This window comes from Streptosporangium heterodermiicola (assembly GCF_051390675.1).
Taxonomy (GTDB): domain Bacteria; phylum Actinomycetota; class Actinomycetes; order Streptosporangiales; family Streptosporangiaceae; genus Streptosporangium.
In genome coordinates, this window is the sequence record NZ_JBPJSR010000022.1 from 1 (window position 1) to 56538 (window position 56538).

Annotated in this window: 48 protein-coding genes and 1 riboswitch (1 of these 49 only partly in view); of the genes, 19 read left to right on the top strand and 29 right to left on the bottom strand. The window is 72.3% G+C overall.

Features of this window, described 5'->3' with window-relative positions; translation table 11 throughout:
• Nucleotides 1–167: 167 nt before the first annotated feature.
• Nucleotides 168–1268: a LacI family DNA-binding transcriptional regulator gene (locus tag ACSC1Q_RS34525; protein WP_436762911.1), complete on the bottom strand. Its 1101-nt coding sequence runs from the start codon at nucleotides 1266–1268 to the stop codon at nucleotides 168–170.
• Between the two features lie 205 nt (nucleotides 1269–1473).
• On the opposite strand from ACSC1Q_RS34525, the gene ACSC1Q_RS34530 reads away from it, so the two are divergent.
• The 3 genes from ACSC1Q_RS34530 to ACSC1Q_RS34540 are packed head-to-tail and all read left to right on the top strand — an operon-like array spanning nucleotide 1474 to nucleotide 4734.
• Nucleotides 1474–2376 carry a carbohydrate ABC transporter permease gene (locus tag ACSC1Q_RS34530; protein WP_436762912.1) on the top strand — a complete coding sequence of 301 codons (903 nt, stop codon included), beginning with the start codon at nucleotides 1474–1476 and terminating at the stop codon, nucleotides 2374–2376.
• 2 nt (nucleotides 2377–2378) lie between these two features.
• Nucleotides 2379–3338 carry a carbohydrate ABC transporter permease gene (locus ACSC1Q_RS34535; RefSeq protein ID WP_436762913.1) on the top strand — a complete coding sequence of 320 codons (960 nt, stop codon included), beginning with the start codon at nucleotides 2379–2381 and terminating at the stop codon, nucleotides 3336–3338.
• Nucleotides 3339–3387: 49 nt separating this feature from the next.
• A complete protein-coding gene (locus ACSC1Q_RS34540; RefSeq protein ID WP_436762914.1) occupies nucleotides 3388–4734 on the top strand; it encodes an ABC transporter substrate-binding protein in 1347 nt (448 codons plus the stop codon).
• 76 nt (nucleotides 4735–4810) lie between these two features.
• Here ACSC1Q_RS34540 and ACSC1Q_RS34545 read toward each other — a convergent pair whose 3' ends face one another.
• Entirely contained in the window at nucleotides 4811–6868 is a 2058-nt protein-coding gene (locus ACSC1Q_RS34545) for a beta-galactosidase (protein WP_436762915.1), read from the bottom strand.
• Between the two features lie 258 nt (nucleotides 6869–7126).
• The gene (locus tag ACSC1Q_RS34550) at nucleotides 7127–8002 is read right to left on the bottom strand and encodes a bile acid:sodium symporter family protein (RefSeq protein WP_436762916.1); all 876 of its coding nucleotides are present in this window, start codon (nucleotides 8000–8002) and stop codon (nucleotides 7127–7129) included.
• 427 nt (nucleotides 8003–8429) lie between these two features.
• Nucleotides 8430–8637: riboswitch (cobalamin riboswitch) on the top strand.
• Between the two features lie 178 nt (nucleotides 8638–8815).
• Between ACSC1Q_RS34550 and ACSC1Q_RS34555 the strand changes: the two genes are divergently transcribed.
• The gene (locus tag ACSC1Q_RS34555) at nucleotides 8816–9145 is read left to right on the top strand and encodes a hypothetical protein (RefSeq protein WP_436762917.1); all 330 of its coding nucleotides are present in this window, start codon (nucleotides 8816–8818) and stop codon (nucleotides 9143–9145) included.
• A 181-nt stretch (nucleotides 9146–9326) separates the two neighbouring features.
• Here the strand turns inward: ACSC1Q_RS34555 and ACSC1Q_RS34560 are convergent, their stop codons facing one another.
• Entirely contained in the window at nucleotides 9327–11972 is a 2646-nt protein-coding gene (locus ACSC1Q_RS34560; protein ID WP_436762918.1) for a ricin-type beta-trefoil lectin domain protein, read from the bottom strand.
• A 523-nt stretch (nucleotides 11973–12495) separates the two neighbouring features.
• Here ACSC1Q_RS34560 and ACSC1Q_RS34565 point away from each other — a divergent pair.
• A complete protein-coding gene (locus tag ACSC1Q_RS34565; RefSeq protein WP_436762919.1) occupies nucleotides 12496–13566 on the top strand; it encodes a methyltransferase in 1071 nt (356 codons plus the stop codon).
• A gap of 150 nt (nucleotides 13567–13716) precedes the next feature.
• Here ACSC1Q_RS34565 and ACSC1Q_RS34570 read toward each other — a convergent pair whose 3' ends face one another.
• From ACSC1Q_RS34570 to ACSC1Q_RS34595, 6 genes are all read right to left on the bottom strand, one after another.
• Entirely contained in the window at nucleotides 13717–14127 is a 411-nt protein-coding gene (locus ACSC1Q_RS34570) for a VOC family protein (protein ID WP_436762920.1), read from the bottom strand.
• A 10-nt stretch (nucleotides 14128–14137) separates the two neighbouring features.
• Complete coding sequence (locus tag ACSC1Q_RS34575; protein WP_436762921.1) at nucleotides 14138–14578, bottom strand: helix-turn-helix transcriptional regulator; 441 nt, start codon at nucleotides 14576–14578, stop codon at nucleotides 14138–14140.
• Entirely contained in the window at nucleotides 14575–15420 is an 846-nt protein-coding gene (locus ACSC1Q_RS34580) for an ABC transporter ATP-binding protein (protein WP_436762922.1), read from the bottom strand. Before ACSC1Q_RS34580 ends, ACSC1Q_RS34575 begins: the two co-directional genes overlap by 4 nt.
• The gene (locus ACSC1Q_RS34585; RefSeq protein WP_436762923.1) at nucleotides 15417–16502 is read right to left on the bottom strand and encodes a FecCD family ABC transporter permease; all 1086 of its coding nucleotides are present in this window, start codon (nucleotides 16500–16502) and stop codon (nucleotides 15417–15419) included. Before ACSC1Q_RS34585 ends, ACSC1Q_RS34580 begins: the two co-directional genes overlap by 4 nt.
• 123 nt (nucleotides 16503–16625) lie before the next feature.
• Nucleotides 16626–17396 carry a class I SAM-dependent methyltransferase gene (locus ACSC1Q_RS34590; RefSeq protein WP_436762924.1) on the bottom strand — a complete coding sequence of 257 codons (771 nt, stop codon included), beginning with the start codon at nucleotides 17394–17396 and terminating at the stop codon, nucleotides 16626–16628.
• A 103-nt stretch (nucleotides 17397–17499) separates the two neighbouring features.
• Nucleotides 17500–18471, bottom strand: coding sequence for an ABC transporter substrate-binding protein (locus tag ACSC1Q_RS34595; protein WP_436762925.1), 972 nt, complete (start codon nucleotides 18469–18471; stop codon nucleotides 17500–17502).
• A 437-nt stretch (nucleotides 18472–18908) separates the two neighbouring features.
• Between ACSC1Q_RS34595 and ACSC1Q_RS34600 the strand changes: the two genes are divergently transcribed.
• Nucleotides 18909–19508 carry a hypothetical protein gene (locus ACSC1Q_RS34600; protein ID WP_436762926.1) on the top strand — a complete coding sequence of 200 codons (600 nt, stop codon included), beginning with the start codon at nucleotides 18909–18911 and terminating at the stop codon, nucleotides 19506–19508.
• Nucleotides 19509–19696: 188 nt separating this feature from the next.
• On the opposite strand, the gene ACSC1Q_RS34605 is transcribed toward ACSC1Q_RS34600, so the two are convergent.
• Nucleotides 19697–20563: an SDR family oxidoreductase gene (locus tag ACSC1Q_RS34605; RefSeq protein ID WP_436762927.1), complete on the bottom strand. Its 867-nt coding sequence runs from the start codon at nucleotides 20561–20563 to the stop codon at nucleotides 19697–19699.
• Nucleotides 20564–20859: 296 nt separating this feature from the next.
• Entirely contained in the window at nucleotides 20860–22479 is a 1620-nt protein-coding gene (locus ACSC1Q_RS34610; RefSeq protein WP_436762928.1) for an FAD-dependent monooxygenase, read from the bottom strand.
• A 69-nt stretch (nucleotides 22480–22548) separates the two neighbouring features.
• Between ACSC1Q_RS34610 and ACSC1Q_RS34615 the strand changes: the two genes are divergently transcribed.
• Nucleotides 22549–23163 carry a TetR/AcrR family transcriptional regulator C-terminal domain-containing protein gene (locus ACSC1Q_RS34615; protein ID WP_436762929.1) on the top strand — a complete coding sequence of 205 codons (615 nt, stop codon included), beginning with the start codon at nucleotides 22549–22551 and terminating at the stop codon, nucleotides 23161–23163.
• A 219-nt stretch (nucleotides 23164–23382) separates the two neighbouring features.
• On the opposite strand, the gene ACSC1Q_RS34620 is transcribed toward ACSC1Q_RS34615, so the two are convergent.
• On the bottom strand, nucleotides 23383–23943 hold the full coding sequence (locus tag ACSC1Q_RS34620) for a TetR/AcrR family transcriptional regulator (protein WP_436762930.1): 561 nt from the start codon (nucleotides 23941–23943) through the stop codon (nucleotides 23383–23385).
• 226 nt (nucleotides 23944–24169) lie between these two features.
• Here ACSC1Q_RS34620 and ACSC1Q_RS34625 point away from each other — a divergent pair, with 226 nt between their 5' ends.
• Nucleotides 24170–25696: an MFS transporter gene (locus ACSC1Q_RS34625; protein ID WP_436762931.1), complete on the top strand. Its 1527-nt coding sequence runs from the start codon at nucleotides 24170–24172 to the stop codon at nucleotides 25694–25696.
• A gap of 25 nt (nucleotides 25697–25721) precedes the next feature.
• Here the strand turns inward: ACSC1Q_RS34625 and ACSC1Q_RS34630 are convergent, their stop codons facing one another.
• The 3 genes from ACSC1Q_RS34630 to ACSC1Q_RS34640 form a co-directional block, all read right to left on the bottom strand.
• Nucleotides 25722–26219: an NUDIX domain-containing protein gene (locus ACSC1Q_RS34630; protein WP_436762932.1), complete on the bottom strand. Its 498-nt coding sequence runs from the start codon at nucleotides 26217–26219 to the stop codon at nucleotides 25722–25724.
• A gap of 97 nt (nucleotides 26220–26316) precedes the next feature.
• Nucleotides 26317–27228, bottom strand: coding sequence for a serine hydrolase (locus ACSC1Q_RS34635; protein WP_436762933.1), 912 nt, complete (start codon nucleotides 27226–27228; stop codon nucleotides 26317–26319).
• A 5-nt stretch (nucleotides 27229–27233) separates the two neighbouring features.
• Nucleotides 27234–28127 carry a LysR family transcriptional regulator gene (locus tag ACSC1Q_RS34640; protein WP_436762934.1) on the bottom strand — a complete coding sequence of 298 codons (894 nt, stop codon included), beginning with the start codon at nucleotides 28125–28127 and terminating at the stop codon, nucleotides 27234–27236.
• A gap of 147 nt (nucleotides 28128–28274) precedes the next feature.
• Here ACSC1Q_RS34640 and bla point away from each other — a divergent pair, with 147 nt between their 5' ends.
• On the top strand, nucleotides 28275–29171 hold the full coding sequence (bla, locus tag ACSC1Q_RS34645) for a class A beta-lactamase (RefSeq protein ID WP_436762935.1): 897 nt from the start codon (nucleotides 28275–28277) through the stop codon (nucleotides 29169–29171).
• A gap of 217 nt (nucleotides 29172–29388) precedes the next feature.
• The gene (locus ACSC1Q_RS34650) at nucleotides 29389–30000 is read left to right on the top strand and encodes a hypothetical protein (RefSeq protein ID WP_436762936.1); all 612 of its coding nucleotides are present in this window, start codon (nucleotides 29389–29391) and stop codon (nucleotides 29998–30000) included.
• A gap of 114 nt (nucleotides 30001–30114) precedes the next feature.
• On the opposite strand, the gene ACSC1Q_RS34655 is transcribed toward ACSC1Q_RS34650, so the two are convergent.
• The gene (locus tag ACSC1Q_RS34655; RefSeq protein WP_436762937.1) at nucleotides 30115–30543 is read right to left on the bottom strand and encodes a pyridoxamine 5'-phosphate oxidase family protein; all 429 of its coding nucleotides are present in this window, start codon (nucleotides 30541–30543) and stop codon (nucleotides 30115–30117) included.
• A gap of 368 nt (nucleotides 30544–30911) precedes the next feature.
• Nucleotides 30912–31562 carry an MOSC domain-containing protein gene (locus ACSC1Q_RS34660; protein WP_436762938.1) on the bottom strand — a complete coding sequence of 217 codons (651 nt, stop codon included), beginning with the start codon at nucleotides 31560–31562 and terminating at the stop codon, nucleotides 30912–30914.
• A 400-nt stretch (nucleotides 31563–31962) separates the two neighbouring features.
• On the opposite strand from ACSC1Q_RS34660, the gene ACSC1Q_RS34665 reads away from it, so the two are divergent.
• The gene (locus tag ACSC1Q_RS34665) at nucleotides 31963–32745 is read left to right on the top strand and encodes an NPP1 family protein (RefSeq protein WP_436762939.1); all 783 of its coding nucleotides are present in this window, start codon (nucleotides 31963–31965) and stop codon (nucleotides 32743–32745) included.
• A gap of 36 nt (nucleotides 32746–32781) precedes the next feature.
• Here the strand turns inward: ACSC1Q_RS34665 and ACSC1Q_RS34670 are convergent, their stop codons facing one another.
• The 6 genes from ACSC1Q_RS34670 to ACSC1Q_RS34695 all read right to left on the bottom strand — a co-directional run bounded on the left by ACSC1Q_RS34670 (nucleotide 32782) and on the right by ACSC1Q_RS34695 (nucleotide 40326).
• Nucleotides 32782–35280, bottom strand: a complete 2499-nt coding sequence (locus ACSC1Q_RS34670) for an FtsX-like permease family protein (RefSeq protein WP_436762940.1) — start codon at nucleotides 35278–35280, stop codon at nucleotides 32782–32784.
• Nucleotides 35277–35990 (bottom strand): ABC transporter ATP-binding protein, encoded by a 714-nt coding sequence (locus ACSC1Q_RS34675; RefSeq protein ID WP_436762941.1) that lies wholly within the window; start codon nucleotides 35988–35990, stop codon nucleotides 35277–35279. Before ACSC1Q_RS34675 ends, ACSC1Q_RS34670 begins: the two co-directional genes overlap by 4 nt.
• On the bottom strand, nucleotides 35987–36511 hold the full coding sequence (locus ACSC1Q_RS34680) for a PadR family transcriptional regulator (protein WP_436762942.1): 525 nt from the start codon (nucleotides 36509–36511) through the stop codon (nucleotides 35987–35989). Before ACSC1Q_RS34680 ends, ACSC1Q_RS34675 begins: the two co-directional genes overlap by 4 nt.
• A gap of 205 nt (nucleotides 36512–36716) precedes the next feature.
• A complete protein-coding gene (locus ACSC1Q_RS34685) occupies nucleotides 36717–39002 on the bottom strand; it encodes a S8 family serine peptidase (protein WP_436762943.1) in 2286 nt (761 codons plus the stop codon).
• A gap of 548 nt (nucleotides 39003–39550) precedes the next feature.
• Nucleotides 39551–39841: a hypothetical protein gene (locus ACSC1Q_RS34690; protein WP_436762944.1), complete on the bottom strand. Its 291-nt coding sequence runs from the start codon at nucleotides 39839–39841 to the stop codon at nucleotides 39551–39553.
• A gap of 32 nt (nucleotides 39842–39873) precedes the next feature.
• Nucleotides 39874–40326 carry a carboxymuconolactone decarboxylase family protein gene (locus ACSC1Q_RS34695; protein WP_436762945.1) on the bottom strand — a complete coding sequence of 151 codons (453 nt, stop codon included), beginning with the start codon at nucleotides 40324–40326 and terminating at the stop codon, nucleotides 39874–39876.
• A gap of 116 nt (nucleotides 40327–40442) precedes the next feature.
• On the opposite strand from ACSC1Q_RS34695, the gene ACSC1Q_RS34700 reads away from it, so the two are divergent.
• A complete protein-coding gene (locus ACSC1Q_RS34700) occupies nucleotides 40443–43256 on the top strand; it encodes an AfsR/SARP family transcriptional regulator (protein WP_436762946.1) in 2814 nt (937 codons plus the stop codon).
• A gap of 128 nt (nucleotides 43257–43384) precedes the next feature.
• On the opposite strand, the gene ACSC1Q_RS34705 is transcribed toward ACSC1Q_RS34700, so the two are convergent.
• The 3 genes from ACSC1Q_RS34705 to ACSC1Q_RS34715 form a co-directional block, all read right to left on the bottom strand.
• On the bottom strand, nucleotides 43385–44233 hold the full coding sequence (locus ACSC1Q_RS34705) for an SGNH/GDSL hydrolase family protein (protein WP_436762947.1): 849 nt from the start codon (nucleotides 44231–44233) through the stop codon (nucleotides 43385–43387).
• A 258-nt stretch (nucleotides 44234–44491) separates the two neighbouring features.
• Complete coding sequence (locus tag ACSC1Q_RS34710; protein ID WP_436762948.1) at nucleotides 44492–45370, bottom strand: alpha/beta fold hydrolase; 879 nt, start codon at nucleotides 45368–45370, stop codon at nucleotides 44492–44494.
• Nucleotides 45371–45373: 3 nt separating this feature from the next.
• Nucleotides 45374–48157, bottom strand: a complete 2784-nt coding sequence (locus tag ACSC1Q_RS34715; RefSeq protein WP_436762949.1) for a helix-turn-helix transcriptional regulator — start codon at nucleotides 48155–48157, stop codon at nucleotides 45374–45376.
• Between the two features lie 209 nt (nucleotides 48158–48366).
• On the opposite strand from ACSC1Q_RS34715, the gene ACSC1Q_RS34720 reads away from it, so the two are divergent.
• From ACSC1Q_RS34720 to ACSC1Q_RS34735, 4 genes are read left to right on the top strand one after another with little or no spacing between them, the layout of a single operon-like run.
• Nucleotides 48367–49395, top strand: a complete 1029-nt coding sequence (locus tag ACSC1Q_RS34720; RefSeq protein WP_436762950.1) for an ABC transporter substrate-binding protein — start codon at nucleotides 48367–48369, stop codon at nucleotides 49393–49395.
• 9 nt (nucleotides 49396–49404) lie between these two features.
• A complete protein-coding gene (locus tag ACSC1Q_RS34725) occupies nucleotides 49405–50445 on the top strand; it encodes a FecCD family ABC transporter permease (RefSeq protein WP_436762951.1) in 1041 nt (346 codons plus the stop codon).
• A 5-nt stretch (nucleotides 50446–50450) separates the two neighbouring features.
• Nucleotides 50451–51542 (top strand): FecCD family ABC transporter permease, encoded by a 1092-nt coding sequence (locus ACSC1Q_RS34730; RefSeq protein WP_436762952.1) that lies wholly within the window; start codon nucleotides 50451–50453, stop codon nucleotides 51540–51542.
• Nucleotides 51539–52312 (top strand): ABC transporter ATP-binding protein, encoded by a 774-nt coding sequence (locus ACSC1Q_RS34735; protein ID WP_436762953.1) that lies wholly within the window; start codon nucleotides 51539–51541, stop codon nucleotides 52310–52312. Before ACSC1Q_RS34730 ends, ACSC1Q_RS34735 begins: the two co-directional genes overlap by 4 nt.
• On the opposite strand, the gene ACSC1Q_RS34740 is transcribed toward ACSC1Q_RS34735, so the two are convergent.
• Complete coding sequence (locus ACSC1Q_RS34740) at nucleotides 52309–53382, bottom strand: cation diffusion facilitator family transporter (protein WP_436762954.1); 1074 nt, start codon at nucleotides 53380–53382, stop codon at nucleotides 52309–52311. The two genes, ACSC1Q_RS34735 and ACSC1Q_RS34740, sit on opposite strands and share 4 nt — an antisense overlap.
• A gap of 4 nt (nucleotides 53383–53386) precedes the next feature.
• Nucleotides 53387–53830 carry an ArsR/SmtB family transcription factor gene (locus ACSC1Q_RS34745; protein ID WP_436762955.1) on the bottom strand — a complete coding sequence of 148 codons (444 nt, stop codon included), beginning with the start codon at nucleotides 53828–53830 and terminating at the stop codon, nucleotides 53387–53389.
• Nucleotides 53831–54118: 288 nt separating this feature from the next.
• On the opposite strand from ACSC1Q_RS34745, the gene ACSC1Q_RS34750 reads away from it, so the two are divergent.
• From ACSC1Q_RS34750 to ACSC1Q_RS34760, 3 genes are all read left to right on the top strand, one after another.
• Nucleotides 54119–54715 (top strand): DivIVA domain-containing protein, encoded by a 597-nt coding sequence (locus tag ACSC1Q_RS34750; protein ID WP_436762956.1) that lies wholly within the window; start codon nucleotides 54119–54121, stop codon nucleotides 54713–54715.
• Between the two features lie 154 nt (nucleotides 54716–54869).
• A complete protein-coding gene (locus tag ACSC1Q_RS34755; RefSeq protein ID WP_436762957.1) occupies nucleotides 54870–56060 on the top strand; it encodes a hypothetical protein in 1191 nt (396 codons plus the stop codon).
• Nucleotides 56061–56426: 366 nt separating this feature from the next.
• Nucleotides 56427–56538 carry the 5' end (the start) of a hypothetical protein gene (locus tag ACSC1Q_RS34760; RefSeq protein WP_436762958.1) on the top strand. It continues 254 nt past the right edge of the window, so 112 of the gene's 366 nt are visible here — the first part of the coding sequence; the start codon lies at nucleotides 56427–56429; its stop codon lies off the right edge, out of view.

Below are 56538 nucleotides of genomic sequence, written 5' to 3' on the forward strand. Positions count from 1 at the left end.
AGCCGGGCGGTGCGGGCGTAAGAGCAGTGCGGGCGTAAGGGCAGTGCGGGCGTAAGGGCAGTGCGGGCGTAAGGGCAGTGCGGGCGTAAGGGCAGTGCGGACGTAAGGGCGGTGAGGACGCCCGGCGGTCCCCGGAGACGACTCCGGGACCGCCGGGCTTCGTTGTCTCATCTCCCGGGGGCGGGGGAGGCCGTGCTGCTTCGTACCACCAGGCGGGTCGGGACGAGGTCGGTGCCGGGCAGGGAGGTCTGGTTCTCGCGGATCTGGACCAGGACCCGCTGCACGCACCTCCTGCCCACCTCCGCGAAGTCCTGGTGGACGGTCGTCAGGGGCGGGATGAAGAAGGCGGAGTCGGGGATGTCGTCGAAGCCGACCACGCTGATCTCGTCGGGGACCACCCGGCCGCGTTCGTGCAGGGCGCGCAGCAGCCCGAGGGCCATCTGGTCGTTGGCGACGAACACCGCCGTGCAGTCAGGCTCGTCCGCGAGCGCGAGACCGGCGGCGTAGCCGGACTCGGCCGACCAGTCGCCGGGCAGGGGCGGCGGCACCGGCCGCCCGGCCTCCTGGAGCGTGGCGCGCCAGGCCTGGGCGCGGCGCTGGGCGGCGTAGGACGTCCGGGGTCCCGTCACGTGCCAGACGGTCCGGTGTCCCAGGTCGAGCAGGTGGTGGACGGCCCGCCGGGCCCCGTCGGCCTGGTCGGTGTCGACGACGCTGTAGCGGTCGCCGGCGTCGGAGTCGACGACGATGACGACGTGGACCCCGGGGGGCAGGGTCACGGTGCCCGCGTCGAGCAGGTGGATCTCGATGATGACGATGACCGCGTCCACGGCGAGCTCGCCCATCCGGGTGAACGCGCCCAGCACGTTGTCCTGGGTCGGCACGTCGACCGGGATCAACGTGATGGCGTACCCCTCGGCGGCGGCGTGGGTGGCGATCGCCTCCACCGTGCGGCTGTTGCCGGTGGAGGCGAGGCTGAAGAGGATGACGCCGATGGTGTTGAACCTGCCGTACCGCAGCGCGCGGGCCGCGCTGTTGGGCCGGTAGCCCAGCTCGCGCATCGCCGCGAGCACGTGCTCGCGGGTCGAGTCGACCACTCCCGGGTGGCCGTTCGAGACCCGGGAGACGGTCTGGGACGAGACGCCCGCCAGCGTGGCGACGTCGGCCATGGAGACGCGCTGCTTGCGGCGTCCGCCGGGGACGCCCGACCCGCCGCGCCGCGCGCCGCCGGCGTGCGTCGTTCCCGGCTGCTGCCGGCCACCGCCGTTCATCGTTTTTCGCCCTTCGGGTGTTTTCGGACGGCCGTTGGAACCGGGGAAACCTTGACGGCCTGTGTGACCGGTGTCACGATACCGCACGGACGTTTACGTAATCATTACTGATGGATTACCACTTATCACCCTGTGTTGGTTCTGGTAGGGCTTCCTTCTGGGCGTGATGTTTACGTAAACATTGCACGAGGGCGGGAGGGAACCGGTGGTCGCAGCGCCGCGGGTGAGCCGGAGGGTGGCCGGGGGGAGACGGTCGTGGGCGGGGTGGCGGTTCGTCGGGCCGTTCCTCGTGGTGTTCGCGCTCGTCTTCCTCGCGCCGGTCGTGTACTCCGTGTACCTGAGCCTGTTCCGCACCCGGCTGATCGGCGGAACCGCCTTCGTCGGCGCCGACAACTACCTCGCGGCGCTGGCCGACCCCCAGTTCTGGTCCGCCTTCGGCAACGTGACGCTCTTCCTGGTCGTACAGGTCCCGATCATGTTGTTCCTGTCGCTCCTGGTCGCCCTCGCGATCGACAGCGGCCGGCTGTACGGGACGAGCTTCTTCCGCCTCGCGGTGTTCCTGCCCTACGCCGTGCCCGCGGTGGTCGCGACGCTGATGTGGGGCTTCATGTACGGGAACCGGTTCGGGCTCGTCGGCAACCTGAACGAGACGTTCGGGCTGTCGCTGCCGGACCCGCTGTCGGCCGACCTGATCCTCGCCTCGATCGGCAACATCGTGACCTGGGAGTTCGTCGGCTACAACATGCTGATCCTGTACTCCGCCCTGCGCGTGGTCAACCCGTCCCTGTACGAGGCCGCGGAGATCGACGGGGCGAGCCAGGTCCGGATCGTCTACGCGATCAAGCTCCCCGCGCTGCGCGGGGCGCTGCTGATCGCGACGATCTTCTCGATCATCGGCAGCTTCCAGCTCTTCAACGAGCCCAGCATCCTCAAGACCCTGGCGCCGAACGCGATCACGACCTACCTGACGCCGAACCTCTACGCCTACTCGCTGTCCTTCGACGGCCAGCGGTTCAACTACTCGGCGACCGTCGCCATCGTGATGGGCGTGATCACGATGATCATCGCCTACGTCGTCCAGCTCCGCGGCATGAGGAAGGAGGGCTGAGCGTGACCGCCACCCCCGCGACCGGCGGGAAGCCCCGCGCGCGTGCCTCGTCCGGCCCGCTGGTGGTCCGGCGCGGCCGTCGCCGCCCCGGACGCGACACCGGACAGGGCTCCGGACGGCGGGTCCGGCGCAGCGCCACGCTGACCGTCCTGACCTCGGTCATGCTGGTCTACGCGCTGCTCCCGCTGGCCTGGCTGCTGATCAACGCGTCCAAGACGCAGGAGGGGCTGTTCGCCTCGTTCGGCCTGTGGTTCGACGACGACTTCGCGCTGTTCCGCAACATCGCCGGCACCTTCACCTACGACGGCGGCGTCTTCACCCGCTGGCTGCTCAACACCCTGCTCTACGTGGTCGTGGGCGCGGGCGGCGCGACGGTGCTGGCCACGGTCGCCGGGTACGGGCTGGCGAAGTTCGACTTCCCCGGCAAGAAGGCCGTCTTCGCCGTCGTCACCGGCGCGGTCGCGGTGCCCGGCACCGCGCTGGCCGTCCCGACGTTCCTGATGTTCTCCGGCCTGGGCCTGACCAACACCCCGTGGGCGATCATCATCCCGTCGCTGGTCTCGCCGTTCGGCCTCTATCTCATGTGGACGTTCGCCGCCGACGCCGTCCCCGACGAGATCCTGGAGTCGGCGCGGGTGGACGGGGCGCGGGAGTTCCAGGCGTTCCTGCGCATCGGCCTGCCGCTGCTCGCGCCCGGGATCGTCACCGTCCTGCTGTTCACGGTCGTCGCGACGTGGAACAACTACTTCCTGCCGCTGATCATGCTGAAGGACCCGGACTGGTATCCGCTCACCCTCGGCCTCAAGAACTGGAACGCCCAGGCGTCGACCATCGGCGGCGAGGCGATCTTCAACCTCGTGATCACCGGTTCGCTGCTCACCATCGTCCCGCTGATCGCGGCGTTCCTGTTGCTCCAGCGGTACTGGCGGTCGGGCCTGGCCGCCGGAAGCGTCAAGGAGTGACCGGGGCCGCGCCCGACCGTCCCCAGGTACGACCACGAAAGGGGCATCCATGACGACAACCCGCCGCCGCACCCTCCTGCTGGGCGCCGTACTTTCGGTGTCGCTGGCAATCGCCGCCTGCTCTCCCTCCGGTGGCGGCGGCTCCGGGGCCGAGGCTCCTCCAGAGAGCGCGTCCGCCACGGACCTCCAGGCCGCGCTGGACGCCGGTGGCGGCATCACGATCTGGGCCTGGGAGCCGACCCTGAAGCAGGTGGTCGCCGACTTCCAGGCCAAGTATCCGAAGGTGAAGGTCAACCTGGTCAACGCCGGCACCGGCAACGACCACTACACCGCCCTGCAGAACGTGGTCAAGGCCGGGTCGGGCATCCCCGACATCGCGCAGATCGAGTACTTCGCCCTGCCGCAGTTCGTGCTCGCCAAGTCGGTCGCCGACCTGAAGGGCTTCGGCGCGGACAAGCTCGAAGGCACCTTCACCCCCGGCCCCTGGAACTCCGTCCGCTCCGGGGACGGCATCTACGGCATGCCCATGGACTCCGGGCCGATGGCCCTGTTCTACAACAAGGAGATCTTCGACAGGCACGAGATCGAGGTCCCGGCCACCTGGGAGGAGTACATCGAGGCGGCGAGGAAGCTGCACGCCGCCGACCCCAAGGCGTACATCACCAGCGACACCGGCGACCCCGGGTTCGCCACCAGCATGATCTGGCAGGCCGGAGGCAGGCCGTACAAGGTCGAGGGCTCCACGGTGAGCGTCGACTTCGGCGACGCGGGCACGCGGAAGTTCACCACGGCCTGGCAGCGGCTCGTCAGCGACAAGCTCATCGCGCCGATCAACGGATGGACCGACGCCTGGTACAAGGGCCTGGGCGACGGCACCATCGCCACCCTCGTGATCGGCGCCTGGATGCCCGCCAACCTGGAGACCGGCGTCAAGGCCGGGTTCGGCAAGTGGCGGGTCGCCCCCATGCCGCAGTGGGAGAGCGGAGGCGGGGCCACCTCGGAGAGCGGCGGCAGCTCGCTCGCCATCCCCGAGGCCAGCCCCAGCAAGGCCCTCGCCTACGCCTTCCTCAAGTACGCCGGAGTCGACGAGGGGGTGCGGACCCGGCTGGACGGCGGCGCGTTCCCCGCGACCACCGCCGAGCTGGCCTCCAAGACCTTCCAGGACAAGAAGTTCCCCTACTTCGGCGACCAGCGGGTCAACCGGATCCTCGCCGAGTCGGCGGGCCAGGTCGTCCCCGGCTGGTCCTACCTGCCTTACCAGGTCTACGCCAACAGGATCTTCAACGACACCGCGGGCAAGGCCTACGTCGGCGGCGTCACCCTGCAGGACGGCCTGAAGGCATGGCAGGACGCCTCCATCGAGTACGGCAGGGAGCAGGGCTTCAGCGTCCGGTGACCCCGCCGTGCCCTCTTCGAGGGAGAACCCCGGCGTCCCGGCGTACGAGGGAAGCCGTACGCCGGGAGCGCGGGTGTCAGGGGGCGGGCGGGGTCTCGTGCGCGCGGCGCAGGACGCACACCTGGCGGGGGGCGAGGGTGAGGCCGGTGGCCAGGCACGGCGCCTGGAGGACCTCGCCCGTGACACCGTCCACGGTGACGCTCTCGTCGGTGCGGTTGATGAGGAACCAGTAGTCGGCGTCGTCGCCGGTACGGATCGCGAGCTCCACCGCCCCGGCGACGGCGTCCGGGAGCTCGCCGCGCACCCCGGCGGTCGCGAGGAACCGCGAGAGCACCGGGACCAGGCCCTCGGGGCCGAGCCTGGTCGAGACGTAGGACGCCGAGCCGGTCCCGGCCCGGCGGGTGGTGACGGCGGGCCGGCCCGCGTGCTCGCCGGAGGTGTAGCGGGCGACGATCTCGACGTCCGGCCCGGTGACGTCGACCCGGTCGCTCCACAGCGTGCCGGAGACGCCGAGGTCGAGGTCCACCCGGTCGCCGTCCAGCAGCGGCCCGAACTCCTCGATCCGGATGCCGAGCACCTCGCGCAGCGCGCCGGGGTAGCCGCCGAGCCACACGTGGTCGTGCTCGTCCACGATGCCGGAGAAGTAGGTGGTGACGAGATGGCCGCCACCGGCCACGTACGCGCCCAGCCGGTCGGCGAGCCCCTGGGGGACGACGTGCAGGATCGGGGCGACGAGCAGGTCGTAGTGCGAGAACGACCCGGCGGAGGGGACGACGTCGACCCGCACCCCGGCCGCCGCGAACGCCGAGTACCAGTCCAGCGCCTCCTGCCGGTACCGCAGCCGTGACGTGGGGTGGGAGTCCAGCTCGCTCGCCCACCAGGAGTCCCAGTCGAACACGATCGCGGCCTGGGCGCGGCGGCGGCGCGTCCCCGCGACCGGCGCGAGCCGCTCCAGGGTCGCGCCGAGGTCCACGACCGAGCGGAAGACCTCGCTGTCCGTCCCGGCGTGCGGGACCATCGCCGAGTGGTACTTCTCGGCCCCGCCCGCCGACTGCCGCCACTGGAAGAAACACACGGCGTCCGCCCCGTACGCCACGTGGGTCAGCGAGTCGCGGGCCAGGCCGCCGGGCCTCTTGGCCGTGTTGACCGGCTGCCAGTTCACCGCGCCGGTGGAGTGCTCCATCAGGAACCAGGGCTCGCCCCCGGCGAGCCGGCCGGTCAGGTTGGCCGAGAACGACAGCTCGTCCCGCGCCTGCGGGCCGGTCAGCAGGTAGTGGTCGTTGGAGACGAAGTCGACCTCGCGCGCCCAGCCGGCGTAGTCCATCCCCTTGGTCTCGCCCATGACCATGAAGTTGGTGGTGACCGGGATCCCGGGCGTCAGCTCGGCGAGCGCGTCGCGTTCGGCCCGCAGGTGGTCCTTCAGGGCGTCGGAGGAGAACCGCTTGAAGTCGAGCTGCTGGGTGGGGTTGGGATAGGAGGTGGCCAGGCGCGGCGGCAGGATCTCCGCCCAGTCGTCGTAGGTCTGGGACCAGAACGCGGTCGCCCACGCCCGGTTCAGCTCCTCCACCGTGCCGTACCGGTCGCGCAGCCAGACGCGGAACGCGGTGGCGGCGTCCTCGGAGAAGTCGTAGACGTTGTGGCAGCCGAGCTCGTTGGAGACGTGCCACGCGGCCAGCGCCGGATGGCTCCCGTACCGCCCCGCCATGGCCCGGACCAGGCGCAGGGCGTGCTCGCGGAAGACCGGCGACGTAGGGCGCCAGTGCTGGCGCGCGCCCGGCCACAGCGTGCGGCCCTCGTGGTCGACGGGGAGGATCTCCGGGTGCGCGGTGGCCAGCCACGGCGGCGGGGACGCGGTGGCGGTCGCCAGGTCCACCGCGATGCCGTTCGCGTGCAGGAGGTCCATCACCTCGTCCAGCCACTCGAAGGTCCACCGGTCGGCACGCGGCTGGAGCCGGGCCCACGAGAAGATCGCGAGCGAGACGATGTTCACCCCCGCGTGGCGCATCGCCCGGACGTCCTCCCGCCACACCTCCCGGGGCCACTGTTCGGGGTTGTAGTCCGCGCCGAAGGCGAACCGGCGCCGCGAGGTCTCCGAGGGCCAGCGAAGCCAGCGCGGTCCGTGATCAGCTGCCACTGCCACTCCTGCCTGTCATCACAGGGAGATCGTCAGGCTTATGTTTACGTAAACATAGAATATCCCAGACCCGTCCCGCCGTTCCGGGAACACGGGTCCGGAAACCGAAGGCGATGGGTGTCGCGGCCCAGGCCGATCCGCCGCGAGGGGCCACCGTGACCGGGCGGCCGTGCTCCGGTGGTGGTCACCACCGGAGCACGGCCGCCGGGGGAGTGCAGCGCGCGTCGTGCGTGCCGCGCGTGCTCAGCGTGCTCAGCGTCAGGGGCGGGCCTCGTCGTACGGGACCTGGGCCGTACGCGACCTGAGGAGGAATCCGGCCGCGGCGGCGGTGAAGAACATCAGCACGCCGTAGGTGGCGGCGGGGATGGCCATCTGGGTATTGCCCAGCAGCGTGAGCGCGACCGCGATGGACAGCGTGGCGTTGTGGATGCCGATCTCCATGCAGGAGGCGATGGCCTGGCCGCGCTCGATCCTGGCCAGGCGCGGCACCCAGTAGCCGATCGCCAGGCTGAGCACGCTGAACACCAGCGTGATCGCGCCGACCGAGCGGATGTAGCCGCCGAGGTTGTCCAGCTCCTGCAGCAGGGCACCGACGATCACCGCGACCAGGATGACGGCGGAGGCGATCTTCACGGGCGTGTTCATCCGGTCGGCGAACCGCGGCAGCCACACCCGGACCGCCATCCCGATCGCGACGGGGACGAGCACGATCGCGACCACCTGGACGGTCTTGTCGAACTGCAGGCCCAGCGCGGCCGAGTCGGCGGCGAAGTAGCTCAGCGACAGGTTGGTGACCAGCGGCAGCGTGACGACGGCCAGCACGGAGTTGATCGCGGTGAGCGTCACGTTGAGCGCGACGTCGCCGCCGAACAGGTGGCTGTAGAGGTTGGCCGTGGTCCCGCCGGGGGAGGCGGCCAGGAGCATCATGCCCACGGCGAGCGCGGGCGGCAGGCCGAAGGCGAGCACCAGGCCGAAGCAGATCGCGGGCAGCAGCAGGATCTGGCAGGCGAGCGCGACCAGGGTGGCCCTGGGATAGGCGACGACGCGACGGAAGTCGGCGATCGTCAGGCCCAGGCCGAGGCCGAACATGATGACCGCGAGGGCGATGGGCAGGAAGACACCGGCGAGAGCCATGGGGGTGTGTCCTCTTTCTTCTTTTCTTCGGGCGGTTTTCTTCGGGCGGTCTTTCTTTTGGCGGGGGGTGTTTTGGCGGGGGGTGGGTCAGCGTGAAGGGGCCCGGTCGGCACGGGCGACGTCGGAGCGGCGTCCGTGACGCCGGGGGAGGCCGGAGAGGGCGACGGCGCCCGATCCCGCGGCGACGGTACGGGCGGTACGGGCGGGAGCACGGCGCTGCATGGTGGGTCCAATGATCACGCACATTTCGCGATCACGCCAGGTGAGGAGCCCGGCCTTCTCGGTTTCCGGAGAAGGCGGCTCCGTGGCGCCCGGGACGCGGATGATCCGGCCGGGACGCGCCATCGCGCCGTGCGGACCGGGTGTGACGCCGAACGCCCTTGCCCGGACGTGCTGTGCCGCCCAGTCCCGAGGCGGCACGTCCGGGCCGGGTCCTGTCGTCGACGGTGGCTGTGCGACCATGTTCGGCGAAGGCGACGGCGGAACGAGGAAGCCGGTGCGAATCCGGCGCGGTCCCGCCACTGTGATCGGCGAGCGAATCCCGAACAAGGCCACTGCCCCGACGACGGGTGGGAAGGCCGGGAGGAGCATCGACCCGAGAGCCAGGAGACTCACGCTGTCGCCCCCTCAGGAAACGGGGCGGATCTCCCCAGGAGAGGATGGCGGTCGTCATGCGGTTCTCCCGGCGCGGTGTCCCGCGACCCGCCCGGCGCGCGGGGCTCTCCCGGTGATCCGGCCTCTCGACGGCGTTCCTCACCGCCCGCCGCCGGAACCCCACCCCCTGGATCGCACCGGAAAGGGACTCACCCACGCATGAGCAGGCTCACCGTCTGCCGGGACTGCTGCTGCGGCAGCACCGGCAAGGTTCCCGCCCTCGACCACGCCGAGCAGCTCCGCCGCCTGTCGGAGATCGCCGACGTCCGCGTCAGCGATTGCCTGGACGTGTGCGAGCAGGCCAACGTCGTCGTGGTCCGCCCCTCGCCCGCCGGACGCGCCGCGGGCGGGCGGCCGGTGTGGCTCGGCCTGGTCAACCACCCCGACGCCGTCGAGGACATCGCCGCCTGGATCAGGGCCGGAGGCCCCGGCCTCGCCCCGATCCCCGACATCCTCACCCTGTACGTCTTCACGAAGCCCCGTTCGTAACGGGCCGGCACCCTCCGCCGTTCCCCGGCCGCTCCCCGTGTCCGCGCTCCGGGGGGGCCACGGGGGGCGGCCGGGGGGCGGCCGGGGAGCGGCCACGAGGGCGGGCACGGGGAGGTGCCTCCCCGCGCGTCAACCGGGGGCGGGCGCGGGAGTCACGGCTCCCGCACCCACCCCCGCCGGGTCACTGCTTCCTGAACGTCTGCGCCAGGCTGCCGTTGCAGTCCCACAGCCGCAGTCTCGCGGCGTTGGCCGTGGAACCGTTGGGCGAGTCGAGGCAGCGGCCGGACTGCGGGTTGAGCAGCGCGCCGTTGCCCTGCGGTACCCACTGCTGGGCGCCGCCGCCGTTGCAGTCCCACAGCTGGACCTGCGACCCGTTCGCCGTCGCGTTACCGGTCACGTCCAGGCACCGGTTGAGCGTGCGCAGTCCCGAGCCGTCCCACGCCCAGTGCTGGTCGACGGCGTGGGGCTGGCAGTCCCACAGCTGCACGGCGGAGCCGTTGGTGCCGGTGTCGTCGGCGGCCACGTCCACGCACTTGCCGCCCGGGCCGTTGACGAACGTGGCCCCGGCGGAGCCTCCGCCCAGCCGGAACGTCTGCGCCGCGGCGCCGTTGCAGTCCCACAGCTGGAGCCTGGTCCCGTTGGCCGTGGAACCGTTGGGCGAGTCGAGGCAGCGGCCGGACTGCGGGTTGAGCAGCGCGCCGTTGCCCTGCGGTACCCACTGCTGGGCGCCGCCGCCGTTGCAGTCCCACAGCTGGACCTGCGACCCGTTCGCCGTCGCGTTGCCCGTCACGTCCAGGCACCGGTTCAGCGTGCGCAGGGTGTTGCCGTCCCGGGTCCAGTGCTGGTCGGCGGCCTGGATCTGGCAGTCCCACAGCTGCACGGCGGAGCCGTTGGTGCCGGTGTCGTCGGCGGCCACGTCCACGCACTTGTTCCCGGGAGTGCCGATCGGCCGGCCGGGCGGGGGCGGGGCGGTGTTCAGCCGCTTCGACGCCGCGATGATGCCGAGGTTGGCCGCCCTCACCCGGGCGGCGTCGAACTTCACCACCTGCCGGTCGTAGGTCCAGAAGCCGTTGACCTCGCCCTCGACGTCGAACGGCTGCGTGTAGACGAGCGCGCTGAGCCCGCGCGCGTGCATGAGGTTCGCCGACTGGGCGACGAGGCTCACGTACCGGTCGGTGATCGACTGCGTGTTCGGGTGCGTCTCGTACGCGCCGAACTGGCCGTTGGGGCTGTACTCGTGACCGGGGGTGCGCACGCCCAGCCCGCCGTACTCGCCGAGCACGGAGGTCCGGGTGCTCGTCGGCGTCGGCGCGTCGGGGCCGACGTAGATGTGCCAGTCCATGATGTCGCCGTTGCCCGGGTCGCCCTTGGAGGCGCAGCAGTTGTAGCCGCTGTGCCCGTTGACGAGCCTGGTCGGGTCCTGGTTCTTGACGTTCTGGATGATCCGGGTGGTGTCGGCGAGGTTCCACTCGCCCCAGCCCTCGTTGAACGGGACGTAGGCGACGGTCGCGGGCGACGAGCGGTGCTCGTCGACGACCTCCCTCAGCTCGCTCTCCCACTGCGCGTGGTGGGTGGCGTTGCCCCCGCCCATGCTCGGCATGTCCTGCCAGACCAGCAGGCCGAGCCGGTCGGCGTGGTAGAACCACCGCTGCGGCTCCACCTTGATGTGCTTGCGGACCATGTTGAAGCCGAGGTCCTTGATCTTCTGCAGGTCGCTCGCCAGCGCGGCGTCGGTCGGCGCCGTGTACAGGCCGTCCGGCCAGAAGCCCTGGTCCAGCACGCCGTTCTGCATGACGAACTGGCCGTTGAGCGTCAGCGCGAGCCGCCCGTTCACCACGGCCTTGCCGACCTCGCGCATCCCGAAGTAGTGCGTCGTCTGGTCGACGGTCGCGTTCGCGCCGTTGCGCAGGGAGATCCGCAGGTTGTACAGGAACGGGTCGTCCGGCGACCAGCGCCGCGCGCCGGGAACGGGGACGCTGAAGTCGGTGAACCCGCCGGTCGCGGTGCCGACGACGGCCGAGCCGTTCAGCGCCTCGGCGTACACCGAGTGCCCCGAGACGTCGCCGCGGGTGAAGACGCGCACCCGCAGGGTGTTGTTGGCGAGGTTGGGGTAGAAGTCGACGCTGTAGATCGACGAGGTCGGGGTCGGCTCCAGCCACACCGTCTGCCAGATGCCCGACGACGGCGTGTACATGATGCCGCCCGGGTCGCGGACCTGCTTGCCGCGGGCGGGGTTGGTCCCGTTCACCCCGGAGTCCGACGGGTCGAAGACCCGCACGACCAGCTCGTTCGTCCCGCCGTTGAGCTGCGGGGTGATGTCGAACTCGAAGCGGTCGTAGCCGCCGGTGTGCCCGCCGACCTGCACGCCGTTCACCCACACGGTCGTCTGCCAGTCCACGGCGCCGAAGTGCAGCTGCACCCGGCGGCCGGTCCAGCCGGCCGGCACGGTGAACGTCCGCCGGTAGGTCAGGTAGTAGCGGCTGTCGTTCGCCGGCCGCTTGATGCCCGACAGGGCCGACTCCACCGGGAACGGCACGTTGACCCGCTCCGGCAGCGTCTGCCCGAACACGGGGGCGTCGTTCGTGGCCGACTGCCGCAGCTGCCACTCCCCGTTGAGGTTCAGCCAGTCGGGGCGGGTCATCTGCGGGCGGGGGTACTCCGGCAGCGGCGTGCCGTTCAACGCCTGGTTCGTCCACGGCGTCGTCAGCGGCGACGGCTGGGCCGGGGCGGCGCCGGCCTGCGGCGCGCCGACGACCAGCGTCGCGAGGCCGACGACGCAGACGACGACGGCGTGCAGCAGCCGTCGCCAAGGGCGTACTCGTTGCATGGGATCTCCTCAGGGGGGTGGTGGTTCGGAGATGTGGGACCCGGTGGCGAAGGGCCATGGGCAGGATCGGGCTCAGGGTCGGGCTCAGGGCTCAGGGCTCAGGGCTCGGTCTTGGGCTCAGGGTTCGAGTTCAGGGGGCGGCCCGAGGAACGGCGTGGCCCGCAGGGGGGCGCGGCCGGGGGTGTGGAGGCCGCCGCCTGGGACGCCGCTCCGAGGGTGTTCCGCGGGAAATCTCGACGTTCCATGACCACGGCGGTCTCCCTACTACGTGGTTTCGCGGGTGCCCGCCACAAGCCGGGGCGGAGCGGGCACCCAACAGGGGGGGTGATCAAAAGTGAATACTTTGAAACATCTATGTGTCAATATTTGATCGAATATGATCAGCTCAATTTCGGGATCATGGACCCGTGTCAGTGACGGCCCGCGTGGCGAACACCGCCTCGGGGGTCGTGAAAGAGAGCGGGCGCCGATTCGTCCAAGCCGGGGCCGCTCCCGGCGCGCACCATAGGGACAGGAGGTGCGTATGACGAGTGACGACGAGGCGACCGCGACGACCGCGACGACCGGTGGTGCCGCGCTGGACGGGCCCGACGCGTGGCGGGCCATGACGCCGCTGATGGATCTGGTGACCCCGATGGCGCTCCGGGTGGCCGTGACCCTGCGGCTGCCCGATCTGGTGGACGAGGACGGCTCGGACATCGACGACCTGGCCGCCAGGACCGGCTCGGACCCGGACGCGCTGGGACGGCTGCTGCGCCACCTGGTCGGCCGTGGCGTGTTCGCCGAGCCCCGGCCGGGCACGTTCGCGGCGAACGGGACGGCCGTCCTGCTGCGCCGGGACCACCCGTCCGCGGTATGGCGGTGGCTGGACCTGGACGGGTTCGGCGGCCGGATGGACCTGGCCTTCACCGGCCTGGCGGACACGGTACGGACCGGCCGGCCCGCCTGGCCCGCGGTGTTCGGCGCACCGTTCTGGAGCTATCTCGACGCGAACCCCGAGCTGAGCGCCTCCTTCGACGCGACCATGGCGGCCAACGCCGGGTACGGCGAGCTGGCGGAGGGCTACGACTGGTCGGCGCTGACCCGGGTGGCCGACGTCGGCGGCGGTACCGGGGCGCTGCTGGCCGGGCTGCTGCTGCGCCACGAGGGCCTGCGCGGTGTGCTGGTGGACCTGCCGGGCACCGCGTCACGCGCGCGGGAATACCTGGCCGGGCGCGGGCTGGGGGACCGGTGCGAGACGGTCGGGCGGAGTTTCTTCGACGAGCTGCCCGGCGGCGCCGACGCGTACGTGCTCAACCGCGTGCTGCACGACTGGGCCGACACCGAGGCGACCGCCATCCTGCGCCGCTGCGCCGACGCGGCGGGCCCGCGCGGCCGGGTGCTGATCCTTGAGTCGCCGATCGTCTCGGGGACCGATCCGGCCATGTTCGCGGAGATGGACCTGCGGATGCTGGTGCTGTCCGGCGGCAGGGAACGGACCGTCGACGACTACCGGGCGCTGGCCGCGGCCGCCGGGCTGCGGGTCGCCGCCGTGCGCGACATCACGGCGCGGCACACCGTCGTCGAGTGCGTCCCGGCCGCCGCCGGCACCTGACGGTCCTTTCCCGCCGAGCCGCGCCGGGTGCCCGAACGGTGTGCGCGGAGGTGCCGTCCCGCGGCGGGGGATCGCCCCGCCCGGCGCGTGAGGCGGCCGGGCGGTGGCGGCGTCGCCACGGGCCGGGCGTTACGCCTTACGCCTCAAGCCTTACGCCTTGGCCTCCTGCTGGATCCGCACCATGTTGCCCGAGGGGTCGCGGAAGGCGCAGTCGCGCGGCCCCCACGGCTGGTCGATCGGCTCCTGCAGCACCTCGGCGCCCGATACCCGTACCCGCTCGAAGGTCGCGTCGAGGTCGTCGGTGCTGAAGACGCTCATCGGCAGGACCCCCTTGGTGAGCAGCTCCTGCAGGGCGTCGCCGTCGGCCTGGGAGCGACCGGCGTGCGGTTCGGAGAGCACGATCTCAAGGCCCGGCTGGGTCGCGCTGCCGAGGGTGACCCAGCGGAATCCGCCGGAGGCGACGTCGTTGCGTACTTCGAGGCCGAGCCCGTCGCGGTAGAAGGCGAGCGATTCGTCCAGGTCGTTGACGGTGATGTGGCAGTACTGGAGTGCGATGGTCATGTCGCCAACGTTAGGCGGCGGAGGCGTGGCCCGCTTCTCGGATCCTGCTCGGCGGGTTTCTCACCGGGCGGGTCCGGACCTTCGCCACGCACGCGGGCATCGCCGCCACGGCGCTGTGCTCCCGGCCGCGGTACGCGCTCGGCGTCTCCCCGACGATCTCGGTGAACCGCGAGCTGAACGAGCCGAGCGAGGTACAGCCGACCGTCATGCACGCGTCGGTCACGCTCATCCCGCCGCGCAGCAGCGCCATCGCCCGCTCGATCCGGCGGGTCATGAGATAGCTGTACGGCGTCTCGCCGTAGGCCGCCCGGAACCGCCGGGAGAAGTGCGCGGGTGACATGAGGGCCCGGCCGGCCATCGTCGGCACGTCGAGCGGCCTGGCGTACTCCCGGTCGATCAGATCCCGGGCGCGGCGCAGGTGCGCGAGATTGGCGAGGTCCTCCGGGGTCATGGGACGACCCTACCACCCGCCTCCCGAAATGGCCTCTCACCTGCGTGAACGGGCGCCGGGGCGGCGGGCTCGTCCAGCGGGGAGTACCACAGCCGGGGGTGACCGCCGGGGGACGGGGTCAGCGTCACCCGTACCCGGTAGACGCGCTCGATCCAGCGTTCGGTCAGGACCTCGGCCGGGGGACCCGAGGCGACCACGCGCCCGGCCTCCAGCAGGATGAGGTGGTCGCAGTAGCGGGCCGCGAGGTTCAGGTCGTGCAGGGCGGCGACGACCGTGATCGGCGCACGGGACAGCATCCGCAGCAGGTCGATCTGATGGTGGATGTCGAGGTGGTTGGTCGGCTCGTCCAGCAGGAGTTCGGTGGGCCGCTGGGCCAGCGCGCGGGCGATGCCGACGCGCCGGCGCTCCCCGCCCGACAGGGTCGACCAGCGGCGCTCCCCCCAGCCCGCCAGGCCGCATCGTTCCAGGGCCTCCTCGGTCTCCCGCGCGTCGCGAAGGTCGTCGCGGCCGACGAGGGCGAGCGGCGACCTGTGCGGGATCCGGCCGAGGGCCACCACGTCCGCGACGGTCATGTCGATGTCGGTGGAGACCTCCTGGGCGACCACGGCCAGGCGGCGGGCGACGTCGCGCCGGGGCAGCTCGCCCAGCCGGCGCCCGTCCAGCAGGACCGTCCCGGCCCGAGGGCGCAGCAGGCCGGCCAGCAGGCGCAGCAACGTCGACTTTCCCGAGCCGTTCGGGCCGATCAGGCCCGTGAAGCGTCCTTCAGGCACGCCGATCGTGACCCCGTCGACGATGGGGACCCCGTCGGCGCTCCAGGTGACGTCATGGGTGTCCAGGCTCACGATCCGGCGCTCCTTCCGCGCATGATGACCGCGAACGCGGGGACGCCGATCAGCGCGGTGAGGACGCCGACGGGCACCTCACGCGGGGAGAACAGCGTGCGCGCGGCGGTGTCGGCCCACAGCAGGAAGATCGCCCCGTACAGCGCGCAGGCCGGCAGCAGCACGCGGTGGCGGCCGCCGGCCAGGAAGCGGACGGCGTGCGGGACGACCAGGCCCACGAACCCGATGGCGCCGCTCGCGGCGACGAGGACCGCGGTGCTCAGCGCGGTGGTGACGAGCAGGACGAGCTGGGTCCTGCCCGGGGCGAAGCCGAGCGAGGCGGCGGCCTCACGCCCGAAGGCGAAGGCGTCCAGCGCGGGGGAGGCGGCCCAGCACAGTGCCAGGCCGGTTCCCGTCGCCGCCGCGCAGAGGGCGGCGGTGCTCCAGCTCGCCGAGGCGAGGGAGCCCAGCAGCCAGAACGTCACGCCGCGGGTGCTCTGCGCGTCACCGGCCCAGATGACGATCAGGCTGGTCAGCGCGCTGAACAGCTGCGAGACCGCGACCCCGGCCAGCACGACGCGCAGGGAACCGCCCGGTGCCGCGCCGATGAGCGCGAGCACGCAGCAGAAGGCCGCGAGGCTGCCGGCGAAGGCGCCCGTCGTCAGGGCGGCCGCGGCTCCCGATCCCAGGCCGAGGATCAGGACGGCCACCGCCCCGGTGGAGGCTCCGGAGGAGATGCCGAGCAGGTAGGGGTCGGCCAGCGGGTTGCGGGTCAAGGCCTGCAGGACCGCGCCGCACACGGCCAGGCCGCCCCCGACCAGCGTCGCCAGCAGCACCCGTGGCAGGCGCAGCTCCCAGACGATCGCGTCCAGCAGGGGGCTCGGGGATCCCACGGGGAGGCCGAGGTGCGCGGCGACGCTCTGGAACACGTCGCCCACCGACAGGCCCGCGGCCCCGACGGTCACCGCGAGCGCGACCGACAGGGGAAGCAGCACCAGCCCCGTACCGACCAGCGGGAACGAGCGTCGCCCTCCGGCCCGCGAGATCGAGGCGGGTTTCTCGGGGGTGACGGGCACTGCGGTCGTGACGGGCACGGCGGGCACAGCGGTTACGGCAGGAACGGGGGGCACAGCGGGTACGGCAGGAACGGCGGGTACGGTCGTCGCGGAGGTGCGCGAGAAGTCGTCAGAGGTCATCTTGGGGGTCATTTTTGGGGTCATCGCGGGTCATCGCCTGGCGAAGACGACGTGGTCGTCCAGGTACTGCCAGACGGTTCCCACCTCGGTGAAGCCCGCGGTGCGCAGCGCCGCGAGGTGGAACTCCAGCGGTGCCGGAGGCTGTGGCGGCCGGTCGGCGAAGCGCCGCTCGCGTTCGGGCATCAACGGGGCCAGCTCGGGGTGCTCGGCCGCCAGTGCCCACCATCGCTCCCAGGTGACCGCACCACCCGCGAAGGACTCCCGTCGCACGGCGGCGTCGTGGGCGGCCGACAGCCGCCGCAGGGTCGGGCTCTCGTCGCCGAAACGCAGGTGGTCGGCGTTGAGGAGCACGGAGCCCGGCGGCAGCAGCCGGGCCAGCTCGGTGTAGACCGCCAGCAGCTGGCCGGGGGAGAGCCAGTGCAGCGCCGTGGAGGTCAGCACCGCGTCGAAGCTCCCCTCGGGCAGCGCCGACGACCAGCCCGGATACGCCAGGTCGGCCTCGACCACGGTGGCGCGGCCGTCGTGGGGCTCCAGGGCCGAGCGCGCGAGCCGCGTCAGTACCGGGTCGTGGTCGAGGGCGACGGCGTGGGCCCGTGGGAAGCGGCTCAGCACCCGGTCGCTGATCGAGCCGGGCCCGCAGGCCAGGTCGAGCACGGTGAGGTCGCCGGGGCAGTGCAGGCCGAGCACGTCGAGCATCACCTGGAAGCGGTTCTCGCGGTGGGCCACGTAGGCGGCCTGCTGGTCCTCCCAGCCGGACAGCAGGTCCCGTGCGGTCACCGGGGAGGTGGGGGGAGTGGTCATCATGGTTCTCCGTGGTTCTTCGTGGGAGGGGAGGGCGTTCGGCCGGTGGGCGCGGTCAGCGGTGATCCGTACAGGGGGAAGGGCGGCCGGGTGGTGGGCGAAGTCAGTGGTGAAGGTCCCGCAGGCCCGCGCCGACCCGTTCCACGGCGCTGACGCTCCTGATCGAGGGGTCCATGGCCGACCCGGGGACGACGACGAAGCGGTTCTTCCTGACCGCGGTGAGCCGGGAGGCGACGGGGTCGGAGCGCAGGAAGCTCATCTTGGCCTCGGCGCTGTCACCGTCACCGCCACGGGTGAGGTCGGCGAGCACGATCACGTCCGGGTCGCGCTCGGCGATCTTCTCCCAGCTCCCCTCGGACCACTGCCGGGCGATGTCGGAGAAGGCGTTCTCGGCGCCGAGGAACGTGGTGATGGTGTCGGGCAGCCCGCCGCGGCCCGCGATGGCCGGGGTCTTCGTCCCGGAGTAGTACCACATCAGCTTCGAGCCCGCGCTCGCGCGGGAGAGGTCCTTGGCCGCTTCGAGGCGCCCGCGCAGATCGGCGACCACGCTCTCACCGCGCTCCGGGACGCCGAAGATCTTCGCGATGTCCCCGATCTCACCGAAGACGGCGTCGAACGTGACGGAGGAGGGGATCAGTGTCGGATCCTCGCAGTCGTTGGAGGAGAGGTAGGCCGGTATCGCGAGCTTGGCCAGCTCCTTCCGGGCACCACCGGCGTCCGGGGCGTAGGCGGAGGCGCGCATCGAGTAGACGAAGTCCGGCCTGGCGGCGAGCAGGGCCTCCCGGCCGGGATACTGCGCGGCCAGGACGGGGACCTCGCCGTAGCCGGCTTCGAGCTCGGGGAGCACCGGGTCCGTCCGGTACGCCGTGCCCGCCATCCGGCCGGAAAGTCCCAGCTTCAGCATGATCTCCGCCGCGTTCTGCTCCATGGCGACCGCCCGGCGCGGCGGCGCGGTGATGGTGAGGGGGAGGCCGCAACTCGTCAGCTCCGCCACGACCGGCGCGGCCCCGCCCGCTCCGGTGGACGAGCCGCTCGCACCTCCGCAGGCGGTCAGCGTGAGAAGGAGGAAACCCATTGTGAAAATGGGAACGATTTTCATAGTCGATGACTGTAGCGCAGCGAGGAGGGGGGCGAGCACGGGGGCGGCCCGAAGGCGATCGAGGGGGAGGGGGTCGCGGCCCGTTGATCGAGTCCGCTTCGGGGCGGGTGGGGGCGCTCCGTGTGTCGAGGAGCGGGAAGTCCGGAGAATGTCGTGCCGTGTGGCCCACTGGAGGCGGTTGTGCCGTTATGAATCTACAATGTAAAGGTGCTCGATTGTTTCAAGATCATTAATAAACGGTCACCGGGAGAGGAAGAGCGTTCGACGAGCGCATGGACGTAGATCGTTGAAACCGGTACCGTCGACCGGGTAGTCGTGGTGACAGGAGTCGCGGGATGTCCTCAAAAACGGCCAGGCGACCTCGTGTCCCGGCTCAGTCGGGTGTTCGTCCGTCCAACCGGACGGGTCTCATCGTGGCCGTTCTCGCCGCCGTCGCGATAGCCGGGCCGGTGGGTTACCTCCTCGGTCGCCCCGACGCCTCTCAGGTCGCCGTCGCCGACATGCGCGAGGCGGAGGTGAAGCGGGATGTCCAGCAGATCGGTGAGCTGACGTCGACGGCCCGGTTGACCGCCGGTGAGCTGAACGGGGTGCTGGCCGGGCTCGCCGAGGTGCTTCCCCGGGACGGGAAGCCCGCCGCGCGGTCGGCGGAGCCGTCGGAGGTCGACGGATGGCGGGGTGTTGTGCGGAAGGCCGTCGACAGGCACGCGGAGACTCCTTCGGGGACGACGGCGACCAACGTGGCCCGTGCGGGGCTCCGGGGCGCGGTGGACGCCATGGCGATCGCGGTCGACGCGTACGCGGCCGGTTCGCGGCTTTCCGGGGACTCGCGGGAGACCTTGCTCGATCTGGCGGCCCGTCAGCGGTCGGCCGCCGTCGCGACGTGGTCCGTCGCGGCGACGCAGCTTGATCAGATCAGTATCGACGCCGGTAAGGGTCACCAGCACGTCTATCTGACGAGTGTTCCCGGGGAGGGGGGCATGTCCGCGGACACCCTCCCAGAGGGCAGTTCCTAGCCTTTCTTCGGTGGCCGCGCACGGTGACACGTACGGCGGTACGCGTGTGTCGCCCGGCGGTCCTGGCCGGTATGTGACCGATCGGCCGGCTGGTCGCCGCCTCGGTCCGGTGGGTGTCGGCGGTGGGGTCTGCCGGGTTCATCGCTGAGAAGTCGTGGCGAGGGGTTGACCTTGACCCGTGCGGTGGGTCAGGGACGCGAGGACGATCTCCCGCGCCGTGTGGACCGTGTCCGCGAACGGCGCAGGTTGGTGGCGATGAGGCGGTCGAGTGTGCGGTCGGGCAGTATTCGGGCCAGGCCGATGATCGGGGCGGCGTCCTGGCCGATGGTGTAGCGGGTGCGGGGTTTGCGGGTTGTCGCGGCTTTTGTGATGACTCGGGCGGCGGTGTCGGCGGTTACGCCCGACGCGGTGCCCGAGGCCATCAGGGTGTTGATCGCCTGGATCGGGCTGCCGTAGCGTTCGTCCTGTTCCGGCGTCATCTGGGTGGCCGGCTGGTTCGCCGTCGCGATCCCGCGGGTGGCCATCTCGGTGCGGACGCCGCCGGGTTCGACCACGACCACCTGTACGCCCAGTGGTGTGACCTCCCTGCGGAGTGAGTCGCTGACCGCTTCCAGGGCGAACTTCGCGCCGGCGTAGGCGCCGTAGGTGGGCATGGCGGCCTTGCCGCCGATCGAGCTGATGTTGATCACGCGGCCTTTGCCGCGCAGTAGTGCGGGCAGGAGCGCCTGGGTGATGGCGATGTGGCCGAACAGGTTGACTTCGAAGACCCATCGCCATTGCGTCATCGGCAGGGCCTCGACCGGGGCGTTCACTTGGATGCCGGCGTTGCTGACGAGCGCGTGCAGCGCGCGTGGGTCGTCGGCGATTCGTGCGGTGAGTGCTTTCACCTGTTCGGGCTTGGTGATGTCGAGGTTGATCGGTTCGATGCCGGTCGATCGGATGGCGTCGGCGTCATGGTCGCGTCGTACGCCGGCCAGGACGTGGAATCCTCGGCGGGCCAGTTCGTGGGCGGTTGACGCGCCTGTGCCCGTGGAGGCTCCGGTTACGACGATCAACTTCTGGGTTTGCTTTGTCGCGACTCCACACTCCTTTATGCGACGATATGTCGTGAAGTTTACGACAGTCTGTCGCGAAAATCGGGCCGCGAGGGTCATGTGTGACGCCGTTCACTGTCTGGCCGCGCTCGCATGACGTCGGCGGCGAAGATGATCCGCCTTTCGTGCGACTGGGTGACCGCGCGGCCCCACGGGCACAGGTGGCGCGGACATGCCGCGGGGCCGGGCGGGTGGCGCCCGTACGCTCCTGGAGAACCGGCCGAACGGCGGTGGCGCCGGCGGGGGTGCCTGCTCGTTCACTCCGGCTCGGTCGCGCGATGGGTCGCCGCGCCGGTGGAGCGCAGGCCAATTCTCACGAGGTAGTCGCGCACTACCTGGTATGCGGGTTTGTCTGCGATCAGCCCGATGTGGCCGTCCGGCCGGATGACGATCACGCTACCGGTGCGGGCGCCGTAGGCGCGCCGGACGCGGTCTTCGGGGTCGATCATGACGTGGGTGCCCGCCGCAGGTCGCTGTCCCGTGGAGACGACGGTGTGAACGCGCAGACGGCCCGCGAGCCCCTCGACGGCGCGTCGGAGCGCCAGGGTGTGGCCGACCCCGAAGACCAGCACTGTGAAGTGCGGGCCCCGGAACAGATCGAACAACCGGGTGTGCCGTGCCTCGGCGTCGATGACGGTGCCGTCGGGGGCGACGTCGCCGGCGCGCACCGGCGCGCGGCGGGCGGCCAGATCAAGACTCAACGGGCTCGACCGGTAGGACGGGCGGTCGTCGCGGTCGTTGCGCTGCCGCCGGGCGAAGAACGGCTTGAGAACGAAGCGCAGCAACGGGCGCAGCGGCCGTGGCGGTGTGGCCGCGGAGAATCGCCGATCGCTTTCGGCCAGCACCGCACGGGCCGTGGGCAGCCGCTCGCTCTCGTAGCTGTCGAGCAGGTGGTCCTCCGCCGCGCCCTGGATGACCAGGGCGAGTTTCCAGCCAAGGTTGTAGGCGTCCTGGATGCCGGTGTTCATCCCGAAGCCGCCGAACGGGCTGTGGACGTGGGCGGCGTCGCCGGCGAGGAACACGCGGCCGACGCGGTAGGTGTCGACCATGCGCAGGTTGTAGCGCCAGATCGACAGCCAGGTCGCGTCGGTCAGGCGGATGTCGTCTCTGCCGGTGCGTTCGGTGACGGTGTGTCGCAGGAGGTTCAGTGACGCCTCGGTCCGGTCGCCGTCGTGGTCCGGTTCCATGGATGCCACGGCTTGCCAGGTGCCGGTGTGGGGGATGGGTCTGAGCACGAGGATGTGCCCGTCCGCGGTCATCCAGAAATGCACCGCCTCGGACTGGTCCAGTCCTTGGACGCGCACGTCGGCGAGCAGGGCGCGGGTGTCTTCGTCGGTGGAACCGGTGAAGGCCAGGCCGAGGTGACGGCGGACGAGGCTGCGGCCGCCGTCCGCGCCGACCAGGTAGGTGGTGCGCAGGGTGTGCGCGGCTCCGTCGCGTTCGAGAGTCGTGGTCACGCCGTCGTCGTCGGACCGGAAGTCGATCAGGCGGCAGCCGAAGTCGACCTCGCCGCCGAGTTCGGCCAGTCGTTCGCGCAAGATGGCCTCGGTCCGCCATTCGGGCAGGGCCAGCGCGTTGGGGTAGGGCCGCTGTTCGGAGGGCGGCGCGGGCGGTACGTCCAGATCGAACAGCAGCGGCTCGCCCAGATGGAAGCGGATCCGTGACTGGATCGCCGCGGCGGCTACGACGCGGTCGGCGGCCCCGAGATCGTTCAGTACTTCCAGGGTGCGTGGTTTGAGGGTGAACCCTCGTGAACCGGTTTGCGGAACGGGGCTCTGTTCGATGATCCGGCAGGGGATGCCGCGCCGGGCCAGGTCGCAGGCCAGGGTCAGCCCGGTCGGTCCGGCCCCGACGATGAGCACTACGGTGGCGTCCACGGCAAACTCCTTAACGTCGTTAAATTTAACACTGTTAAGGATGCCTTTAATGATGTTAAGCTGTCAATCGTGAAGCTGGAGCGCGACAGGATTGTCACCGCGGCGCTGGCGCTGCTGGACGAGGTGGGCCTGGACAAGCTGACGCTGCGGCGCCTGGCCGCCGAGCTGGATGTTCAGGCACCGGCCCTCTACTGGCACTTCACCGGCAAGCAGGCGTTGCTCGACGAGATGGCCGACGCCCTGTCGCGGGAGATCCCGCTACGGCCCCTGGCCGACGGTCAGCCCTGGCAGGACTGGCTCGCCGACCGCATGCGTGACCAGCGGCGGGTGCTCAACTCCCATCGCGACGCCGCCAGGCTGTTCACCGGAGCGCGCCCCGGACTGAACACCCTGCCCGTCCTGCAGAGCGCGCTGGAATCCCTGGAACGCGCCGGGTTTTCGCCCCGTGAGGCGCTGCGCGGCCTCTTCACCCTCAGCAACTACGTCAGCGGGTTCGTTCTGGAGGAGCAGGCGAACCCTCCGCAGGACGCGCGGGAGAACCTCGAAACGGCCCACCGGTGGCTCGCCGGCTACCCGCACCTGCTCGCGGTCTTCATGGAAAGCGGTCACCCGCAGAGCGAGGACACGTTCGAGCACGGCCTGTCGCTGATCCTAGAAGGCATGCGCGCCCGCCTCTTGACCTGAGGGCGATATGAGGTCGGCGGTGAACGCCGGGCTGGAGGGATCTGGAAGGATCTGGAAAGATGTCGTCTCTTTCTCCCGCTGTTGGCGGGGCTGCGCGTCTGCCGCGTCTGCCGCGTCCGCCACGAGGGTCGAGCGGTGAAGCGCCCCTCGGTGGCGGCGGCCGGTCCGCCCGGCGCCGAGACGTGGACGCGGCCCGCGCGGGCCGCCGCCGGGGTGCGGTCAGCGCACGAGGGGGAGGAAGATCGTGTCGACGATCTCTTCGAGGACGTGGTCGGGTGCGGCGGTGAAGGTCGTGAGGATCGTGTGGCGTAGCAGGTCGAAGGGCAGGGCCTTGATGCGTTCGGTGAGGTGTTCTGGGTTGATCTCGCCGCGGTCGACGGCGCGGTCGAAGAGTGCGTCGGCGGTTTTCTCGTGTCCTGTGGCGAGGAGGTCGCCGGGGTTGGTGCCCGTGGCCTGGTAGTAGGCGGCGAGGTGCACGCTCATGACGGTGATGAACTGGGCGCGGGTGGTGTTGATCGTTCGCATGAGGGTGAGGACGTCCTCGCGCAGGTCTCCGGTGTCGGGGACGTCGACCCGGGATTGTTCGAGGGCGTGGGCGATGGCCGCGCGGACGAGCTGGTCGCGGTCGGACCAGCGGCGGTAGAGCACGGGGGGGCTGGTGCCGGCGCGCTGGACGACGGCGTCCATGGTGAATCTGGTGTAGCCGTTGTCGGTGAGTTCTTCCCAGGCGGCGTCGAGGAGTGCTTTCTCCAGTGCCGCTCCGCGGCGTCGTTCGGCCATTCGCGCCTCCCTGTTGGATAGATTTGCCTATCTTATTCTGGCGTCCTACACTGACGGCCTGTAGGTAGACCTCTCTATCTTATATGCCTGTTCGTGGGCCCCCCTCGGGACCGGACCCGCGCCCCCGTCGCGGCGGATCCCGGCCGTTCCGCCTGCCTGATGACCGGCGCGCATCGGTTTCGCCGCCACGCACGGCACCACCGACCCCCGCGGCAAGGAGCACGCCATGAACGCCCAATACTCCCGGCATCACCGGCACCCCCGGCGCACCGGGCCGGCGACGCGGCGTCCTCGCTCGCCCCGGTCGCTGGGTGAGGCCTGGGTGGCCCTGACCGGACTGTCGGCGGTGTTCCTGTTCGAGATGCTGGACAACTCGATCTTGAACGTCGCGTTGCCCTCGATCGGACGCGAGCTGCGCGTCTCGACGATCGGGCTGCAGTGGGTGACGGGCTCCTACACGGTCGTGTTCGGCGGGCTGATGCTGTTCTTCGGCGCGATCGCCGACCGGTTCGGCCGGCGGCGGATCATGCTCGTCGGCCTGGTGCTGCTCGGCGTCGCGAGCCTGGCCACCGCGTTCGTCTCCACCGGGGAGCAGCTGATCGCCGTCCGGATGGCGATGGGGGTCGCGGCCGCGATGACCACGCCGGGATCGATGGCGCTGGCCTTCCGGTTGTTCGCCGACGACGGGCTGCGCGTCCGTTCGATGACCCTCATCTCGACCGTGGGCCTGGTCGGGCTCGCGATCGGCCCGACGGCGGGCGGGCTGGTCCTGGCGGTCGCGCCGTGGCAGGTCCTGTTGCTGGTGAACGTGCCGATCGCCGTCCTCGCGGTCGTCGGTGTGCGGTTCGGTGTCGCCGCGGACGTAGCGGCCGACCTGCACCGCGATCCGGTGGATGTCGCGGGTGCGGTGCTGGGCACGGTGGCGATCGTGCTCGCGCTCGTCACGCCGACGCTGTTCGTGGAGGAGGGCGCCGGGTCGTGGGTCGCGTGGGCGGCCTCGGTGGCGGCCGTCGTGGCGGCGGTCGTGTTCGTCCTGCGCGAGCGTTCGGCGCGCCACCCGCTCCTCGACCTGAGGCTGCTCGCTCACCCTCTGGTCTCCAGCGGTCTGGCGTTCAAGGCGGCGGCCGGGCTGGCGACCGTCGGCCTCGGTTACATGGTGACGCTGCAGTTGCAGCTCGACTGGGGGTGGACGCCGGCGCAGGCCGCCCTCGGGATGTTGCCGCAGGTCGTCGTCCTCGTCGCGGGTGGCGCGTTCGTCGGCCCGTTCGTGCGGCGGGCCGGTCTCGACCGGGCCGCGTGGCTCAGCGCCGGGGCCGTCGTGGCCGGGCTCGCCGTCTACGGCCTGCTGGGCCGTTTCGGCTACGCGGGGGTCGCGGCCGCCCTCGTGCTCGTGGCCGCCGGGATGCGCGTGGTCGGTGTCGTCTCCAGCGTCAACGTCCTGCGTGGCCTGCCGGAGAACCGGACCACGGTCGGTACGGCACTCATCGACACCGCCGGCGAGGTCACCTCCGGGGCCGGTGTCGCCGTCACCGGCACCATCCTCGCGGCGGTGTTCACCGGTGATCTCGCCGCGTCGGGCTGGAGCGGGCAGCAGACCGCGCAGTTCCGGGAGGCGGTCATGATCGCGGCTCTCACGCTCACGGTGGTGGCCGCGGCGCTCATCGGCTGGGGAATCGCCCGTGCGCGGCGGGCCGCGAACGGGCGGGCGGCGATCCACCGCCGGTGGGGTGCCGCGGGCGCCCGTACCCGCTGATGGGTGCGGGCGGGTCGGCAAGGGCTCACAGGCCGAGTGGTACGGGTCTGGCCGGCACCCCGTCGGTGATCAGTGCCGTCAGCGGTGTGGCCAGGTCGCGCGGTGAGAACACGTCGGGGCCGCGGTAGCCGGCGATGTCGGACAGCCGCCACCAGCGGAAGGCGACGATGTTCTCGGCGGCGAGTTCGTCGTCGGACATCGCGCCGCGAGGATGGAACGACGCGACGCGGACGAGGAAGTAGTCGTTGATCACTCCGTCGTGGCCCGGCGCGTGTCCGGGATCGATGACCTCTTGATGCCAGACGTGTGGCGGGTCGGTGTCGATGACGAGCCCTGTCTCCTCGTGGAGTTCCCGGCGCAGGGCGGCAAGGGCGGCCTCGTCGGGCTTCACGCCTCCGCCGGGTGCCGCCCACACGGCGATCGTCCCGGCCGGCTTGGAAATGACCAGTCTGCAGAGCAGGATGTGGTCGTCCTCGTTGAGGATGACCGCGCGGACCGAGCGACGCAGACGCATCGGGGACATCCGCGTATGCTATCGGCCCGCCCGGCGCCGTCGCGACCGCCGCCGACCGGTCGCCGGCTCACCCCGCGGCCTGTTTCCGCTTTCCGCCGTGTTCCGTTCACGGGTGCCGTAGCCGGTCGCGGAGTGCGCGCGCGACCTGTGCCATGAGCGCCTCGGCTTCGGGTTGGCTGGTGGCCGGTACGCGGGACTCGGTGAGCACGACGACTCCGAAGATCTGGCCGTCGGCGTGTTCGACGACGCCGATCTCGTGGCGGAGGTTGAGAAGTGTCCCGGTCTTGGAGGACCATTTCGAGGCGTCGGAGCTGAAGTCGGGTGCCAGCCGGTGCCGCAGCAGGTTGTCGGCCATGAGGGTTCGTACGCGCTCGCTGAGGTCCGGGTCGATCCGGGACGGTGTCCACAGTGCCCGCAGGAGTTCCATGAGCGCTCGCGCGGAGGCCGAGTTCGCGCGGGTCACGTCGAGGAGCGGGATGCGATGTCCCCGTCCGGCCGTGCCCGCCTCGATGGCGAGGAAGTGGGCCAGGTGGGCGTCGGCGGGGTCGAGGCGTTCCGCCGGGGTCTCGGAGAGTTCCCGCATGGTGTGGCGCACCGCGATGCCCTGGAGCCCCAGTTCTTGCAGCAGTGCCGAGACCTCGGCGGGCGGGGTGAGGGTGAACAGCGCGTCCGCCGCCGTGTTGTCGCTCACGGCGGTGCTGAGGTAGAGCAGGTCGTCGACCGCGATCCGGGCGGGGTGGCGGAACCTGCTCAGCCCGGTCGGTCCCGGGGTGGTGATTCCGCCCGGTCGTACGTCGATCTGTGTGGAGCCGTCGAGTTCGCCCTTTCGGATGCGTTCGAGGGTCGCGACGGCGAGTGGGATCTTGACGATCGAGGCGATCGGGAACTCCAGGTCTGGTTCGATGCCGATCTCCTCGCCGGAACGCAGGTCCCGGACCAGGAACGATCCGCTCAGCCCGGCGTCGTCGAGCGCCCGCCGGAGTTCGCGGATCAGATTCCGGGCGTCCACAGCGTCCATGGTGTTCACGGTGTCCCTTCGTCCTGGTCGTCCGCGCCCAGGCAGCGCGCGATCGCGTGCCACAGCCGGGTCCGGATGCGTTCCGCGTCGTCCCTGACGGCGGCGGTGACGTCGAATCCGCGGGCGGGGTGGATCTCGCCGACGGGGCGCCAGTGCAGATCCAGCTCGTCGGCCTGTTTGGGCGAGCACAGGAGGAGATCCGTCGAGCCGAGGACCTCGGCGGTGGCGGCGGCGAGCGTGGTGGAGACGGTGACCTGGGCGGGCTGGAGGCCGACGGCGTCGCGGGTCCGGAACATCGGGTCGCGGATGTGGGGGACGTCGTCCTCGGGCTGGATCCAGATCCGGCTTCTTCGCGACGACCGCGCGGCCCGGCCGGCCCGGAGGGTCTCGACGTAGAGGGTGCCGGCGAGCCGGTCCGTGGCGGCGGCGAGTCCGAGCCTCACCGACCAGGTCGCGTCGCCCGGGGGCACGGCCGCGAGGGCGGCGCGGGCCTCACGGGAGCGGACGAGTTCCGTCCGCCCGGCCGGGGTGGCGGCGTGGAGATCGAGGTGTACGCCGTTCCTGCGTGCCTCCGCGTCGAGCCGCGCCAGGTCGCGCGTGGTGCAGATGTCGGGAACGGCGAGGCGGAGGGGGTTGAGCCTGGCTCGTTTCGCCTCGTCCCGCATGTCGTCGGCCAGGCGCACGAGACGCTTGGCCGACGGCAGCATGTCACGGCCGAACTGCGTGAGTATCGCTCCGCGTGACGACCGGTCGAACAACCGCTCCCCGAGGTGTTTCTCCAGGGCGGCGATCCGGCGGCTCGCGACCGACTGCGGCACCCGCGTGGCCGCCGCGCCCTCCGTGAAGCTTCCGCGCTCGCTCACGTTGACGAACGCTCTGCAGGCTCCGAGGACGTCCATGACGCGAGCGTATGCCATTTCAGCATGGAACCGCTCGTTTCTGTCTTTGACGGCATCGAGGGGCGGCGCGAGACTTTCCGTCGAATCCCGTTCACCGCTGGAAGGCATCGCATGCTCACTCGTCCCGTTCGGCGCACCGTCCTCTCGGTGCTGGTCTCACTCGCGCTCATCCCTTCGGCGGGTGCCACCTCGGCCGCTCACGCGGTCGCCGCCGCGCCGGTGCCGGCGTCCACGCGCACCGATCGGGTGTTTGAGGAGCTGCGTGCGCTGGAGGTGTCCTTCAAGGGCCGGATCGGCGCGTACGCCGTGGACACGGCCACCGGTAAGACGGTGGCGTACCGGGCGGGTGAGCGTTTCCCGCTGCTGTCCACCTTCAAGGCGCCCCTCTGCGCGGGTGTGCTGCACAGGGCGCGCACCGTGGAGCCCGGCCTGATGAACAAGGTCGTCAGGTGGACGGCCGCCGAGGTGAGGCCCGGCTCGCCGGTCACCGAGAAGCACACGGGCGACGGGCTCACCGTCGCGCGGCTGTGCGAGGCGGCCGTCACCCGGAGCGACAACACGGCGGCCAACGTGCTGCTGAGGCGGATCGGCGGCCCTGCCGGGCTGACCCGGTACTTCCGGACGCTGAAGGACCCGGTCTCCCGGCTGGACCGGTGGGAGACCGAGCTCAACGACTGGAGTCCCAAGGAGAGGCGTGACACCACGACGCCCGCGGCCATGGGCCGCACCCTGCGCGCGGTCACGGCGGGCAACGCCCTCGACGCCAGGGACCGGAAGCGGCTGAACACCTGGCTGATCGCGAACACGACGGGGGACGAGCGCATCCGCGCGGGCCTGCCCAGGACCTGGACGATCGGCGACAAGACCGGCACGAACTCCGACGGGTTCGGCGGCGGGCACGACATCGCCGTCGTCTGGCCCGGGAAGGGCGCCGCTCCCGTCATCATGGCGATCTACACCAACCGCACCCCGGGCCTCGCCGCCGACAACGGGACCGTCGCGAAGACCGCCACCGTCCTGGCCCGGGGGCTCGGCAGGCTCTGATCGCCTCCGGGGGCTCATCCGGCCGTCGTGGCGGCGCCCCCGTCCCGTCGTACGTCGCGTGACAGGGCCGAAAGTCCCGCGGGAGAGGGACGTTCGAGGACCGCGGCTCGGTTCGTACGGCACTGTGGCGGGGCTCCGGGAAGCGGTGTGATGAAGACGTCACGAAGTCCGCCGGACACCACGCAGCACCACGGAGCACCAGGGAAAGGGAGCCGTCATGGCCGCCACTCATGGATACGAGGTTCACACCGGGCCCGCGGGCGCGGTTCCCGGGCCGGCCGTTCCCGCACGGGCCGTTCCGGCGTCGGCCGCCGAGCCCGCGGCCGCCGGAGGCCGGGCCGCCGGGCGTGCGGCCGACCGCGTCTGGGCGGTCGCCCGGATCAGCCTGGGCTGGATCTTCCTGTGGGCGTTCCTGGACAAGGCCTTCGGCTGGGGGTTCGCCACTCCCGCCGAGCGGGCCTGGGTCGGCGGGGGCAGCCCCACCACCGGCTTCCTCAAGGGCACCGGTGAGAACGCCCTGGGCGGGGTGTTCACCGGCCTGGCCGGGCAGGGGTGGGTCGACTGGCTGTTCATGCTCGGCCTGCTCGGTGTCGGCACCGCTCTCGTCCTGGGTGCGGGCCTGCGCGTCGCCGCCGTCGCGGGCGGCCTGATGATGGTCCTGATGTGGGCCGCCGCACTGCCCCTGGAGACCAACCCCTTCATGGACGACCACCTCGTCTACGCCGTCGTGCTGGCGGGGCTCGCCCTGAACGGCGCCGGCACCACCTGGGGCATCGGCGCCTGGTGGGCCACCACCCCCCTGGTGCGCCGCTACCCCGTCCTCCGGTAACCGTCCCCACCGCCTGCGACGAGGCCCGCCCCGGGGGGAGCGGGCCTCTTCCGTGCGTACGGGCCGCGGGAGGCCGCGCCCCGGACGTTCGGGGTCGCCGAAGAGGGGAAAGGGTCAGGCTTCCCGCGCGTCGTCTCGGGACGTGAGGCGGCGGCCGGAGAGCTGCTCGGCGCGTACCACGATGTAGTGGTCGTGGCCGCCCCGCGTCCAGGTGCGCAGGGGGAGCCCGGACAGGCGCTCGATCTCGCCGGGTTCGCGTACGGCGCGCGCGGGCCCGACGGCGGTGACCGACCAGCCCGTGCGGGCGGCGGGGTCGAACTCGTCGGCCTCGAAGGCGACGATCGCGTCGCTGGTCGCGGCGGCGAGCTTGGAGCCGATGGCCGTGCGGATCACGATGTCCTGGCCGTCGAGCACGAAGTTGACCGGCTGCACCGCGGGCAGGGCCCGGTCGGTGAACACGATGCGCCCGATCGAGGCCGACAGCAGGAGCGCGGCGCAGTCCTGGCGCGAGAGGATCTCCAGACCTGCCGAGTCGAGCTTCATACCCTCCAGGCTGCCCTTCCGTCCCGCGGGCGCGTTAGGGGCGAAAGTCCTCTCCGTCGCCGCCGATCCGCCCTCGGGCGGGCGGCCCGGACGGCCTCCGTCGCGTGGCGTCCCGTGGCGTCCCGTTATCCCCGTGGCATCCCGGCCGTCGCGCCGGGCCGGTCCGGCCCGCGTCGTCCTCGCCGGGCGCCGCCGGGCCGGGTCCCGCTCCGGTCCGGTGCCCGGGCCCGGCTCGTCCGGACGAGCCGGACGGGGCACCCGCACCGTTTCACGCGGGGTGCGGTCGCGGGGGAGTGCGGCTCTGTCCTCGCGCGCCGACGCCGGGCCGCCTCGTCTCGCCCGTGCGGGCGATCCGCCGGAGCCGGTGGCTACGCGCCGGTGCGCCGGCCGGCCCGTTCCCTGATCTCCTCCGGCAGCGCGTCGGCGGCCGGCAGTCGTGGCAGCAGGCTCGGCTCCGACGTCATCGCCCGGAAGACGAGCGCGACGGTCACCTCGTGGCCGGGCCGGTGCACGATCTCGACCGGGTCGGCGGCGCGGATGTCGCCGGGCTCGATCACGCGCAGGTACGCGCCCGGTCGTGCGGCCTGGGTGAACCGTTTGATCCAGCCCTCACGCTCCAGCCAGCCCTGGAACGTCGCGCACGGGAGGCGCGGGCACGACACCTCCAGGACGACGTCCGGCCCGATCCGCCACCGTTCGCCGATCAGGGCCCCGTTGACGTCCAGGCCCAGGGTCGTGAGGTTCTCCCCGAAGACCCCGTTCGGGAGCGGCCTGCCCAGCTCGGTCTCCCAGCCGTCGAGATCCTCGCGGGCGTAGGCGTAGACGGCCTGGTCGGAGCCGCCGTGGTGCTTGACGTCGTGGACCCGGTCGCCGGCGAGGCCGACCGCGCCGGTGCCCTTGGGGCCGGGGGCGGTGACGGCGACCGGGCCGTCGACGGGCCGCTTGTCGATGCCCGTCGAGCCCAGCCCCTTCCACGGGTTGGGCCGGGGCCGGCCGATGTTGACCGAGAGCAGCTTCATAACGGCGACGGTACGTTCCGCCGCTCGCCCGGGCGACCCCTTTTCCTCGCGGCGGCTCGCGGGCGTCCATCCGGTCGCGGGCATCGCCTCGACGCGCTGCGCGTGAGCCGCCCGCACCGTGATTTGTGATCTTTCGCTCGTGGTTCACCCGCTGACCGCCGCCGATACATGTCGGCGTCATTTGCCGCGGAGACCTTGATCAAGCGCCGGTTCCGTGGTGCCGTGCAGGTGCGAGGCGCGCTCGTGTCAGCGCGGAGAACGCCGCCGACGCGGGTACCACGCCGACGCGCTGTCAGGTCACGGAGCAGTCCTTCGAGAAAGCGGAAGAATGCGAAAGCTGTCGTTCACGTCCACCGCGAGGGCATCGAAGTCGGCGACCGGGTCAGAGAGGAGCACATCCTTGCCCGCACCCCCCACGCGCAGGCGTTCCCGGCTCGGGATCGTGTTCGGTGTCACCGTTCTGGGGGTCGTGATCCCCGCGTCGGCGGCCTACGCCGATCCGCCCCGCAACCTGCCCCAGTCGGCCGGAGGGTATGAGTCGTCGTTCTCGCCGGCCTACGACTACGACGGCGACGGCTGCTACGCCACCCCCGGCATCGGGCCGGACGGGACCCTCGCCCCGGGGCTGAACCCGACCGGCGCGGTCAACGGCAACTGCCGTGACCAGTCGGACCTGGACAACTCGCAGACCTACGCCCGCGCCAAGTGCAACAACGGCTGGTGCGCCATCGTGTACGCCAGCTACTTCGAGAAGGACCAGGCGCTGCCCGGCATCAGCCTCGGGGGCCACCGTCACGACTGGGAGCACGTCATCTCCTGGGTCAACCAGGCGTCCAACCAGGTGGAGTACGTCTCGACCACGCAGCACAGCAGCGTCGTGACCTACCCGCGCTCGCAGGTGCGTTTCGACGGGTCGCACCCCAAGGTCGTCTACCACAAGGACGGGGCGTCGACGCACTTCATCCGGCTCGCCAACGGCAACGACGAGCCGCCGGAGAACCACTACCACAACTGGCGCTACCCTCCGCTGGTGGACTGGAACGGCTGGCCCAGCACCGCGCTGCGCGACAAGCTGATGAACGCGAACTTCGGCTCCGCGACCATCAAGATCAATGACGGCAGGTTCGCGGACCTCCTCTCGCGTTCCAAGCCCGGCGGCATCCCCTTCGACCCCTGGGCCTGACGAAGGTCAACGAGGGTCGACGAGGGTCGACGAGGGTCACGGAAGGCGGCGGGTGAGGGGCGGCGGGGTCCGGGTGACCAGCGCCGCCAGGGTCGCCAGGACGGGCAGCCCGACCACCACGGCGGCCACGAACGGCCACGGCACGGCGATCGTCGCGGGATCGCCGGCGCCGTGCGTCGTCATCGGCCGGCTGAGCGCCACGCCCGTCACCGCTCCCGCGGCCAGTCCCACCAGTGCGCCGAGCCCGGAGATGTAGAGGGCCTGGCCGGCCACGACCATCCGCAACGTGCCGGGCGGGGCGCCGATGGCCGCCATCGTCGCCCGCTCGGGACGTGTGTCGGCGGCGGCCAGGCGGGTGGCGGCCAGCGTGCCGCCCACGACGAGGACGAGGGCGCCGGCGAGCCAGCCCCACAGCCCGGGGTCGGGCGTGTTGCGGTAGCCCTCCTCGGAGGCGACCGTGACGCGGGGGGTCACCTTGTGCAGGTCGCGCCAGAGTGTCGAGCCGGCCGGTGGCCGGTGCATGGCGTAGAGCTGGCTTTCCGTGGTGGTGAAGCCGGCCCGTTCGACCAGGGCGCGTGGCAGCAGGGCGCCGCCCTGGTGCTCGTCGGCGGGGACGGCCAGTATCGCGGGTACCCGCAGGGTGCGCGGGGGGCCGGAGGCGGAGCCCGCCCGCAGTGTCAGCCTGCCGTCGCGCAGCGCGGCGGCGTCGAACACCACGGCCCTGCCGCTCGCCAGCGCGGCGGCCGCGCGGGGGTCGTGGCGTCCCTGCAGGAGTGTGAGCAGGGCCTGGTCGCCGATGGCCGCCGTGCGGCGCGTGCGTATCCCGTTCCAGCGCACCGTGTACCGCAGCGCGTAGCGGCGGTTCTCGGCGTTCCTCGCCGTGTAGCCGGAGGCCAGCGGCACGCCCGGCAGCCGGCGGGCCGCTTCGGCGCGGAGCCTCTTCCAGGTCGCGGCGTCGACGGTGCCGGCCCAGATCGCCAGCATGCCGGCCGGGCGTGCCGAGGTGTAGGCGTCGCGCCGGTCGATGTACTGGCTGTGGGTGCCGATGCCCATCGCCACGACCGTGGCGGTGACCGCCATGACGGCCGCCACCGCGCTCGCCGTCCGGGACCGGTGGCGGACCGCGTCGCGGACGGCCACCCGCAGCGGGAGCGGCAGCCGCGCGGCCGGGCGTCCCGTCCGGCGGACCAGCCAGGGTGTCAGCGCCACCAGCCCGAGCAGGATCGGCACCGCGCAGGCGAGCACCCACACCGAGCCCGGCTGGCGCCGCGCCACCACGGTCGCCCCCAGCCCGGCCAGTATCAGCGCGGCCCCCAGCAGGGGCCATCCGCGCCGGTCGGTCACCGCGGGCGCGCGGTCGGCCAGCACGGTCGCGGTGTTCTGCCGGGCCGCCTGCACGGCGGGCACCAGTGCCGCCACGAGCCCGGTGAGCAGGCCCAGCGCGGCGACGCCCAGCACCGGCGGCCACGGCACCTGCGGCGGGCCGGCCTGCCCGCCCCAGCGTGCCGCGACCGGGGCGCCCAGCGTTCCGGCCGCGATGCCCAGCGCCGTCGCGAGGAGGGTGGCCGCACCGCCGAGGACCAGCCCGTCGGCCAGCACGATCGTGCGCAGCTGCCCGGCCGAGCCGCCCTGCGCGGCGATCTCGGCCAGTTCCCTGCGCCGCCTGCGGAGCCCGACCGCGAAGGCGGGCCCGGCCAGCAGCACGGTCACCAGCGCCACCATGACCAGCATGGCGCCGAGGCCGACCGTGTACTGGACGTCGGAGGCCGGGTCGCGGGCCGGGAGGCGCGGCGAGTTCATGATCATGGTGCGGGACAGGACGTACAGGCCGGCCCTGTTCAGCGCGGGCACCTCGGCCCAGGCCACCGGCTTCGCGGTGTCGGCGAGCCATCCGGTGCCGTACCCGCGCGGGGACCAGGCCTCGTCCGGCGCCAGGGGGAGGTCCGGGCCCACGACCTTGCGCAGCGAGGGCCGGTGCGGGTGCTCGACCACGCCCACCACCGTCAGCGGCGCCGCGCCGGACGGCCGCAGGAGGTCGCCGGGCCGCAGGCCGAGCGCGGGCGTCACCGCGGCCTCGCGGGCGGCGGGGAACCTGCCCTCGCGCAATGTCAACGTCCCCCTGGTGAGGGGGTCGCGCAGGTCGGTCTCCAGCGCCTCGACCCGCTCGGTGCCCAGCTGGAGCACGCCGCCGTTGAAGGGGACCAGCCGGGTGCCCGGCCCGAGCAGCGCCGCCACCTCGGCGGCGCCCTGCCCGGGCGCGGCCGCTTCGCCGTCGCCGGTGCTCCAGCCCGCCCCGCCGTCCGGCTCCTGGCGGAGCACCGTGCCCCCGGGGGCCTGGGTGAGGCGGGCGTCGGCCGCGCCGAGCTCGGCCACCACTCCCTCCCGGGGGGTGACGGTCATCGTCTCGGTGAGGGTGAGAAGCGTCGTGATCACCAGGACGGGCAGGCCGATCATCACCATGATGAGCGCGCTTCGTCCCCGGGAGTGCCACGCGCCGCGCCGGGCGACGCGCAGCGCGACGCGGACGGCGCTCACCGGGCGCTCGCCGGCGAGACGTCGGCGGAATCGGCGGAAGCGGACGTGGAGTCGGCGATCGTCCCGTCGCGCAGGAACACCACCCGGTCGGCCCAGGCGGCGTAGCGCGGCTCGTGGGTGACGAGCAAGACCGCCGCGCCCGCGTCACAGCGGGCGCGCAGTATCCGCAGGATCTCGTCGCCGGTGCGCGTGTCGAGCGCGCCGGTCGGCTCGTCGGCCAGCAGCAGGCGCCGCTCGCCCACCAGGGCGCGGGCGATCGCGACCCGCTGGCGCTGGCCGCCGGACAGCTCGTCGGGGAAGCGGTCGGCCAGGTGTGCCACGTCGATCTCCGTCAGCACGGCCATGGCCTCCTGCCTGGCCAGGCGTGTGCGCACGCCGTCGAGCTCGCGCGGCAGCATCACGTTCTCCGCGGCGGTCAGCGAGGTGATCAGGTTGAGGTCCTGGAAGACGTAGCCGGCGCCGCGGCGCCGCAGTGCCGCCAGGTCGCGTACGGCGGCGAGGTCCTGCCCGCCGAGGCGCACCGTCCCCGACGTGGGCCGGTCGAGCCCGCCCGCGAGGTTGAGCAGGGTCGACTTGCCCGACCCCGACGGGCCCATGACCGCGACCAGCTCTCCCGCGCCGACCTCCAGGCTCACCCCCTTGAGGGCGTGTACGGCCGTGGCCCCCTCGCCGTGGACCTTGGTCACCTCGGCCAGCCGTACGACCGTCATCTTTCCTCCTTGAGAACGGCCTCGCAGTGGTCCAGCCACCGTTGCTCGGCCTCGGCCTGGAAGATCATGGAATCGAGCACGAGCCGCTGGGCCGCGCCTTCGGTGGCGCCCCGCTCGGTGGTGGCCCGTTTGGACCTGGTCAGCTGCTGGAGGGCGCGCATGGTCGCGGTCCGCTGCCCGCGGATGACCTCGGCGACGTCCACCTGCCTGGCGGCGACGGCCATGGCCAGTTTGATGACGAGCTCGTCCCGTGGCCGGTCGGACTGGACGACCGGGGTGGCGAACCAGCGCGTCATCTCCGCCAGGCCGGCCGCGGTGATCGTGTAGACGACCCGGCCCTGCTCGTCGGACTCGCCCGGCTCGACCAGGCCGTCGCGCTCCAGGCGCGACAGCGTCGTGTAGACCTGGCCGATGTTGAGCGGCCAGGTCGCCCCGGTCGACCCCTCGAACTCCACCCGCAGCTGGTAGCCGTGCCGGGGCCCCCTGCTGAGGAGGGCGAGCAGCCCGTGCCTGATCGACATGGATACCAAGTATGCATATTCAGTATGCGGTGCTCAAGGAGATCCGCCGCATTCCGCATGAGACTTCGTATGAAACTCCGGGTGAAACCTCCGTATGAGACTTCGTACGAGACTCCTTGTGAGACGAGGCCGGGTGCCCCCCACGACGTGGAGGACACCCGGCGAGGACGTCAGCGGATCAGGAAGGTCAGGAGGGTCGGGAGGGTCAGGAGGCGAGGACGCGCAGTTCCGAGAGCTGGCCGGCGGGCCAGGCGGTGTTGGCGGTGAACACCAGCCGGACGTACCGTACGGCGACCATGTTGAAGCTCGTCGACACGGCGTTCCCCGAGGCCGGGGTGAAGGCGTACGCCCGCGACCCGGCGATCGGTTTGTAGGTGACGCCGTCGGTGCTGCCCTCGATGGACAGCGTCTGGGTGCGGGCGCCCCACGACGGCGGCAGCGTCATCTCCACCTGGTAGATCCGGCAGGTCGCGCCGAGGTCGACGGTCAGCGACTGCGGGAAGGCGTTGTTGGCGCTCTCCCAGTAGGTGGAGGTGTTGCCGTCCACCGTGTTCGCCGTGCCGTAGCCGGGCTGCGCGCCGCCCTGGACCGGCCGGCCCAGGGCGGCGTTCTTGCCGGCCGCCGAGAACGCCCGCACCTCGGCGATCTTGATGGTCGGCGACCAGGGGCCGCTGGGGAAGCTCAGCGACAGGCAGCACCCGTGGACCGGCGGGAAGGTGATCGTGACCTTGTTGCCGGTGGCCGGGCTGAAGCTGTAGCTCTGCGCCGGGCTCACCGTGACGTTGTCCACCGTGCCCACGTAGGCCGCCTGGACCGACATCGTCAGCGTCCGGGCCGGCTCGCCGGCCGGCAGCTGCACCACCACCTTGTCCGTCGTGCGGCGGCCGCCCTCGAAGGCGTAGTTGATCGACACCGAGTTCACGAACGACGGGACCTCCCAGTAGGTGGCCGGGTCGCGGTCGACCGAGGAGAGGCCCCAGTGGCCGTCGGTGCCGGGCAGCGAGCGGTTGTAGCCCATCACCAGCGGCAGCTCGGTTCCCGGCGCGATCACGCCCGACCTGGCCCGCGCGACGGCGGCGTAGGCGTCCAGCTTGCCGTGCCCCCAGACCTCGTTGACCGTCCCGGCCGAGGCGCAGGAGGTGTCGGGCTTGGGCACGGCGCTGGAGTCCAGGATCTCCCGGGTCGCGTCGACGTTGCCGCGCAGGCCCGGCACCGCCGCCCAGATGAGGGCCACCGTCGCCGCCGTGTGCGGGGAGGCCATGGAGGTCCCGCTGTAGCCCGCGTAGCCGCCGGGCACCGAGGAGCGCACGTTCACCCCGGGCGCGGCGATGTCGGGCTTGATGTAGGGGGAGCCGTCACCCCGGCTGGAGAACGGCGCGATGACGTCGTTCACGTCGAAGGCCGCCGAGCTGTAGGCCTGGACGAGGCCGCCGGGGTAGCCCGCGGTCCCGCAGTCCGGTCCGTCGTTGCCGATGGAGAAGGCGGGGAAGATGCCCGCCCGCACCCAGGAGGACAGGACGTCGGCGTACCACTCCGAGTAGCCCGGGCCGCCCCAGGAGTTGTTCACCACGTCGGGGGCGAGGTCGGGGCGGGGGTTGTTCCCGTTGAGGTCGGTGGGGGCCAGCATCCACTGACCGGCGGCGAGCAGGTGGGCGGCCGAGCAGGTCGTGCCCTCGCACCCCTTGGCGGCGATCCACTTCACGCCGGGGGCGACGCCGATCTTGTTCGTGCCGCCGTCGTCGCCGGCCATCGTCCCCATCGTGTGCGTGCCGTGCCCGTCGGTGTCGCACGGCGCCGCGGTGGGGCATCCGCCCACCGGGTTGAACCAGGCGTAGTTGTGGTTCGCGGTGCCGCCGGTGTTGCCCCGGTACTGGCCGAGCAGGGCGGGGTGGTCCCACTGGACGCCGGTGTCGATGTTGGCGACCACGATGCCCTGGCCGCGGTCGGAGAACTCGTCCCACACCTGGTCGGCGCCGATCCTCTCGACGTTCCACTCGACACCTGCCACCGTGGCCTGCGCCCGTGGGGCCACGGCGGGTCTCGGAACGGCGAGCGGGACGTCCGCCTCGATCTTCGCCACCTCGGGCAGCGCGGCGAGCCGCTCCAGCAGCGCGCCGTCGCCGGTCACCCTGACGGTGTTGGAGATCCAGTACGAGGTGAAGTCGGCGCCGGCGGCGCGCAGGGTGGCGATGACGCGCCGCTGGGAGGAGCCGGCCACGTCTTTGCGGGCGCGGATCACCTCCGAGGCCCGGCCGGCGCGGGTCTTCTCGCCCGCCGCGGCGCCGAGGTCGGCGCGCTGGGCGAGGCGCACCCAGAAGGTGGCGGCGCGGCCGCCGGCCACGCTGTCGCGGACCGCCGCCGGGATCTTGGGCGGCGGGGCGGGTTCGGCCGCCGCGAGCGTGTTCGCCGGGCCGCCCGCGTGGGCGGTTCCGGCGGGTAAGACGAGGGTCAAGGCGACGACGGCCGTCACCAGGGCATGCGAAAGCCGCATGAATCGCGACAAAGGAGAGCCTTTCCTAGGGGGACGTCCGGCGGCATCTCATGACACGCCGCACGGACGGGGTGGGGGTAGGGGGTGGTGAGGATTCTGTACGGCTCGCGCGAGGCCGTACGGGCATCCGGGTGGCACCTCGGCCCGGACGGACCTGGAGTTCAGGGGAGGGGGAGTCGTTCAGCCGCCGTCACGTCGGGGGCGATGGCGCCCCGGACCCGAGCGGGCAGACACGACCAAGATCCCCCGTTCCCGTCACACCCCACACCTTAACGATCTAGCTCCCCGAGCGCGATCCGATTTATCCCTTATTTCCCTTTCATGTATGAATTCTGCGTAAATTTGCTTATTTTTTGCAATGAGAAGTAATGAGAAGTAACGGGAGGTTCGGCGGGAACCACGAAGGGCGCCCGCCGTCGCGGACGCCCTCGTCGTGTGGTCACCCGGCCCGGGTGCCGGCCCCCGCCGGTCGGCACCGCCGGAGCCGGAGGCGACCGGCCCAAGACGGCCCAAGACGGTCTGAGACGGTCTGAGACGGCCGTCGGGTCTCAGCGCTCGTCGACGACCCGGCCGTTCAGGGCGGTGCCGTCCCTGGTGAGGGCCATGGTCAGCGGCGCCTCGGGGAAGGTGGGCAGGGCGGCGAGCGCGGCGCCCAGCTGCCCGGCGCTCTCCCAGTACCAGGTGTCGGTGTAGGTGCCGTCCTCAAGACGGATCAGCACGGCGCGGCTGAGCCCGGGGTGCCCCTCCCGGACGGTCGCGATCAGCGAGCTGCGGCGGGCCAGGAACTCCTCCAGGCCCGCCTCGGCGACGAGGTAGCGGTGCGAGCGGACGACGGACATGTCGATGTCTCCTTGTGCGTGAGGGCCGGCGCTCACCAGCTGCCGGCGACCTGCCGGATCGGGGCGTTCAGGCGGTTGAAGAGGTTGGTGACGGCGGTCATCAGCAGGATCGAGGCCAGCTGCCGCTCGTCGAAGTGGCCGGTGGCGTTGTCCCAGACCTCGTCGGGGACGGCGTCGTCGCGGTCGGCCAGCCGGGTCGCGGCCTCGGCCAGCGCCAGCGCGGCCCGCTCGGCGCCGGTGTAGTACGGGGTCTCGCGCCAGGCGGTGACCAGGCCGATGCGCTCGTCGCTCTCGCCGAGCTTGCGCAGGTTCTTCAGGCCCGCGTCGACGCAGAAGCCGCACCCGTTGATCTGGCTGACCCGCAGGTGGATCATCTCCATGAGCTCCTGGGGCAGCCCTTGCGACTGGGCGGCCCTCATCAGCTCCTGGATCGGCTGGATCGCGGCGGGTACGAGCGTGGCGGGGTTCTTCATCCGGGCTTCCATCGGGTTTCCTCCGTCTGGGTTTCGTCTTGGTTTCTCTCGGTTCGTGTGAGATCCACAGTGGCCGTGCGGATTGATACATTCGCTATGCGCGCGCGATGCGACGGCGGGGGAGGGGTGTGGCAGGGACGATGCTGCGCCTCACCCTTCTCGGCCCCGTCCAGCTGATCGCCGACGGCGCGCCCCTGACGGGTGTGGCCCCACGTCACCGGGCCGTCCTGGCCTACCTCCTGCTCAACTCCGGCCGGGTGATCAGCATCGAGCGGCTGATCGACGCGATGTGGGGCCACGACCGGCCCGACACCGCCCGGTCGCAGATCCACGCCTCGGTCACCGCGATCCGCAGGGTGCTGCGCGGCGCGGGAGCGGCGGAGCTCCTGGAGACGCGTGCCGGCGGCTACGTCGCGCGGCCCGGGCCGGGGCAGCTCGACGCGCGGGAGTTCACCGAGCTGGTGGCCGCCGGCGAGCTGCGCCAAGCCCTGGACCTGTGGAGCGGCGAGGCGCTGGAGGACGTGCACGCGCACTACGTCGACGGCGTCCGGGAACTGTGGAGGGACCGGCGGCTGTCGGCGTACGAGCGCCTGGCCGAGGCCGGGCTCGCCGCCGGCCGTCACGGGGAGCTGCTCGACGAGCTCGCCGCCCAGGTGAGCGCCAACCCGCTCCGCGAGCGGCTCGCCGGCCACCTCGTCCTGGCCCTGCACCGGGCGGGACGCCAGGCCGACGCCCTGGCCGCGGCGCGCTCCTACCGCGCGGCTCTCGCCGACGAGCAGGGCCTCGATCCCGGGCGCGCCTTCACCGAGCTGGAACGGGCGGTCCTGGCCGACGACCCGGCCCTGCGCCCGGCCGCAGCCACACCGGTGGTCCCCGGCCCGCCGCGCCGCTCCACCTTCCTGCCGTACGACATCCCCGACTTCTCCGGACGGGCCGCCGAGCTGGAGCGGCTCGCGGGCGGCTACCACGGCCCGGCGGTCGTCACGATCGACGGCATGGCCGGGGTCGGCAAGACCGCGCTCGCCGTCCACGCGGCCCACCGGCTCGCCACCCGCTATCCGGACGGCCGGCTCTTCGTCGACCTGCTGGCCCACACCGCGGGCCGCGAACCGGTCGACGCCGCCGCCGCGCTGGAGACCCTCCTGCGCCAGCTCGGGGTGCCCGCCGACCACATCCCGGTCACATCGGCTGAGCGGGGCGCCCTGTGGCGCGCCGAGCTGGCCGGCCGCCGCGTGCTCGCCGTGCTGGACAACGCCCTCGACGCCGAGCACGTGCGCCCCCTGCTGCCGGGGCGCTCCGACACCCTCGTCCTGGTCACCAGCAGGCGGCGGCTCGTCGACCTGGACGGCGCCCACGCCCTCTCGGTCGACCAGCTGGAACGGGACGACGCCGCCGTGCTGTTCGGGCGGATCGTGGGCGAGCGCGCCCACCGCGAGCCGGACGCCGTACGCGAGGTGCTGCGGCTGTGCGGGCACCTCCCGCTCGCCATCCGGATCTCGGCCGCCCGCCTCCAGCACCGCCCGCGCTGGAGCGTGTCCTACCTCGCGGGCCGGCTACGCGACCACCGCCGGCTCCTGGACGGGGTGTCGGCGGCCTTCACCCTCTCCTACGAGCACCTGCACGAAGCCGAGCGGCGCATGTTCCGCCTGCTCGGGCTGGTGCCCGGCCGCGACATCGACCCCTGCGGCGCGGCCGCGCTGGCGGGGATCGGGGAGGAGGAGGCGGAGGAACTCCTCGAAGGGCTCCTCGACGCCCACATGCTCCTGCAGCTCGAACCCGGCCGCTACACCTTCCACGACCTGCTGCGCGAGCACGCCCGCTCGATCGCCGAGGACGACGGCGCCGTCATGCGGCTGCTCGCCTACTACCTGCACCGCTCCCGCGCGGCGATGGACCGGCTCTTCCCCGACAGCGTCGGCCACCGGGAGGGCGTCCCCCAGCCGGCCACCCCGGTCGCGCCCATCCGCGACGCCGCGGAGGCGAGCGCCTGGCTCGACGCCGAACGCTCCAACATCATCGCGACCGCCGTCCACGGCCCCGAGATCTGCCTCGGGCTCCTGGCCGTGACGATGCGCCCCTTCCTCGACCGGCAGGCCCACCACGACGACGCGCTCACCCTGCACACCCTGGCGCTGCAGCGCAGCCGCACGCTCGGCGACCGCGCGGTCCAGGCGCGCGCCCTCGGCGACCTGGCGTGGACCCACTGGCGGCTCGGCGAGTACGAGCGGGCCGAGGAGCACGCCCACCAGGCCCTCGACACGTGCGAGGAGGTCGGCGAACGGGCGCGGGCGCTGCTCACGCTGGGCAACGTGGCCCTGCGGCGGCGGGACGAGCGGGCGGAGGAGTACCTCAAGCGGGCGCTCGACCTCACCCGGATCGGCGCCGACACCTGGGGCGAGGCCCACGTGCTCGGCATCCTCGCCCTCGTCCTGGACCGCGCGGGCCGCCCGCAGGAGGCCCGGCGTCATCTGGACCTGGCACTGGCGTTGCACCGCAAGGTCGCCAACCCGGCGGGGGAGGCGGTGGTCCTCAACCACCTCGGCGTCGTCCTGCGGCGTCAGGGCGAGCTCGCCGGGGCGCGCGCCCGCCACGAGCGGGCCGCGGCCCTGTACCGCGAGCTCGGCAACACCGCCGACGAGGCGGCCGCGCTCAACGGGCTCGCCGAGGCGGCGGGCGACCCGGCCCGGGCGGTCGAGGAGCACACGGCCGCGCTCGCGCTCGCCGGCCTGACGCGCAACCGGCCCGAGCGGGCACGTGCCCACGACGGGCTGGCACGCGCCCACCTCGCGCTCGGGTGCCCGGAACGGGCCGGTGAGCACGGGCGGCTGGCCCTCGGCCTCTACCGGGAGCTCGGCGTCCCGGAGGCCGAGGAGGTCCGCGCCCTCCTGGAACAGGTGGAACAGGCCGGGGAGGCCACAGGGCCGGACCGTCCCCACTCGTGAGGCCACGGGTGCCGGGGTGACCGCTGTCGTGGAACGGCGACCACGGAATGACGACGCCCGCACCGTCCCCGCCCGAAGGCCACGGGTGTCCCGTCGCGGTTCGTCACCGGGCGGTGGCCGTCCGACGACTACGCGTCCGGTACCGTCAGCGGGCCGGCCTGGAGGACCTGGTAGGTCACCTCGGCGAGGACCCGCTGCCCGCTGGTGTTGGGGTGGAAGTAGTCCCAGGTGCTGAGCTGCCCGAGCGTGAAGGGGTAGGCGAAGACGGCGCCGCCGTCGTACCTGCAGGTGCCGTACTCCGCGCAGACCCGGGCGAGCACGCCGTTGAAGTCGACGACCCGCTGCCTGACCCGGTCACGGCGCGCCTCGTCCCCGGCGGAGGTCGAGCGGGGAGCGGCCAGCATCGACTGGCAGATGCCGAACGCGGCCCAGGCCGTGCGCGCCGAGGAGCTGTCCTTGCCGACGGACCACAGGCGCTTGATGTCGGGGATGCTGGCGACGAACACCGACGCCTGCGGGATCCCGGCCGCCAGCTCCCGCATCGCCTCCCGGAAGCGGGTCTCGAAGTCGGCGACCGAGGTCATCGACGACTCCGAGGAGGCGCACGCGTCGTTGGCGCCCATCAGGATCGTCACGTAGCCGACCCCCTGGGAGACCGCGGTCCTCGCCTGCCCGGCGAGGTCGGCGATCTTCGCGCCCGACCGGGCGTCGTTGTGGGCGGTGAGATCGGGGTTCTGCGTCCTGATCCGGTTGCGGTGGCTGTCGACCGAGGTGCTCGACCCCGTCGACCACGACCGGGCGGTGCAGTCGGCGAACCAGCCGCAGGCGTTGAACCCGCGGGTGATCGAGTCGCCGAGCCCGGCCATGGAGCCGGGCGGCGCGACGGAGTCCGAGGTCGCCGTGGTGGCGGGGACCACGGCCCAGCCGAGGGCCGCGGCGAGTACGAGTGCGATGCGGAGGACATGGCGTCTGGACAAGGGACCTACCTCTGCCAAGGGGGGTGTGCCGGATGCCGATCGTGCATCGCCCCGGGGGCGCCGTACATAGGGAAAACAGAAAACTTACGCTTCGGTCAAGTCGACGGTCAGAAACAGGAGGGATCGGACTTTTCCGGCGGGCCGGGTTGGCATCCCGATGACGCGGCCGTCGACCGGGCGTGGGAAAGGCGTGCGGAGAGAGCCGGAGGCCGGCACCCGTCCGGCCAGGACGTCGGCCCACCGTGTCTCGGCCGGACGTCACCCGGCCGTGTGCGCGTGGACGGCGGCGGCCAGTTCCTCGTGCGTCTCCGGCGGCAGCGTGTGGCCCATGCCCGCCACGATCATCAGCCGCGCCCCCGGGATCCGCTCGGCGATGATCGCGCCGTGGCCCGGCTTGACCGGCTCGTGGCTCCCCTCGACGACCAGCGTGGGCGCCTTCACCCGGTGCAGCACGCCGACCGGCTCGAAGCCGGGCCCGGCCGCCGCGGCCAGCCGGTGGTTGGCCGCCGCCGCCAGGTCGCGGGCCCGGTCGTGGATCCGTTCCTGCAGCCGCCGCGCCGCGTCCTCGTCGAACGGCAGCCCGGTTCCGTGCAGCAGGCGCTGTTCGGCGATCATGCCGTCGATCCGGGCGCGCCGGTCCTGCGGCGGCGGGGCGGCCATCAGCGCGCGGTAGAAGGCCACGAACTCCGGCGCCGGCCCGGGCAGGCTCCCCTCGGGCTGCGGCTGCCCCATCAGGGCCCGCATGAGCACCCGGCCCTCCTCGCCGCCGAGCGGGGAGGAGCCGATGACGGTCAGCGAGCGCACCCGCTCCGGCCGCTCCACCGCGACGAACTGGCCGAGCAGCCCGCCCGCCGAGTGGCAGACCAGGTGCGCGCTCCGCAGGCCGTGGGCGTCCAGCACGCGGTAGACGTCGTTCTTGATGTCGTCCCACGTGTACGGCTCCGCCGCGAAGTCGACGGTGTCCGACCTGCCGGTGTCACGGTGGTCGTAGCGGACCACCCGTCGGCCTGCGGCGACGAGGCGGCCGACGAACTCGTCCGGCCACAGGACGCCCTGCGACATCGAACCCATGATCAACAGGATCGGCGCGTCCGTTACGGCGCCGAACTCCTCACTCCAGATCCTCACCTCACGCATGTCTCAGAGCATGCCGGTCTCGGCCACGGGCGCCTTCTGTAGAACTACCAGTCGCGCCAGTTCCGTACGGGAGCCGATGCCCAGCTTCGGATAGATCTTGTACAGGTGGTACTCGACGGTGCGCGGGCTCAGGAACAGCCGGGCGGCGATCCGCTTGCTCGACAACCCGTCGGCGACCAGGCCCGCGATGCGCAGCTCCTGCGAGGTCAGCGCGTCCAGCACGGCCGGGCGCGGGGCCTGCCCGCTCTCGCCCGCCGCCCGCAGCTCACCGTGCGCGCGCGCCGCCCACGGCCTCGCGCCCGCCCGCTCGAACGTCTCCCACGCCGTCCGCAGATGCGCCCGCGCCTCGCCCGGCCGCTGCGTGCGGCGCAGGCGCTCCCCCAGCAGCAGGGCCGTCCTGGCCGCCTCGAACGGGTTGGTGTGCAGCCGCAACGCCTCGCCGAAGGCCTCCTCCGACGACTCCGCCAGGCCCCGGCAGCGGGCCAGCAGGGCGTGCGACTCGGGGGTGGCGGCGTGCGCCGACCACCGCCGGTAGGCCTCCAGCGCCGCCCGCGCGCCCGCCTCGTCGCCCGCGCCCGCGGCGGCCTCCACCCGATCCGGCGCCGTCCGCCCCGCCACGGCGGGATGCCCGGCGCCGGGTCCCGCCGCGGCGAGGGCCGTGAAACGGCCGTGCGCCGCGACGTGGCGTCCCAGGCACAGGTCCAGCAGCGCGAGCGCGTACGCGGCGACCCCCGCCCGCAGACCCACCCGGTGCGGTACGGCGATGGCCAGCGCCTCGCGGGCCCGCCGTTCGCAGGTCTCCTCCTCGCCGCGCAGCGCCGCCAGCACCGCCAGGTTGGCCAGGTGCGCGGCCACCGTGTTCTCGTAGCCGGCCTCGCGGGCCAGCTCCAGGCCCTCCTCGGAGACGGCCTGGCCGCTCGCCAGCCGCCCGGCCGTGCGCTCGGCCGTCGCCACGAACTCCAGTACGACGGGCAGCTGCCCGGTCATCCCCGAGACCCTGGCCACCCGCCCGGCCCGGCCGGCCATCTCGGCCGCCAGGTCCGACTCGCCCAGCTGGCCGGCCGCGGCCGCCGCCCACAGGTACTGGGCCGCCTCCTCCAGCTCGCCGGTCCGCGCCAGCGCCCGCCGCAACAGGACCGGCCCGGCGGCGTCGCCGTCCAGCGTCAGGCCGATCCCGGCCACCGCGTCCCGCAGGAATCCCTCGGGATGCGCCGCCGCCCTGCGCCCGAGTTCGACGACGGCCGCCGTGTCGCCGACGTAGGAGGCGGCCTCCGCGGCGTCGGCCAGCATGTCCAGGCTGTCGCCCGCCGCCAGGATCCGCACGGCCTCGGCGGCATCGCCGGAGGTCAGCTCGAACCGGCCCCGGAGCCGGGCGATCTCCATGGCGAGGCCGGGGTCCGCGCCGTCCCGGTCGCTGGCCTCGGCCAGCAGCGACTCCGCCTGCCCCGGGCGGCCACCGAGCCAGGCCGCGACGGCGGCGTCCTTCAGGCGGGCGGCCCGGGCGCGCGGTCTGGGGGTCAGCTCGGCGGCTCTGGCCAGTGCGGTGGCGGCGGTGGCGTACCCGCCGCGGTCGCGCGCCCGCTCCGCGGCGGCCACCAGCTCGGCGGCGACCCGCTCGTCCTGGCCGGTGGCGGCTCCGGCCAGGTGCCAGGCGCGGCTGTCGCCCTCGGTCAGCTCCGCCAGCACGGCATGCGTCCGGCGGACGTCGGCGGGGGCGGCCGCCTCGCGTACCGCCGACCGGATGAGCGGATGACGGAAACGCACGCGCGTACCCGAGAGGCCGGCCAGCCCGGACTCCTCCAGCTCGGCCAGCGCCGTCCGCCCGGTCGAGGCCCCCGCGTCGTCCCGGGGCCGCGCCGTCCGCCCGCTCCGGGCCTCGATGTCGTCCCCGGGCCGTAACGTTCGCTCGGTCCGGGCCTCGATGTCGTCTCCGGGCCGCGCCGTCCGTCCGGCGGACAGCCGGTCGGTGGCGCGCAGGACCAGGTCGAGGTCGGACTCCAGGGCGGCGGCCAGGGCGAGCAGCCGGGCGGGGGCGGACAGCGCGGCCACCCGGTCGCCGAACAGCCGGACACCGCCGGGCAGCGGGTCGGGCAGCGGTTCGCGCCCGGCGAGCTGCGCGGGCGTCAGACGGGCGGCGATCTCGCCCAAGGCGAGCGGGTTCGCGCGGGTCAGCGTGACGAGTTCCCGCGCCACCCCGGGCGGCACACCGTGGCGCGACTCCAGCATCTCGGCCGCCGCGGCCGCGGGCAGGCCGCGCACGTCCACCGCTACCGGCACCCCCTTGACCGGGGCGTCCCCGCGGACGGCGAACAGCATCGCGATCCGTTCCGTGCCCAGCCGCCTGGCGGCGAACAGCAGCGCGTCGGCCGAGGCCCGGTCCACCCACTGGAAGTCGTCGACCACGCAGACGAGCCCGTCCGGCGCGGCGGCCTCGGCGAGCAGCGAGAGCACACCGGCGCCCAGCAGGAACCGGTCGCCGACGCCGCCCGCGGCGAGCCCCAGGGCCGCGCGCACGGCGTCGCGCTGCGGTCCGGGCAGCGCGTCGAGCGAGCCGGTCACCGGCCACAGCACCTGGTGCAGCGCCGCGAACGCGAGGTCGGACTCGGGCTCGACGCCGGTGGTGCGCAGCACGCGCATCGGGCCGCCTCGTACGGCCGCCGCGTCGAGCAGGGCGGTCTTGCCCGCGCCCGCCTCGCCCCGCAACACCATCGCGCCGCCGGAGCCGTCGCGAGCCCGCGCCATCACCTCGTCGAGCGCGCCGATTTCCGCGGATCTGCCGTAGAGCACGAACACCCACTGTAGGAGGTCTCCACGCCGCCCCGCCCGCACGGTCCTCGCACGGCGCACGGTCCTGTACGGCGCACGGTCTTCGTACGGCGGCGGAGGGCGCTCGCCAGGGAGGATGCGAGATTGGTCACGCCGGCCGGGGGTTGCGGTTTTGGCTAGGCTAACCTAACTTTAGGGCGAAGTTTCCCTTTGCGAGATAGGAACACCGCATGCGCACGTCGCGTCGGGTTCTCGCCGTGGCGGCGTTGGGCCTTGCGCTCACCGGTTGCGGTGCACAGAATCCCCCCACCTCGGGCGCCCAGCCCTCCTCGGGCGCCCAGCCCTCGTCGTCCGGCCCGTGGTCGTTCGTCGACGGCTCCGGCGAGACCGTCAAGGCAGACAAGACCCCCACCCGGATCATCGCGCACGCGGGTGAGGCGGCCGCGCTGATGTCGTTCGGCATCAAGCCGGTCGGCATCTACGCCGACGAGTCGGTCAAGACCGACGCCAACCTGAAGAACCTCGACCTGTCCGGGATCGAGCTCCTCGGCCAGGAGTGGGGGAAGGTCGACGTGGAGAAGGCGGCCTCGTTGCGGCCGGACCTGATCGTCGCGGACTGGTGGCCCGCGGAGAAGGCGCACAGCGGCCTGGAGGAGGGCGTCGACGAGAAGAGCAAGAAGCTCGCCGAGCTCGCCCCGGTGGTGGGCGTCTCCCAGGGCAAGTCCATCGAGGACCTCGCCGAGGGCTACGAGAGCCTCGCCAAGAGCCTGGGCGCCAACGTGGACGCTCCCGAGATCGCCGCGAACAAGAAGCGTTTCGAGGAGTCGGTCGAGAAGTTCAAGGCGGCGGTCGCGCGGAAGCCCGGCCTGACGGCCCTGGGCATGTCGCCCGCCGACGACAAGCTGTACGCCGCCAACCCCGAGTACGCGCCCGAGCTGCTGGACTTCCAGCGCTGGGGTCTGAAGGTGATCAACCCGGCCAAGCCGGACCCGGGTTTCCCGTACTGGGAGAACCTCAGCTGGGAGAACGCCGACAAGTACCAGCCCGACCTCATCCTGTTCGACGGCCGGTCCTTCACGCCGACGGCCAACGCCGAGTGGGGCAAGAAGCAGCCCACCTGGTTCAAGATCAAGGCGGCCAAGGCCGGTGCGGTGGCGGCGTGGCCGGCGTACTGGCTGCACACGTTCGGCGACTTCGCCACCGAGGTGGACAAGCTCACCGAAGCGATCAAGGTCGCTGACGAGAACCTCGGCGACTGATCCCCTCCGATGTCCAGCACGCTTTCCCCCAGCACGTTCTCGACACGACGGGCCCCGGTCCTCGGGCTCGGGCTCGTCGCGCTCTGCGTCGCGCTCGCCGCGGTGGCGTTCCTCAGCGTCACCTTCGGCTCGCGCGACATCGGCCTGCCCGACGTCCTGCGGGCGCTGGGCGGCCTCGGGACCGACGAGTCGATCGCCGGCACGGTGACCCTGGAGCTGCGCGTGCCGCGCACGCTCCTGGGCGTCCTGGTGGGCGCGGCCCTGGGCCTGGCGGGCGCGATCCTGCAGGGCGTCACGCGCAACCCGCTCGCCGACGCCGGGATCATGGGGATCAACTCCGGCGCGGCCGTCCTCGTGGTCTTCGCGTTCACCGTCCTGGGCATCCGGGGCGTGAACGTCTACATCTGGTTCGCCTTCGCGGGCGCGATCGTCGCGACCCTGCTGGGGTACGCGATCGCGTCGCTGGGCCGCGAGGGCGCCACCCCCGTCAAGCTGGCCCTCGCCGGCGCGGCGGTCACCGCCGGTCTCGGCTCCGTCACCTCGGGCATCGTCATGACCAACGTCGACGCGCTGAACGAGCTGCGCTTCTGGCAGGTCGGCTCGCTCGCCGGCCGGTACGCCCCGGTCCTGACCGGGGTCGCGCCGTTCCTGATCGCGGGCCTGGTCGCGGCGCTGTGCCTGGGCAGGGCGCTCAACGGGCTCGCGCTCGGCGAGGACGTCGCGCGGGGGCTCGGCCAGCGGGTCGGCCTCACCCGGGCCGTCGCCTTCGGGGTCGTCGCGATCCTCGCCGGCGCGGCCACGGCGGCCTGCGGGCCGATCGTCTTCGTCGGGCTGGTGGTGCCGCACCTCGCGCGGGCGCTCTGCGGCCCCGACCACCGCTGGATCCTGCCGTACTCGATGCTGCTGGCGCCGATCGTGCTGCTGCTGGCCGACGTGCTCGGCCGGATCGCGGGCGCCCCCGGCGAGCTGCAGGTCGGCGTGGTCCTCGGGGTGCTCGGCGCGCCGGTCTTCGTGGTGATCGTGCGCTACGGCCGGCTGTCGGAGGTGTGAGGGCGATGGCGACGATCCACGAGACCCACGAGACCCACGAGAGCCGCGAGAGCCGCGACACCCTCGCGGCCGTCTCCGGCGCGGTCCGCGCCACCCGGCGCGGCCGTACGGCCCGGATCGCGGTGGTGACCTCCGCGCTCGCCGCGGTCGTCGCCACCCTGTTCGTGGTGACGATGATGGTGGGCAGCTTCCGCCTGTCCGCGGCCGAGGTGATCGGGTCGCTGCTGGGCACGATCGACGACCCGAGCCTCGACTTCGTCGTCCTGGGCCTGCGGCTGCCCACCGCCGCGACCGCGCTCTCGGTCGGGCTCGCCCTCGGCACGTCCGGGACGATCTTCCAGCAGCTGCTCCGCAACCCCCTCGCCTCACCCGACTTCGTGGGCATCTCCTCCGGCGCCAGCCTGGCCGCGGTCACCGGCCTGGTGTTCCTGCACGTCAGCGGGCTCGCCATCGCCGGGCTCGCGCTGGGCGGGGCCGTCGTGGCTGCGCTGCTGATGTACGTGCTCGCCTGGCGCGACGGCGTGAGCGGCTACCGCTTCATCCTGATCGGCATCGGCGTGGCGGCCTTCTTCGAGGGGCTCACCGGGTTCGTGCTGACCCGCGCCCAGCTGTTCGAGGCGCGCCAGGCGATGCACTGGCTGACCGGCTCGGTCGGGCAGGCCAGCGACACCGAGCTGCGGCTCCTGCTCGGCGCGCTGGTCGTCCTGCTGCCCCTGGCCATGCTGCTGCAACGGCAGCTGCGGGTGCTCGAACTCGGCGACGACGCCGCGCGGGGACTGGGCGTGCCCACCGAGCTCGCCCGCGCCGGCCTGCTGGCCACCGCGGTGATCCTGGTCGCGCTGGCCGTCGCGGCGGCCGGGCCCCTCGTCTTCGTCGCGCTCGTCGCGGGACCGATCGCCAACCGGCTGCTGGGCCCGGCCACCGGCGGCATCGTCGCCGCCGCCCTGGTGGGCGCGGCGGTCCTGCTCACCGCCGACCTGGTCGCCGTGCACCTGCTGCCGGTGGCGCTGCCCACCGGTGTGGTCACCGGCGCGGTCGGCGCACCGTACCTGCTGTGGCTGCTCGCCACCACGAACAGACAAGGAGCGGGCGGATGAGCCGGCTGCGCGCCGAGGGCCTGTCCCTGGGCTACGACGACCGGGCCGTCATCACCGGCCTCGACGTCTCCGTACTCGACGGGAGGATCACCGCGATCGTCGGCGCCAACGCCTGCGGCAAGTCGACGCTGCTGCGCGGCCTGGCCCGGCTCCTCAAGCCACGCGAGGGAGTCGTCTACCTCGACGACAGGACGCTCACCGAGCTGAGCACCCTCGACGTGGCCAAGGTGCTCGGCCTGCTGCCGCAGACCCCCGTGGCGCCCGACGGCATCACGGTCGCCGACCTGGTCTCGCGTGGCCGCTACCCGCACCAGGGCTGGTTTCGCCGGTGGAGCGACCGCGACCACGAGGCGGTGACCCGGGCGCTGGCCGCGACCGACACGGCCGACCTGATCGACCGCCCGCTGCGCGCCCTGTCCGGCGGGCAGCGGCAGCGGGTCTGGGTCGCCATGGCGCTCGCCCAGGACACCGACCTGCTGCTGCTCGACGAGCCCACCACCTTCCTGGACATCAACCACCAGGTGGAGCTGCTGCGGCTGCTGCGCAGGCTCAACGCCGAGTCGGGCAAGACCATCGTCGCCGTGCTGCACGACCTCAACCTCGCCTCCCGCTTCTGCGACCACATCATCGCCATGGCCGGCGGCGCCGTCGCCGCCGAGGGGTCCCCGGCCGAGGTGATCACCGCCGAGCTGGTCGAGAAGGTCTTCGGCCTCTCCTGCGTGATCGTCCCCGACCCGGTCGCCGGAACGCCCATCGTGGTGCCCGCCTAATCGCCGGCCTCGACGTGGCCGGCCGAGGGCGTGGCTGCGGCGCCGTCGTGCCGAGGGGGACCGAGGTGGGCGGGACCGTGCGGTGCGGCGCAGTGGGGAGCGGCGTCGCCGATGGTCAGCAGCCCCGGCGGGGCGTGGTCGACCTGCAGGGTGACGTGCTCGATGCCGTAGGTGTCGTGGAACATCCGCTCGGCGGCCAGGCGCACGGTGTGGCAGTCGGCGCCGGGGGTGACCAGGATGTGCGCCGACAGCGCGGCGTAGCCGGAGGTGACCTCCCAGATGTGCAGGTCGTGCACCTCGACGACGTGCTCCAGGGCGGCGGTCCTGGTGCCGACCTCGGCGGGACTCATGCCCACGGGGGCCGCCTCCATGAAGATCCGGCCCGCGTCGCGGACCAGGCCCCAGCCCGCCTTGAGCATCAGCGCGGCGGTGACGAGGGCGGCGACCGCGTCGGCCCGGGTCCAGCCGGTGAGCCAGACGACGGCTCCGGCGACCGTGGTGGCGACGAAGGCGAACAGGTCGTTGAGGATGTGCTGGTAGGCGCCCTCGACGTTGAGGCCGGAGCGGTCGGCCCGGGACAGCAGCCAGGTGGCGGCCAGGTTGACGACGATTCCGGCCAGGCCGGTCACCACCACGTACAGGCCCTCGACGTCGGGAGGGGCGATCAGGCGGCGGACGCCCTCGAAGACGAACCAGGCGGCCAGCAGCAGCAGGGTGATGCCGTTGAGCTGCGCGGAGACGATCTCGGCGCGTTTGAGCCCGTAGGTGAAGCCGCCCTGGGGCGGCCGGGCGGCGATCCGCATGGCGATCAGCGCGAAGACGATGGCGACGGCGTCGGTGAGCATGTGCCCGGCATCGGAGATCAGGGCCAGGGAGCGGGCGGCGAAGCCGATGACGACCTCGACCGCCATGAATCCGGTGATCAGCGCCAGCGCTCCGGTCAGATAGCGGCGATCGGCCTCCGCGCTCACCCCGTGCCCGTGTCCGTGCCGGTGTCCATGCCCGCGCCCGTACCTGTGTCCGTGCCGGTGTCCGGTGCCCTGCCCGCCCGCGTGCCCGTGCTCGGCCATCGCTTCACTCCCCGTGGTGGGTGCCTGTTTCGTGCCCGATGTGGGTGATCGCCTGGGCGAACAGCATCCGCATGTGGGAGTCGGCCAGCCGGTAGTGCGCCAGCCGCCCGGCGCGGCGGACCTGCACCACGTGGTGGGCGCGCAGCAGCCGCAGCGCGCACGAGGTGGCCGACACGCTCTGGCCGGTGACAGCCGCCAGGTCGCGTACGCACATCTCTCCGGCGTGCAGCAGAGCGGCCGTCAGCCGCAGCCTTCCCGGGTCGGCCAGCAGTGCGAAGACCCGCGCGAGCTCCTGCACCACCTGCTCGGCCGGCAGCGCCCGCCGGACGCTCTGCACCCGCTCGGCGCCCACCGCCGAGCCGGAGGGGGCGTCGGGACGCGCGGCCAGGTCCGCGGGGGAGTGGCCGGTCAGGTCCGCGGGGGCACGGACCGTGGTTCGGGAGGTCACGACGCCTACCTCTTTTCCTCGTCGGGACAAGGGCCGCAGGTCGCAATGGATGTGTGCTCGGTTGCTCATATGTTTAAGCGTTTGGTAATGAGGAAATTACCCTTCGTGAACATCGCAGGTCAAGCGCCCTCGACCTGACCGGCCTCCGACTTCGCGCCGGTGAACAGATGCCGATCGAAGGGAAACACGGCGACGGCCGGACGACACCGATTCCCGATCCCGCCGGTCCCGATCCCGCCGTTCCCGGTCACGTTTCGAAAACCACGGTGAAAGGTCACGTGAAAGGCCATGCACGACGAGCCCGGGCACACCCCCGACTCCCTCGATGAGATCGACCACACCCCCACCTCTCCGCTCGGTGCGGGCCTTTCCACCGGCGTGAGCCGGCTGAGCCCCGCCGCCGTGCGCAACCAGGTGTTCACCGTGGTCCGGCTGCGCGAAGGCTACGACCTGGCCGAGGTGGACACCTTCCTCGGCCAGGTCGAGACCGCCTTCACCGTGCTCGTACAGGAGAACGCGGAGCTGTACGCCCGGGCGACCGCCGCCGAACGCGCCGCCAGGCAGGCCGGACCGGCGGAGGAGCGCGTGACGCGCGTCATGGCGATGGCCCAGGACAGTGCCGACCGGATGCTGGCCGCCGCCGAGCGGCAGGCCGAGGTGATCGTGGCGCAGGCCCGCGACCGCGCCGCCGTCCTGCGGCAGGAGGTGCACGCCTCCTGCGGGCAGGAGCTGGAACGCCGGACCGAGGAGTTCAACGCCTTCGCCGCCGACTACGGCGACCGGCTCAGGCGAAGCCTGCAGGCGCAGGTCGACCAGCTGCGGAGCCTGCTCGGTGAACTCGCCGACATCGGTGAGCCGGGGATGACACCGCCCCCTCGCCGGTGACCGCCGGCCGGTGGCCGGTGTCGTCGCCGGCCTGCGACACACCGGCGGACACGCCCGCGGACGACGCCGCCGAAGAGCGCGGAGCGACCCGTCGGCCGGTTCGCGACCTTCCGCGGTCCAATCCCGGTAAGAGCCCGACAGGAGGTGGTGGGACATGGTGACGGCCGAAGGGGCGTCGGTGCTGGGACCGGCGCTGGAGGGAGCCTCTCCCGGTACCGGCGCGTGGGCCGCGGTGCTGCTGGTGTCGCTGTCCACGCTCGCCGGGGCGTGGCTGGCCCGGCGTGACTCCGCGAGGGTGACGGTGTGGCTGGCGATCGCCTCGGCGATGATGCTGATCACCGCCCTGGTCGACCTGCTGCCCGACGCCTGGCGAGACGCCACCGAAACGGGGGTACCCCTGTGGGCGGTCGGGCTGGCCGTCGTGTTCGGCTTCCTGGTGATCACCTACTTCACCCGCAAGGGCTGCGGGCACGGACACGGGCACGGGGGATCCAGGGCGGTCGGCGGCAGGCACGCGCCCGGCCTGCACCGCCGCGTCAAGGAGGCCGTCGACGCCGCCCTGTTCGGCGGCATGGGAACCGCGGCCGCCCTCACCCTGCACCGGGCGATCGAGGGCGCGACGCTGGCCCTGACCGCCTCCGCCGTGGTCGTCATCGCCCTCATGGTCCACTCGGCCAGCGAGGGACTGGCGCTGGCCGCCCTGCTGGACATGGCCGGGCAGCGCCTGGCTCCGTGGCTGGTCGTCTCCTGCCTCAGCCCGGCCGCCGGCATTCTGATCGCCACCGTCGCCCCGCTGCCGGGCCGGGCCGTGCCGCTCCTGCTCGGCATGGTCACCGGTGTGCTGCTGCGCACCGCGGTCGTCGGACTCAGGCTCGCCGCCGCCGGACAGGAGGGCGGCCGGCTGTCTAGACGCCAGCTGGCCATCGCCGCGGGCGTCGCCGTCACCGGGGGCGTCCTCCTGGTCGCCACGCACGGCGTGCTGGGTGAGGACCACCCGCGAACCGGGCATGGATCCCACGTCGCGGGCCATGCGGCGCCCGGCTCATCCGGCTCGTCCACCTCCACGCCCACCTCCACGCCCACCGCCCGGCCATCGGCTCCGCTGACCCAGGCTCAGTTGCGCGAAGCGGTGATCACCGGGCGGATGTCCCTGACCGAGGTGCTGGCCCGCACCGACGACGTCGTCAGGAACGCCTGGGTCGGATGGCTCCTGTCCCTCCTTCCCGGCCACAGCCCCGCCGAGATCACCAGGCTTCTCACGGCGGGCGGGATCGACGCCAGCCGCCACATCGGTGACCTGACCGAGTGGCAACGCCGCTATCTGCTCGACGCCATCGCCAAATGACCGCCAATCATGTTGTATCCGGCATCGCTTTGGTTCGGCGAACCCGCCGGTACCGGCGAGGAAATGTGGCGGCAGTACGAGGCGAGGGCAATTAGGTCGCTTTTTGTCTGATTATAAGGGCTTAATCCGGATTCGTCACCGAGGCCAGATCTGTGGTCCCCGGCCTCGGCCGGCCTGCGGCTTTCTTCTCGGTGATGTTCCCGGACCAAGGCTTTGTCTTACCTGGGGCGAACGTCCAGAGGTCCGGGAACTAGCGTCTTACGTGACGTCGATTCAACATATTTCCGGAAACTGCATTGGTGCTTTGTCGGCCCCGAAAAGCAGACCGGGTCCAGACATCAGACATCAGACACGGAGTGATCTTTCATGTTCAAGCAGACTCTCGCCACCGGCGCGTTGATGGCCTCCGGCCTCATCGTCGTCATGACGATGTCGGCCCAGCCCGCCGGGGCGAGCGCGACACCCCGGGAGGCCGCCC

Bases quoted from the DNA above. Each gene is read 5' to 3' on its own strand.
- ACSC1Q_RS34635 (WP_436762933.1), bottom strand. From the start codon at position 27,228: ATGGACGCTGTGGACGCCCGGAATCTGATCCGCGAACTCCGGCGGGCG.
- ACSC1Q_RS34685 (WP_436762943.1), bottom strand. From the start codon at position 39,002: ATGCGGCTTTCGCATGCCCTGGTGACGGCCGTCGTCGCCTTGACCCTC.
- ACSC1Q_RS34695 (WP_436762945.1), bottom strand. From the start codon at position 40,326: ATGGAAGCCCGGATGAAGAACCCCGCCACGCTCGTACCCGCCGCGATC.
- ACSC1Q_RS34710 (WP_436762948.1), bottom strand. From the start codon at position 45,370: ATGCGTGAGGTGAGGATCTGGAGTGAGGAGTTCGGCGCCGTAACGGAC.
- ACSC1Q_RS34565 (WP_436762919.1), top strand. From the start codon at position 12,496: ATGACGAGTGACGACGAGGCGACCGCGACGACCGCGACGACCGGTGGT.
- ACSC1Q_RS34550 (WP_436762916.1), bottom strand. From the start codon at position 8,002: ATGGCTCTCGCCGGTGTCTTCCTGCCCATCGCCCTCGCGGTCATCATG.
- ACSC1Q_RS34690 (WP_436762944.1), bottom strand. From the start codon at position 39,841: ATGTCCGTCGTCCGCTCGCACCGCTACCTCGTCGCCGAGGCGGGCCTG.
- ACSC1Q_RS34570 (WP_436762920.1), bottom strand. From the start codon at position 14,127: ATGACCATCGCACTCCAGTACTGCCACATCACCGTCAACGACCTGGAC.
- ACSC1Q_RS34640 (WP_436762934.1), bottom strand. From the start codon at position 28,127: ATGGACGTCCTCGGAGCCTGCAGAGCGTTCGTCAACGTGAGCGAGCGC.
- ACSC1Q_RS34620 (WP_436762930.1), bottom strand. From the start codon at position 23,943: ATGGCCGAACGACGCCGCGGAGCGGCACTGGAGAAAGCACTCCTCGAC.
- ACSC1Q_RS34755 (WP_436762957.1), top strand. From the start codon at position 54,870: ATGGTGACGGCCGAAGGGGCGTCGGTGCTGGGACCGGCGCTGGAGGGA.
- ACSC1Q_RS34725 (WP_436762951.1), top strand. From the start codon at position 49,405: ATGTCCAGCACGCTTTCCCCCAGCACGTTCTCGACACGACGGGCCCCG.
- ACSC1Q_RS34525 (WP_436762911.1), bottom strand. From the start codon at position 1,268: ATGAACGGCGGTGGCCGGCAGCAGCCGGGAACGACGCACGCCGGCGGC.
- ACSC1Q_RS34730 (WP_436762952.1), top strand. From the start codon at position 50,451: ATGGCGACGATCCACGAGACCCACGAGACCCACGAGAGCCGCGAGAGC.
- ACSC1Q_RS34650 (WP_436762936.1), top strand. From the start codon at position 29,389: ATGGCCGCCACTCATGGATACGAGGTTCACACCGGGCCCGCGGGCGCG.
- ACSC1Q_RS34560 (WP_436762918.1), bottom strand. From the start codon at position 11,972: ATGCAACGAGTACGCCCTTGGCGACGGCTGCTGCACGCCGTCGTCGTC.
- ACSC1Q_RS34735 (WP_436762953.1), top strand. From the start codon at position 51,539: ATGAGCCGGCTGCGCGCCGAGGGCCTGTCCCTGGGCTACGACGACCGG.
- ACSC1Q_RS34750 (WP_436762956.1), top strand. From the start codon at position 54,119: ATGCACGACGAGCCCGGGCACACCCCCGACTCCCTCGATGAGATCGAC.
- ACSC1Q_RS34655 (WP_436762937.1), bottom strand. From the start codon at position 30,543: ATGAAGCTCGACTCGGCAGGTCTGGAGATCCTCTCGCGCCAGGACTGC.
- ACSC1Q_RS34720 (WP_436762950.1), top strand. From the start codon at position 48,367: ATGCGCACGTCGCGTCGGGTTCTCGCCGTGGCGGCGTTGGGCCTTGCG.
- ACSC1Q_RS34740 (WP_436762954.1), bottom strand. From the start codon at position 53,382: ATGGCCGAGCACGGGCACGCGGGCGGGCAGGGCACCGGACACCGGCAC.
- ACSC1Q_RS34630 (WP_436762932.1), bottom strand. From the start codon at position 26,219: ATGTCCCCGATGCGTCTGCGTCGCTCGGTCCGCGCGGTCATCCTCAAC.
- ACSC1Q_RS34555 (WP_436762917.1), top strand. From the start codon at position 8,816: ATGAGCAGGCTCACCGTCTGCCGGGACTGCTGCTGCGGCAGCACCGGC.
- ACSC1Q_RS34680 (WP_436762942.1), bottom strand. From the start codon at position 36,511: ATGTCGATCAGGCACGGGCTGCTCGCCCTCCTCAGCAGGGGGCCCCGG.
- ACSC1Q_RS34590 (WP_436762924.1), bottom strand. From the start codon at position 17,396: ATGACCACTCCCCCCACCTCCCCGGTGACCGCACGGGACCTGCTGTCC.
- ACSC1Q_RS34575 (WP_436762921.1), bottom strand. From the start codon at position 14,578: ATGACCCCGGAGGACCTCGCCAATCTCGCGCACCTGCGCCGCGCCCGG.
- ACSC1Q_RS34675 (WP_436762941.1), bottom strand. From the start codon at position 35,990: ATGACGGTCGTACGGCTGGCCGAGGTGACCAAGGTCCACGGCGAGGGG.
- ACSC1Q_RS34595 (WP_436762925.1), bottom strand. From the start codon at position 18,471: ATGGGTTTCCTCCTTCTCACGCTGACCGCCTGCGGAGGTGCGAGCGGC.
- ACSC1Q_RS34660 (WP_436762938.1), bottom strand. From the start codon at position 31,562: ATGAAGCTGCTCTCGGTCAACATCGGCCGGCCCCGGCCCAACCCGTGG.
- ACSC1Q_RS34540 (WP_436762914.1), top strand. From the start codon at position 3,388: ATGACGACAACCCGCCGCCGCACCCTCCTGCTGGGCGCCGTACTTTCG.
- ACSC1Q_RS34625 (WP_436762931.1), top strand. From the start codon at position 24,170: ATGAACGCCCAATACTCCCGGCATCACCGGCACCCCCGGCGCACCGGG.